46 protein-coding genes and 1 tRNA gene are annotated in these 56726 nt (G+C 65.9%); 23 read left to right on the top strand and 24 right to left on the bottom strand.

Annotation, left to right across the window (positions count from 1 at the left end):
- Positions 1–77 precede the first annotated feature (77 nt).
- Positions 78–161: transfer RNA gene (locus tag Q0O97_RS09000), tRNA-Leu, on the top strand.
- Between the two features lie 76 nt (positions 162–237).
- On the top strand, positions 238–996 hold the full coding sequence (locus Q0O97_RS08995) for an NAD kinase (protein WP_366125250.1): 759 nt from the start codon (positions 238–240) through the stop codon (positions 994–996).
- Here Q0O97_RS08995 and Q0O97_RS08990 read toward each other — a convergent pair.
- Positions 993–1592 carry a hypothetical protein gene (locus tag Q0O97_RS08990; RefSeq protein WP_294927648.1) on the bottom strand — a complete coding sequence of 200 codons (600 nt, stop codon included), beginning with the start codon at positions 1590–1592 and terminating at the stop codon, positions 993–995. The two genes, Q0O97_RS08995 and Q0O97_RS08990, sit on opposite strands and share 4 nt — an antisense overlap.
- Positions 1593–1856: 264 nt before the next feature.
- On the opposite strand from Q0O97_RS08990, the gene Q0O97_RS08985 reads away from it, so the two are divergent.
- Complete coding sequence (locus Q0O97_RS08985; RefSeq protein WP_294927646.1) at positions 1857–3452, top strand: peptide chain release factor 3; 1596 nt, start codon at positions 1857–1859, stop codon at positions 3450–3452.
- Between the two features lie 7 nt (positions 3453–3459).
- Here Q0O97_RS08985 and Q0O97_RS08980 read toward each other — a convergent pair whose 3' ends face one another.
- Positions 3460–4326 carry an arginase family protein gene (locus tag Q0O97_RS08980; protein WP_294927643.1) on the bottom strand — a complete coding sequence of 289 codons (867 nt, stop codon included), beginning with the start codon at positions 4324–4326 and terminating at the stop codon, positions 3460–3462.
- A 117-nt stretch (positions 4327–4443) separates the two neighbouring features.
- Positions 4444–4866, bottom strand: a complete 423-nt coding sequence (locus Q0O97_RS08975) for an OsmC family protein (protein WP_294927640.1) — start codon at positions 4864–4866, stop codon at positions 4444–4446.
- 95 nt (positions 4867–4961) lie between these two features.
- Here Q0O97_RS08975 and Q0O97_RS08970 point away from each other — a divergent pair, with 95 nt between their 5' ends.
- Positions 4962–5852, top strand: coding sequence for a DMT family transporter (locus Q0O97_RS08970; protein ID WP_294927637.1), 891 nt, complete (start codon positions 4962–4964; stop codon positions 5850–5852).
- Positions 5853–5854: 2 nt separating this feature from the next.
- Here the strand turns inward: Q0O97_RS08970 and Q0O97_RS08965 are convergent, their stop codons facing one another.
- Positions 5855–7054, bottom strand: coding sequence for a deoxyguanosinetriphosphate triphosphohydrolase (locus tag Q0O97_RS08965; protein ID WP_294927634.1), 1200 nt, complete (start codon positions 7052–7054; stop codon positions 5855–5857).
- Between the two features lie 68 nt (positions 7055–7122).
- On the opposite strand from Q0O97_RS08965, the gene Q0O97_RS08960 reads away from it, so the two are divergent.
- Genes Q0O97_RS08960 through xth form a run of 3 tightly spaced genes read left to right on the top strand, consistent with a single transcriptional unit; the run spans position 7123 to position 9574 of the window.
- The gene (locus tag Q0O97_RS08960; protein WP_294927631.1) at positions 7123–7458 is read left to right on the top strand and encodes an iron-sulfur cluster assembly accessory protein; all 336 of its coding nucleotides are present in this window, start codon (positions 7123–7125) and stop codon (positions 7456–7458) included.
- Between the two features lie 12 nt (positions 7459–7470).
- On the top strand, positions 7471–8739 hold the full coding sequence (locus Q0O97_RS08955; protein ID WP_294927629.1) for a hemolysin family protein: 1269 nt from the start codon (positions 7471–7473) through the stop codon (positions 8737–8739).
- A gap of 49 nt (positions 8740–8788) precedes the next feature.
- A complete protein-coding gene (gene xth, locus Q0O97_RS08950; protein WP_294927626.1) occupies positions 8789–9574 on the top strand; it encodes an exodeoxyribonuclease III in 786 nt (261 codons plus the stop codon).
- A 21-nt stretch (positions 9575–9595) separates the two neighbouring features.
- Here the strand turns inward: xth and Q0O97_RS08945 are convergent, their stop codons facing one another.
- From Q0O97_RS08945 to Q0O97_RS08935, 3 genes are read right to left on the bottom strand one after another with little or no spacing between them, the layout of a single operon-like run.
- A complete protein-coding gene (locus tag Q0O97_RS08945) occupies positions 9596–9934 on the bottom strand; it encodes a hypothetical protein (RefSeq protein WP_294927623.1) in 339 nt (112 codons plus the stop codon).
- Positions 9934–10065 carry a hypothetical protein gene (locus tag Q0O97_RS08940; RefSeq protein WP_294927620.1) on the bottom strand — a complete coding sequence of 44 codons (132 nt, stop codon included), beginning with the start codon at positions 10063–10065 and terminating at the stop codon, positions 9934–9936. Before Q0O97_RS08940 ends, Q0O97_RS08945 begins: the two co-directional genes overlap by 1 nt.
- A 1-nt stretch (position 10066) precedes the next feature.
- Entirely contained in the window at positions 10067–11803 is a 1737-nt protein-coding gene (locus Q0O97_RS08935) for an extracellular solute-binding protein (RefSeq protein ID WP_294927671.1), read from the bottom strand.
- A 374-nt stretch (positions 11804–12177) separates the two neighbouring features.
- Between Q0O97_RS08935 and Q0O97_RS08930 the strand changes: the two genes are divergently transcribed.
- On the top strand, positions 12178–12960 hold the full coding sequence (locus Q0O97_RS08930; RefSeq protein ID WP_294927617.1) for a 3-hydroxybutyrate dehydrogenase: 783 nt from the start codon (positions 12178–12180) through the stop codon (positions 12958–12960).
- A 114-nt stretch (positions 12961–13074) separates the two neighbouring features.
- On the opposite strand, the gene thyX is transcribed toward Q0O97_RS08930, so the two are convergent.
- Positions 13075–13986, bottom strand: a complete 912-nt coding sequence (gene thyX, locus Q0O97_RS08925) for an FAD-dependent thymidylate synthase (protein WP_294927614.1) — start codon at positions 13984–13986, stop codon at positions 13075–13077.
- A gap of 119 nt (positions 13987–14105) precedes the next feature.
- Here thyX and Q0O97_RS08920 point away from each other — a divergent pair, with 119 nt between their 5' ends.
- The gene (locus Q0O97_RS08920; protein WP_294927612.1) at positions 14106–14534 is read left to right on the top strand and encodes a VOC family protein; all 429 of its coding nucleotides are present in this window, start codon (positions 14106–14108) and stop codon (positions 14532–14534) included.
- A 12-nt stretch (positions 14535–14546) separates the two neighbouring features.
- On the opposite strand, the gene Q0O97_RS08915 is transcribed toward Q0O97_RS08920, so the two are convergent.
- Complete coding sequence (locus Q0O97_RS08915) at positions 14547–15053, bottom strand: MarR family transcriptional regulator (protein WP_294927607.1); 507 nt, start codon at positions 15051–15053, stop codon at positions 14547–14549.
- An 88-nt stretch (positions 15054–15141) separates the two neighbouring features.
- On the bottom strand, positions 15142–15426 hold the full coding sequence (locus tag Q0O97_RS08910) for a succinate dehydrogenase assembly factor 2 (RefSeq protein WP_294927604.1): 285 nt from the start codon (positions 15424–15426) through the stop codon (positions 15142–15144).
- A 69-nt stretch (positions 15427–15495) separates the two neighbouring features.
- On the opposite strand from Q0O97_RS08910, the gene Q0O97_RS08905 reads away from it, so the two are divergent.
- The gene (locus Q0O97_RS08905; protein WP_294927601.1) at positions 15496–16698 is read left to right on the top strand and encodes a pyridoxal phosphate-dependent aminotransferase; all 1203 of its coding nucleotides are present in this window, start codon (positions 15496–15498) and stop codon (positions 16696–16698) included.
- Here the strand turns inward: Q0O97_RS08905 and Q0O97_RS08900 are convergent.
- The 4 genes from Q0O97_RS08900 to Q0O97_RS08885 are packed head-to-tail and all read right to left on the bottom strand — an operon-like array spanning position 16695 to position 21033.
- Positions 16695–17867, bottom strand: a complete 1173-nt coding sequence (locus Q0O97_RS08900) for a membrane dipeptidase (protein ID WP_294927598.1) — start codon at positions 17865–17867, stop codon at positions 16695–16697. The genes Q0O97_RS08905 and Q0O97_RS08900 overlap by 4 nt on opposite strands.
- Positions 17868–17925: 58 nt before the next feature.
- The gene (locus tag Q0O97_RS08895) at positions 17926–19755 is read right to left on the bottom strand and encodes a M3 family oligoendopeptidase (protein ID WP_294927595.1); all 1830 of its coding nucleotides are present in this window, start codon (positions 19753–19755) and stop codon (positions 17926–17928) included.
- Between the two features lie 47 nt (positions 19756–19802).
- Positions 19803–20741, bottom strand: coding sequence for an alpha/beta hydrolase (locus tag Q0O97_RS08890; protein ID WP_294927592.1), 939 nt, complete (start codon positions 20739–20741; stop codon positions 19803–19805).
- Between the two features lie 7 nt (positions 20742–20748).
- The gene (locus Q0O97_RS08885; RefSeq protein WP_294927589.1) at positions 20749–21033 is read right to left on the bottom strand and encodes an SCP2 sterol-binding domain-containing protein; all 285 of its coding nucleotides are present in this window, start codon (positions 21031–21033) and stop codon (positions 20749–20751) included.
- A 60-nt stretch (positions 21034–21093) separates the two neighbouring features.
- Between Q0O97_RS08885 and Q0O97_RS17470 the strand changes: the two genes are divergently transcribed.
- The 5 genes from Q0O97_RS17470 to Q0O97_RS08860 all read left to right on the top strand — a co-directional run bounded on the left by Q0O97_RS17470 (position 21094) and on the right by Q0O97_RS08860 (position 26466).
- Entirely contained in the window at positions 21094–21843 is a 750-nt protein-coding gene (locus Q0O97_RS17470) for a tetratricopeptide repeat protein (RefSeq protein ID WP_366125249.1), read from the top strand.
- Positions 21844–21846: 3 nt separating this feature from the next.
- A complete protein-coding gene (locus Q0O97_RS08875) occupies positions 21847–24828 on the top strand; it encodes a helicase-related protein (RefSeq protein ID WP_294927586.1) in 2982 nt (993 codons plus the stop codon).
- Positions 24829–24838: 10 nt separating this feature from the next.
- Positions 24839–25117: an RNA-binding S4 domain-containing protein gene (locus Q0O97_RS08870; protein WP_294927583.1), complete on the top strand. Its 279-nt coding sequence runs from the start codon at positions 24839–24841 to the stop codon at positions 25115–25117.
- 173 nt (positions 25118–25290) lie between these two features.
- Positions 25291–25629: a ferredoxin FdxA gene (fdxA, locus tag Q0O97_RS08865; protein ID WP_294927579.1), complete on the top strand. Its 339-nt coding sequence runs from the start codon at positions 25291–25293 to the stop codon at positions 25627–25629.
- A gap of 327 nt (positions 25630–25956) precedes the next feature.
- A complete protein-coding gene (locus Q0O97_RS08860) occupies positions 25957–26466 on the top strand; it encodes a CarD family transcriptional regulator (protein WP_294927576.1) in 510 nt (169 codons plus the stop codon).
- A gap of 63 nt (positions 26467–26529) precedes the next feature.
- Here the strand turns inward: Q0O97_RS08860 and Q0O97_RS08855 are convergent, their stop codons facing one another.
- The gene (locus tag Q0O97_RS08855; RefSeq protein ID WP_294927573.1) at positions 26530–27921 is read right to left on the bottom strand and encodes a dipeptidase; all 1392 of its coding nucleotides are present in this window, start codon (positions 27919–27921) and stop codon (positions 26530–26532) included.
- A 169-nt stretch (positions 27922–28090) separates the two neighbouring features.
- On the opposite strand from Q0O97_RS08855, the gene hemA reads away from it, so the two are divergent.
- The 3 genes from hemA (at position 28091) to ispG (ending at position 31891) form a co-directional block, all read left to right on the top strand.
- Positions 28091–29320, top strand: coding sequence for a 5-aminolevulinate synthase (hemA, locus tag Q0O97_RS08850; protein WP_294927570.1), 1230 nt, complete (start codon positions 28091–28093; stop codon positions 29318–29320).
- 162 nt (positions 29321–29482) lie between these two features.
- Positions 29483–30691: a helix-turn-helix domain-containing protein gene (locus tag Q0O97_RS08845; protein WP_294927567.1), complete on the top strand. Its 1209-nt coding sequence runs from the start codon at positions 29483–29485 to the stop codon at positions 30689–30691.
- A 90-nt stretch (positions 30692–30781) separates the two neighbouring features.
- Positions 30782–31891, top strand: a complete 1110-nt coding sequence (ispG, locus tag Q0O97_RS08840) for a flavodoxin-dependent (E)-4-hydroxy-3-methylbut-2-enyl-diphosphate synthase (RefSeq protein ID WP_294927564.1) — start codon at positions 30782–30784, stop codon at positions 31889–31891.
- 20 nt (positions 31892–31911) lie between these two features.
- Here the strand turns inward: ispG and Q0O97_RS08835 are convergent, their stop codons facing one another.
- From Q0O97_RS08835 to Q0O97_RS08825, 3 genes are all read right to left on the bottom strand, one after another.
- On the bottom strand, positions 31912–32664 hold the full coding sequence (locus Q0O97_RS08835; RefSeq protein ID WP_294927561.1) for a DsbA family protein: 753 nt from the start codon (positions 32662–32664) through the stop codon (positions 31912–31914).
- Between the two features lie 154 nt (positions 32665–32818).
- Positions 32819–36379, bottom strand: a complete 3561-nt coding sequence (locus Q0O97_RS08830) for a hypothetical protein (protein WP_294927558.1) — start codon at positions 36377–36379, stop codon at positions 32819–32821.
- Between the two features lie 20 nt (positions 36380–36399).
- Positions 36400–44820, bottom strand: coding sequence for an SdrD B-like domain-containing protein (locus Q0O97_RS08825; RefSeq protein ID WP_294927555.1), 8421 nt, complete (start codon positions 44818–44820; stop codon positions 36400–36402).
- A 380-nt stretch (positions 44821–45200) separates the two neighbouring features.
- Here Q0O97_RS08825 and Q0O97_RS08820 point away from each other — a divergent pair, with 380 nt between their 5' ends.
- Positions 45201–45992 (top strand): aspartate dehydrogenase domain-containing protein, encoded by a 792-nt coding sequence (locus Q0O97_RS08820; protein ID WP_294927552.1) that lies wholly within the window; start codon positions 45201–45203, stop codon positions 45990–45992.
- Between the two features lie 245 nt (positions 45993–46237).
- On the opposite strand, the gene Q0O97_RS08815 is transcribed toward Q0O97_RS08820, so the two are convergent.
- From Q0O97_RS08815 to Q0O97_RS08790, 6 genes are read right to left on the bottom strand one after another with little or no spacing between them, the layout of a single operon-like run.
- Positions 46238–46987, bottom strand: a complete 750-nt coding sequence (locus Q0O97_RS08815) for a FadR/GntR family transcriptional regulator (protein ID WP_294927550.1) — start codon at positions 46985–46987, stop codon at positions 46238–46240.
- Complete coding sequence (locus Q0O97_RS08810) at positions 46987–48003, bottom strand: four-carbon acid sugar kinase family protein (protein ID WP_294927546.1); 1017 nt, start codon at positions 48001–48003, stop codon at positions 46987–46989. Before Q0O97_RS08810 ends, Q0O97_RS08815 begins: the two co-directional genes overlap by 1 nt.
- A 13-nt stretch (positions 48004–48016) precedes the next feature.
- The gene (locus Q0O97_RS08805) at positions 48017–49132 is read right to left on the bottom strand and encodes an iron-containing alcohol dehydrogenase (RefSeq protein WP_294927543.1); all 1116 of its coding nucleotides are present in this window, start codon (positions 49130–49132) and stop codon (positions 48017–48019) included.
- Positions 49129–50040 (bottom strand): dihydrodipicolinate synthase family protein, encoded by a 912-nt coding sequence (locus Q0O97_RS08800; protein WP_294927540.1) that lies wholly within the window; start codon positions 50038–50040, stop codon positions 49129–49131. The genes Q0O97_RS08805 and Q0O97_RS08800 overlap by 4 nt, the downstream gene beginning before the upstream one ends.
- The gene (gene pdxA, locus Q0O97_RS08795; protein WP_294927537.1) at positions 50037–50987 is read right to left on the bottom strand and encodes a 4-hydroxythreonine-4-phosphate dehydrogenase PdxA; all 951 of its coding nucleotides are present in this window, start codon (positions 50985–50987) and stop codon (positions 50037–50039) included. The genes Q0O97_RS08800 and pdxA overlap by 4 nt, the downstream gene beginning before the upstream one ends.
- Complete coding sequence (locus Q0O97_RS08790; protein ID WP_294927534.1) at positions 50984–52171, bottom strand: exo-alpha-sialidase; 1188 nt, start codon at positions 52169–52171, stop codon at positions 50984–50986. The genes pdxA and Q0O97_RS08790 overlap by 4 nt, the downstream gene beginning before the upstream one ends.
- Before the next feature lie 244 nt (positions 52172–52415).
- Here Q0O97_RS08790 and Q0O97_RS08785 point away from each other — a divergent pair, with 244 nt between their 5' ends.
- The 4 genes from Q0O97_RS08785 to Q0O97_RS08770 are packed head-to-tail and all read left to right on the top strand — an operon-like array spanning position 52416 to position 56726.
- Positions 52416–53297: a DMT family transporter gene (locus Q0O97_RS08785; protein ID WP_294927531.1), complete on the top strand. Its 882-nt coding sequence runs from the start codon at positions 52416–52418 to the stop codon at positions 53295–53297.
- 39 nt (positions 53298–53336) lie between these two features.
- Positions 53337–54839, top strand: coding sequence for an ABC transporter substrate-binding protein (locus tag Q0O97_RS08780; RefSeq protein ID WP_294927529.1), 1503 nt, complete (start codon positions 53337–53339; stop codon positions 54837–54839).
- Positions 54840–54893: 54 nt separating this feature from the next.
- Positions 54894–55808: an ABC transporter permease gene (locus tag Q0O97_RS08775; RefSeq protein WP_294927527.1), complete on the top strand. Its 915-nt coding sequence runs from the start codon at positions 54894–54896 to the stop codon at positions 55806–55808.
- A 3-nt stretch (positions 55809–55811) separates the two neighbouring features.
- Positions 55812–56726: an ABC transporter permease gene (locus Q0O97_RS08770; protein ID WP_294927524.1), complete on the top strand. Its 915-nt coding sequence runs from the start codon at positions 55812–55814 to the stop codon at positions 56724–56726.

Raw genomic sequence — 56726 nt, 5'->3', positions numbered from 1 at the left:
TCTTGGCTTGCGCTGGCCGTTTCGGATAGTATATCTGCCACGCAGGGTCCGAAACCGGGCCGGAAAATGGTGCCCCTGGGGCCATGGTGGAATGGTAGACACGGCAGATTCAAAATCTGCTTCCTAACGGAGTATCGGTTCAAGTCCGATTGGCCCTACCAGCGCCGTTTTCAGACCAGTGCCGGAAATCAGGCCAGTGCCAGAAAGCGGCTTGCGCTGCGGCGCGGGCGGGGCATGATGGCGCGCATGAAAATGCATTTCATCTCAAGCGGGACCGAGACTTCGGACGCCGCGCTGCGCGTGCTGCAAGGCCGCTATGGCCAGAGCGGGCTGGACCAGGCCCAGGTGATCGTCGCGCTTGGTGGCGACGGGCTGATGCTGAACGTCATGCACCGCGGCCACGATCTGCCGGTCTATGGCATGAATCGCGGCACCATCGGCTTTCTGATGAACGAATATGACGTCACCGGCCTGCCCGAACGCATCGCCGCCGCCGAGGAAACCGTCATCAACCCGCTGGCCATGACCGCCGAGGCCGCGACCGGCGAGATCTATCGCGGCCTTGCCATCAACGAGGTCTCGATGCTGCGCGCGGGTTCCCAGGCGGCGCGGCTGAAGATCAGCATCGACGGGCGCGTGCGCCTTGAGGAACTGGTCTGCGACGGGCTGATCCTGTCCACGCCCGCCGGTTCGACCGCCTACAACTATTCCGCCAACGGGCCGATCCTGCCCATCGGTTCGGACGTGCTGGCGCTGACGCCGATCGCGGCCTTTCGCCCACGCCGCTGGCGTGGCGCGATCCTGCCCAAGGGCGCGGTGGTGCGCTTCGACGTGCTGCAACCCGACAAGCGCCCGGTGATGGCCGATGCCGATTCGCGCGGCGTCAGTTCGGTCCGCTGGGTCGAGGTGCGCTCGGACGAGGCCACCCGCCACCGCCTGCTGTTCGACCCCGGACATGGGCTTGAGGAACGGCTGACGCGCGAGCAGTTCGTCTAGGTGCCGGGCAGGCAGTCGAAATTGATCCCGACCAGATTGCCATCGGGGCCAAGTCCGAAGCCGGTGACGGTGGCGACGGCGGTGCGCCGGGGCGTGGCCATCGTGATCGAATCGCCGATTTCGGCCCGGCTTTCGCTGGTGGATTCACCGTGGCGGCTGAGAACCAGATGAGCGGCAGCCGACCGGCTCGTGGGACGGACGGCCAGCAGGAACTCGCCGCAGATGGTTGCCGAACCGCCATAGGCCAGTTGCAGCGCCGAAGCGGTGGTCACGCCCGATTGCGCCAGTGTCTGCTGCCGCAGAAGGGCAAGCTGGGCCGAGCTTTCCGACGACGCCTGTTCCAGCAGCGGCGAAAGCTGTTCGATCTGTTCGACCAGACGCTGCGCCTCTTGCCCGAAGGCCTGGAAATCGGCCTCGCTTTGTGCCGATTGCAGCGCGGCCAGCGTCGCGTGAAGGGTCGTGACTCCTTCGTCTATCCGCCCGGTGCGCTCTTCAATGATGATCTGGCGGGCCTCGGCCTCTTCGCGCGCCGGACCCGACCATGCCTCGTCGATGCCAAGGCTGACGACGCTGCTGATTGCTGCGGTGAAGATCATGGCGAGGCCCGTCCATATTGCCGCACCGACCGGATTTTCACGAAATTGCCTGCCGAGCTTTCCCAACGACCCGCCGATGGGTTTCAGCCACGCCGCAACGGCCCTGTTCCGGGGCTTCGATTCCTTGCCCGCATCCTGTTCGGCCATGACCCATTCTCCGCGACTCGTTACCCTGAAACGCTACAAGCCTTTCTTTTGCCGTCAAAGTTCTTTCTGGCCCATATCGCGATTGAGTCGCCCCCCGGCAGGCTGTAAACGCCTGCCATGAGCAACCGTCCCGAACTCCCGCCCGAAATCGCCCGCCGCCGGACCTTCGCGATCATCGCGCACCCGGATGCCGGCAAGACCACCCTGACCGAGAAGTTCCTGCTTTTCGGCGGTGCGATCCAGATGGCCGGACAGGTCCGCGCCAAGGGCGAGGCGCGGCGGACGCGCTCGGACTTCATGAAGATGGAGCAGGACCGGGGGATCTCGGTCAGCGCCTCGGCCATGTCCTTCGAATACGAGGGATTCCGTTTCAATCTGGTCGATACGCCGGGCCACAGCGACTTTTCCGAGGACACCTATCGCACCCTGACCGCCGTGGACGCGGCGATCATGGTCATCGACGGGGCCAAGGGCGTCGAATCACAGACCCGCAAGCTGTTCGAGGTCTGCCGCCTGCGCGACCTGCCGATCCTGACCTTTTGCAACAAGATGGACCGCGAGGCGCGCGACACCTTCGAGATCATCGACGAGATCCAGGAGAACCTGGCCATCGACGTGGCGCCCGCAAGCTGGCCCATCGGCTCGGGCCGCGATTTCCTTGGGGCTTATGATCTGCTGAACGACCGGCTGGAACTGATGGACCGCGCCGACCGCAACAAGGTCGCGCAAACGGTGCAGATCAGCGGGCTGGACGACCCGAAACTGGCCGACCATATCCCCGCCGACATGCTGATGCGGCTGCGCGAGGAAATCGAGATGGCGCGCGAGCTTCTGCCCGCTTTCGACATCAGGGCCTTCCGCGAGGGGCATATGACCCCGATCTGGTTCGGCAGCGCGATCAACAGCTTCGGCGTGCGCGAATTGATGAACGGCATCGGGGCGTTTGGGCCGCAGCCGCAGCCGCAGAATACCGCGACCCGCCAGATCGCGCCCGAAGAAGGCAAGGTCGCGGGCTTCGTCTTCAAGGTGCAGGCCAATATGGACCCCAAGCACCGCGACCGGGTGGCTTTCGTGCGCATGGCCTCGGGGCACTTCCAGCGCGGGATGAAGCTGACCCATGTGCGCACGAAGAAGCCGATGGCAGTGTCGAACCCGGTGCTGTTCCTGGCCGCCGACCGCGAACTGGCCGACGAGGCATGGGCGGGCGACATCATCGGCATCCCGAACCACGGCCAGCTTCGCATCGGCGACGCGCTGACCGAGGGCGAGGCGCTGCGCTTCACCGGCATCCCCAGCTTCGCGCCCGAACTGCTGCAAACCGTGCGCGCGGGCGATCCGATGAAGGCCAAGCATCTGGAAAAGGCCCTGATGCAATTCGCCGAGGAAGGCGCGGCCAAGGTCTTCAAGCCGATGATCGGCTCGGGCTTCATCGTCGGCGTGGTGGGCGCGCTGCAATTCGACGTCCTCGCCAGCCGGATCGAGATCGAATATGGCCTGCCCGTGCGGCTGGAGTCCTCGCAATTCACCAGCGCGCGCTGGCTTGCGGGGCCGAAGGACAAGATCGAAAGTTTCGCCAATGCCAACAAGCAGCACATGGCAACCGACCACGACGGCGATCTGGTCTATCTGACGCGCCTGCAATGGGACATCGACCGGGTGGAACGCGACCATCCCGAGTTGCGGCTGACGGCGACGAAAGAGATGATGGTTTAAGCAGGCTTCATGCCTTCATGATCGGCAGTTCGGCGAGGCTGTTCTTCAGGCGCAGCATGTCCCAAGGCAGATGCTCGGCAATGGCGAGGCCGACCATATCCGCCGCCGCGCCCGTATCCTTCAGCAGCCGCACCACCTGTTCCAGCCGCATGCGGCCCTGCTCGATCCCCGCAAAGGCATCCGTCGCGGCATCCGGCCGGTTGAACAGCAGCGGCGAGAAATGCGCCGGGTCCAGCACGTCCAGGTCGAAACGCACCGCCAGATGCGTGATCCCTTCGCGCGCGATCCAGTCAAGGACCGGCTGGCTGGTCTCGGCCAGATCGGCGGCGGGAATGTGGCGCAGGCCCAGTTCCTTCAGGATCGGGCCTTCGGTCTGGTTCCAGCCCTGCATGCCGGCGATCATCACGCGCGGGGCGGCCAGTTTCACCGGCACCTCGGCGGTGAAATCCGCGTCGCCCCGGCCAAGCAGCATGGCCAGCACATGGGCGTGGGCATGGGGAAATTCGACCGCACTCATCACGTCGGGATGGGCGTCGATCCAGAGGACACCCAGCCCGTCGCCGTATTTGCGGCCAAGGTAGGCGATGGGGGCCAGATCGACCAGACAATCCCCGCCAAGGGTAACGATGCGGTCGGGATCATGGCGCTCGATGGCGGCGCGGGCCGCACGCGCCTGCGCCAGCAGCGCATCGCGCCATTTGATGCCCTGATCAAGCCGCGGCGCGCTGCCATCCGGCTCGGGAACCGCCACCGTTTCCTCGGGGCCGTCATGGTGTGGCGCCAGCCAGCGCAGCAATTCGGCGCCGAAGCGATAGGCGGGTTCATCGCCGCCCTGCCATTGCGGCATGTTCAGTCTGAGTGTGGTCGATGGCATCCGTAACAACTCATTTGCGACAGGAAAGGGTAACGACAACCCCAGCCGCTCCAGCGGGCAAAGGCCAATCCCCCGGCCTCGCCCTCTGCGCGGCCCCCAAGCCGCCCCGCGCCCCCTTCACCCCACCGTCACGTCCATCGTGATCTCGGCGTTCAGCAGTTTGCTGACGGGGCAGCCCTTTTCGGCTTGTCTCGCGCAATCCTCGATCACGGCGGGGTCGCCGTTGCCGGAAACGCGAGTGACCAGATGGGCGGTCTTGATGGCGAAGCCGTCGCCGTCCTTCTCGAGGCCGATCTTCGAGGTGGTCTCGATCTTCACGTCATCCACGCCCGCCTGGCCCAGCATCATCGACAGCGCCATGCTGAAACAGGCGGCATGAGCGGCGCCGATCAGTTCCTCGGGGTTGGTGCCGGGCTTGTCCTCGAAGCGGGTGGCAAAGCCATAGGGCTGGTCCTTCAGCGCCCCCGACTGGGTCGAGACGGTGCCTTTTCCGTCCTTCAGCCCGCCTTCCCAGCGGGCGCTTCCGGTCTTGTCGATCATCGGTCCGGTCCTTTCGATCTGATGCTTGTCCTTTCCCCGAACGCATGAGACGAACCAAGGTTCAGATCGGTGGCTTCAGGCAGCAGGGAAACGTCATGCCCGTTCACGAACTCGCGGCCCTTGGGGCGGCCTTCTGCTGGGCGGCGACCGGCGTTCTGTCGCGCGATGCGGCGGATACGCTTGGGCCTTTCGGCTTCAGCCGGTTGCGCGAAGGCATGGTCGCCGTGATGCTGGCCGTCATCGTGATCGCGACCGGGCGGCTGCACGGGATACCGGCCCAGCATTTCGCGGCGTTGGCGCTGTCGGGGGTGGTCGGGATCTTCATCGGGGATACGATCCTTTACGTCTCGCTGACACGGATGGGGCCGCGCCGCAACGGGGCGCTGTTTTCGCTGAATGCGCCGATGGCCGCGCTGCTGGGTTGGGCGGTGCTGGACGAGACGCTGTCCTGGCGCGCCATCGCAGGGATCGGGCTGGCGACGGCGGGCGTGGGCATCGCGGTGCTTGGCCGTCCGGGCCGGTCCGGATCGCATCGCTTCGAGACGATCCGCGGCCCCGTCTGGGTCGGGGTCCTGTGCGGGCTGGTCGCGGCGGCCGGGCAGGCGGCGGGGTCGCTGATCGCGCGGCCGGTGATGGCGACGGGGTTCGACCCCTATGTGGCCTCGCTGATCCGGGTGAGCGTGGCGGTGATCTGCCTCAGCGCGGTGATGATGCTGCCGATCGGGCCGTTCCGCCAGCGCGCGCGCCTGACCTGGCGGCTGGCGGGGATCTCGGCGCTGTCGGGGTTCATCGCGATGGTGGTGGGGATGACGTTGCTGATGTTCGCGCTGCAAGGCGGCAAGGTGGGGATCGTCTCGACCCTGTCCTCGCTGTCGCCGGTGCTGCTTTTGCCGATCATGTGGGCGGTGACGGGGGCCAGGCCCTCGGCCACGTCATGGCTGGGGGCGGCGCTGGCGGTGGCGGGGATCGCGCTGATCTTCGCCTGAACTCAGCCCAGCAGCCGCTCGGCCTCGGATATGGCGAAGCGGTCGGTCATGCCGGCGACGTAATCCAGCACCACGCGGGCGCGCCCGGTGTCGTCGGCGGCGGCGTCGGCGACCTCGCGCCAGCTTTCAGGCATCCTGGCGGTGTCGGCCATGAACAGCGGAAACAGCCCGTTCAGCATCTGCGTCACCCGCTTGCGTTCGACCACGACCGAGGGTGCGCGATACATCCGCGTAAACAGGAACCCCTTGATCGCCTTGAGGTTCTGGTAAAGCGGCTTGGAAAAGCGGATGACCGGCCCGTCCATCTCGCGGATTTCCTGGACATGGCTGGGTTGCAGGCTGGTCAGGCGGTTGCGGGCGACGGCGATCACGTCCTCGACCATGACGCCGAAGACGCGGCGCAGCGCCTCGTGCCGCCTGCGCATCGGGTCAAGGCCGGGATGCAGGGCGTCCACCTGCGCGAAGGCCTCGCCCACGACGGGAAGCTGGGCCAGGTCGTCCTCGGTGAACAGCCGCGCGCGCAATCCGTCGTGCAGGTCGTGGTGGTTATAGGCGATGTCGTCGGCCACCGCGGCCACCTGCGCCTCGGCGCTGGCGTTGGTGTGCAGTTCGAGGTCCCAACGGTCGTTTACCTCGGCCAGCGCATAGGGCAGGGGACCACCCGTCGGGCCTGTCCCGACAAGCGGGCCACCCGTCGGGCTTGACCCGACAAGCGGGCCGTTATGCTTGGCGATCCCTTCCAGGCTTTCCCAGGTCAGGTTCAGCCCGTCGAAATCGGCATAATGGCGTTCCAGCCGCGTCACGATCCGCAGCGCCTGCGCGTTGTGGTCGAAACCGCCGTAGGGCGCCATCAACTGGGCCAGCGCGTCCTCGCCCGTATGGCCGAAGGGGGGGTGTCCCAGGTCGTGGGCCAGCGCCACCGTCTCGGCCAGGTCGGGGTTCAGGTCCAGCGCGCCCGCGATGGTGCGGGCGACCTGCGCCACCTCGATCGTATGGGTCAGGCGGGTGCGGTAATAGTCGCCGCGATAGGCCTCGCCGTCCTGCTCGACGAAAACCTGCGTCTTGTGCTTGAGCCTGCGGAACGCGCTGGAGTGGATGATCCGGTCGCGGTCGCGCTGCCAGGGGCTGCGGAAGGTGGACATCCGTTCGGGCCACAGGCGGCCGCGGCTTTCGCTGGTCTGGCAGGCATAGGCGGCGAACATCGTATTCCTTGCGATGGTGACGAAGCGACCCTATATTCAGCGTTCAAAGACGGAAACGGGAACGCCCCATGAACGTGGCACTGAACCTGCCGCCCAAAGTCACAGACCGGGCATTCGCACGGCTGGCGGAAATCAACGAATCCGGCCAGCCGGTGCCGTTGCGCGTCGCGGTGCTTGGCGGCGGCTGCTCGGGCTTTCAATACGAGATCCGGCTGGACGACAAGGCCGAGGACGACCTGGTCATCGAAGGACAGGGCCAGCAGGTCGTCGTCGATCCGGTGTCGCTGCCCTTCCTTGCCGGTGCGGTGATCGACTTCGCCGACGAATTGATCGGCGCGCGCTTCACGATCGAGAATCCCAACGCGACCTCTTCCTGCGGTTGCGGGACGTCCTTCGCAATCTGATCCCGGCACCCGATGATATTCGAAATTCTCGTGATCCTGGTCCTGACCGGCGTCAACGGCGTGCTGGCGATGGCCGAACTGGCGATGGTGTCCTCGCGGCCCATGCGCCTTGCCGCGATGGTGGAAAAGGGCAGCCGCGGCGCGCGCATCGCGCAGCACCTGCGCGAATCGCCCGGCCAGTTCCTGTCTGCGGTGCAGATCGGCATCACGCTGGTCGGCATCCTGAACGGTGCCTTTTCGGGGGCGACGCTTGGCCTGCGCGCCTCGGCAGCGCTGGCCGAGGCGGGCGTGCCGTCCGCCGCCGCCGCGCCGCTTGGCGTGGGCATCGTCGTGGCGCTGATCACCTACCTGTCGCTGGTGGTGGGCGAGTTGGTTCCCAAGCAGATCGCCCTTGCGCGGCCCGAAACCGTCTCGGCCATGCTGGCGCCGATGTTGCAACTGATCGCGCGCATCGCGACGCCGCTGGTCTGGCTGCTGGACAACTCGACCAAGCTGATCCTGCGGCTGATGGGCATCAAGCCGCGCGACGATGGCGACATCACCGATGAAGACGTGCGCATGACCATCGCCGAGGCGACCCGCGCGGGCGTGCTGCTGCCCGACGAGCGTGGCATGATCGCGGGCGTCATGCGCGTGGCCGACCGCAGCGCGCGGGCGATGATGACCCATCGCCGCGACCTGGAAACGGTGGACCTGAACGACCCGCCGCAGGTGGTGATCGAAAAGGCGCGGCGCGCGCGCACCTCGCGCATTCCGGTCAGCGACGGGGCGGGCGACAATATCGTGGGCGTCGTCGCCATCCGCGATCTGGTCGGCAACGAGGACGCGCCCATTTCCGCGCTGCTGCGCGATGCGCCGATGGTGCTGGACAGCGCGCGCGCCATGTCGGTGGTCGAGCTGATCCGCCGCACCCCCGAACGCATGGCACTGGTCTATGACGAATTGGGCCATTTCCAGGGCACGATCAGCACGATGGACCTTCTGGAAGCCATCGCCGGCGATTTCGAGGTCGAGGACGAAGACCCCGACCTGGTCCGCCGCGTCGATGGAAGCTGGCTGGTCGCCGGTTCCGAAAGCGCCGACGAATTCGCGGGTGAAACAGGCTTCGAACTGCCCGAGGGCGATTATTCCACCGTCGCCGGGCTGGTCCTGCACATTATCGGCCAGATTCCCCGCACCGGCGACACCTTCACCCATGACGGCTGGCATTTCGAGATCGCCGACATGGACGCCATGCGCATCGACCGTGTGATCGTGACAGCACCCGCGAAACCCGATTGACCGCCAAGGGTGTTTGCGCACCCCCCGGTTCCGGCATAAGGTCGCTGCCATGAAGATCGTCACATTCAACATCAACGGGATTCGCGCGCGGATCGGGCAACTGACCGGCTGGCTGGAAAGCGCGCAGCCCGACGTCGTCGTCTTGCAGGAAATCAAGACCGTGGACGAAGGCTTTCCGACCGAACACCTGTCGGACCTCGGCTGGAACGTCGAGACGCATGGCCAGAAGGGCTTCAACGGGGTCGCGATCCTGTCGCGCCTGCCGATGGAGGACGTCTCGCGCGGGTTGCCGGGCGACGATGGCGACGAACAGGCCCGCTGGATCGAGGCGACCGTCACCGGCCAGCAATCGGTGCGCATCGCGGGCATGTATCTGCCCAACGGCAACCCGGTCCCCGGCCCCAAGTTCGACTACAAGCTGGCCTGGATGGAGCGTCTGCGCCGCCACGCCGAAACCTTCCTGCTGTCCGAGATGCCCACGGTCATGCTGGGCGATTACAACGTCATTCCACAACCGCGCGACGCGGCATTTCCCGAAAAATGGGTGGATGACGCGCTGTTTCAGCCCGAAAGCCGGGCGGCGCTGCGGCGCATCGAATATCAGGGATGGATGGATGCGATCCGGCTGCGCAACCTGAATGCGCAGCGCGGACCCTTCACCTTCTGGGACTATCAGGGTGGCGCCTGGCAGCGCGACCACGGCATCCGCATCGACCACGTCCTGCTCAGCCCGCAGGCGGCGGATCTCTTGATCGACGCGGGCGTGGACCGCGACCAGCGCGCGATGGAAAAGCCCAGCGACCACGTTCCCGTCTGGGTCGATCTGGCCGCCTGACCCACAGCCGCCTGACCGGGGTCAGTCGCCGTCGTCGGGATATTCGTCGTCGTCGCCAAAGCGGGCGTCGTCGTCATATTCGTCCTCGCCCTCGGGAACGAACTTGGCCGACAGCGCCATCGAGCGGTTGTCGTGGATCGGATCCATTACCACGTCCGAGGGGATTTCCCCCGACAGCCACTTGCGGATTTCGTCGCGCGCCTCGGCGGGGTCCAGCCCCGTCGCCTCGGCGATATAGGCGATGAAGGCGCGCTGGTCGCCGTCGATCTCTTCCAGGCTGTCCTCATCCGTTTCGGGCCACCTTTCGGTGATGACCTCGATAAAGGCCGGCCAATTGTCCTGAACCTGCTGCCATTTCATCAGTAACCTCCGCCGACGCCGTTCTGAACCATGCGCGCGGCGCCGCTGATATCCTCGCCCACGCCCGCAACGGTGTTGCATCCGGCAAGGGCGAAAGTCGCAAGCATGGCCGCTGTGAATACTGCTCTCATTTTATTTTTTCTCCTCATTCCACCAGGTTTCCGGCAGGAATCCCGGCCAGTCGCCATAAAGCGGTATCCTGTCAGGATAGCGCAGGTCCGATTTATGGGCCAAGCGCGAAATCCGGCTGTAGCTGACGGGAATAACGTATCTGCCCGCCGTCAGGATCCGGTCCAGCGCGCGGGTGGCGGCCAGGAAATCCTGCTCATCACCGGCGGACAGCATGTGGCGGATCATCGCCTCGGCCGCCGGGGAATCCATCCCCATCCAGTTGCGCGAGCCGGGCTGGTCCATGCCGTCGGCGCCCCAATAGATCAACTGCTCATTGCCCGGCGACAGCGACAGCCCGCGCTCGAACCAGGTCATGTCGAACTGATAATTGTTCGTCCGCTCGATATATTGCGCGGAATCCAGCAGGGTGACAGTCGGGGTCACGCCGATATTGCGCAGCGACTGGGTGAAGATATCGACGATCTGGCGCGTCTCGGCGGCGGTGCGCATGGCGCTGCCCGACTGGTTCAGCAGGATCTCGAAACGAAAGGGCTGCCCCGAGGCGTCGCGCAGCGTGCCGCTGTCGTCGACCGTCCAGCCCGCGTCCTCCAGCAGGCCGAGCGCGCGGCTGATGCCTGCACGGTCCAGCATCCGCTCGCCTCCTTCGGGCAGGTTGTAGCCCTCGATGGTGCCGGGGGGCAGTTCATCCGCGAAGGGGGCCAGCAGCCCGGCCTCGCGTCCGGTGGCGGGGCCGTGGTCCATCCCCAGGTCCGAGTTCGAGAAATAGCTGGTGATCCGCGCATCCTCGCCCCCGGTCAGCGTCATGTTGACGAAGCGGAAGTTGAAGGCCTCGATCATCGCCTGCCGCACGCGCCAGTCCTGAAACAGCGGATTGCGCATGTTCATCACCAACCCGATGATCCCCGAGGGGCGCCCGTGCGGGATCTCGGACTTGACCACCCGCCCGTCGCGCACGGCGGGAAAGTCGAAGTTCTGTTCCCACCGCTTGGCCACCAACTCGCGCCAGAGGTCGATTTCCCCGGCCTTGAATGCCTCGAACATCGCGTTCGCGTCGCTGAAGTAATCGTAACGGATGGTGTCGAAATTATGCAGGCCGCGATTCACCGGCAGGTCCTTGCCCCAATAATCGGGATTGCGGCGAAAGGTGATGCTGCGGCCCGGATCGACATGGGCCACGACATAGGCGCCGGAACCGATGGGGACCTCAAGCCCCGACTGGCTGAAATCGCGGCCCTCCCACTGGGCCTTTTTCAGGATCGGGCGCATCCCCATCAGCATCGCCAATTCGCGGTCCGGCTCGGTAAAGGTGAAGCGGACCTGGCGGGGGCCGGTCTGCTCCATGCTTGCGACCTTGGCCCATGCGCCGTGATAGCGGGGGTGCCCTTGGGTCGCGAGCGTCTCGTAGGACCACATCACGTCCTCGACCGTGACCGGCGATCCGTCGGAAAAGCGCGCCTCGGGGCGCAGGGTGAACTCGACCCAGGAGCGGTCCGGCGCTGCCTCGACGCTTTCGGCCAGCAGCCCGTAAAGCGTGAAAGGCTCGTCGATCGAGCGGAACATCAGCGTCTCGGGGACGTGGATGCCCACGGCCCAGACGGGGTTCCCGGCCAGAACCCACGGCTTGAGCGAATCGAAGCTGCCCGGCTCGGCCAGGCGAATCGTCCCCCCTTTCGGCGCGTCGGGGCGGGCATAGGGCAGGTGGGAAAACCCCTCGGGCAGCGCGGGTTCGCCATACATTGCAATGCCATGACCCGGCTCGGCAAGGCTTGCCAGCGGCACGGATGCAACAGTCGTAAAAACGGCAAAAAGTAAACGAATCGCGGATTCGTTAAGAAATTTGAAGAATCGCATGCCTGTTCCGTCAGGTTTTCGTGGTTCTGCCCGATTTGGGTTGCAGCGTAACCTGCGGATCGGGGCGTGGCAAACTTACTCCTTGGACTCATCCCCGAAAAAGCATATAGATAAAGCACTGCTCGATAGGTTTCTTGCCTGTATGAAACCTGCCTCATGACTTGACGCCCGCCTCGTGCGGGCGTTTTTTTTTATGCCAGACCGGGACGGTCCGGGCAGGCCGGACCGCAGGCCGGAAACGAACACATATCGGGGGACCCATGTTCGAAAAATTCCTGAAAGGCAAAACCGCCGTCGTCACCGGCTCGAACTCGGGCATCGGCCTGGGGATCGCGCAGGAACTGGCGCGCGTGGGCGCGGATCTGGTGATCAACAGCTTCACCGACAGCCAGGACGACCATGCGCTGGCCAGAAGCCTGGCGGCCGAACATGGGGTCGAGGTGCGCTATATCCAGGCCGACATGTCCAGGCCCGAGGATTGCCGCGCCCTGATCGAAAAGGCCGGGCGCTGCGATATCCTGGTCAACAACGCCGGCATCCAGCACGTCGCCCCGATCCCCGATTTCCCGGCCGGGAAATGGGATGCGATCATCGCGATCAACCTGTCCTCGGCCTTCCACACAAGCGCTGTCGCGCTGCCGATGATGCGAAAGGCGGGATGGGGCCGGGTGATCAACATCGCCTCGGCTCACGGGCTGACTGCCTCGGAATACAAATCCGCCTATGTCGCGGCGAAACACGGCATCGTCGGCCTGACCAAGGTAACGGCGCTGGAAACCGCGCGCGAACCGATCACCTGCAACGCGATCTGTCCCGGCTATGTCCTGACGCCGATTGTGGAAAAGCAGATCCCCGACCAGATGAAGACCCATGACATGAGCCGCGAGGACGTCATCGCCAAGGTCATGCTGGTGCGCCAACCCTCGGGTGAGTTCGCCACGGTCGAGCAGGTCGGCGGCACCGCGGTCTTCCTGTCTTCGCCTGCGGCAGAGCAGATCACGGGCACGACCATTTCCGTGGATGGCGGATGGACCGCGCTGTAATGGGTATTTAAGTGATGAAGAAAGGCGGGGCTGGCCGCATGATCGGCCCCCTCAACCCTTTCTTCATCATCCAAATACCCATGCAGAGGTCGAAGAACGCGGGAAGCGATCCAGTCAGGCCTGGCCCCAGATCGCTTCGAACTCGCGCCATTCGCCTTTGCTCATGCCCGAGTTTTCCATCGTGATGGTCTCGCCTGCAAGGCGGCGCTTCAGGATTTCGGCGCCTTTGGCCGATAGCTGGACCGCGCCGAGGCGATAATCCTCGAAGGCGGCATAGGCGAAGGGGACCCAGTCGCGGGTGATGTCCGCGATCACTTCGGCATAGGCGCGGATTTCGTATTGCGCATGGGGGTCGGCGCGCAGGCGCAGGAAGTGGAACAGGTTGTGCAGGTCCACCTTCCAATACCATTGGGTATAGATATTGGCAGGCAGGTTCATGCGCGCCAGTTCTCGGGCAAGGCCTTGCTGGCCGTCCTGGCTCAGCATCGCCTCGTAATGGTCGTAGCTGCGCATCGCGTCCTCGCGCAGCATGTCCAGGACGCGGGCGGCCTCGGCGCCTTGCAGGGTTTCGCCGCGGCCCTGGTTGTTGACCGTCGATTGCGCCGCCAGTTGTTCGGGGGCCGGGATGTAGAACTCGCGGTCCAGGATCGAGTAGCGGGCCGAATATTCGTTCACGTTCGCTGTGCGGTGGCGGATCCATTGGCGGGCGACGAAGACGGGCAGCTTGACGTGCAGCTTGACCTCGCACATCTCGAAGGGGGTCGAATGCCAGTGGCGCATCAGGTAGCGGATCAGCCCCTCGTCCGAATTGACCGATTTCGTGCCGCGCCCATAGCTGACGCGCGCGGCCTGGGTGATCGCGCTGTCGTTGCCCATGTAGTCGATGACCCGGACGATGCCGTGATCCAGGACCGGGTGGGCCTTGTAGAGCCGTTCCTCCATCCCTTCGGACACGGCGCGCAGGGTCGGGCGCGCGGCCGCGCGGGATTCGTCGATTTCGGCCTGTTGTTCGGGGGTGATGGGCATGGGCGAATCCTTCCTTGCGATAACAGGGTTCTGGCATTGCCGGGACCGTGCGGCAAGTGGCTTGCACCCCATTGCCCGCCATGTCACGCTTTGCGCACCGCTGCATCCAGGAGGGCCGCATGAAAATTCGCTACCTGCACACCATGATCCGGGTTCTGGACCTGGACAGGACCGTCGCGTTCTTCAACCTGCTGGGCCTGACCGAAACCCGCCGGATCGAGAATGAGAAGGGCCGCTTCACGCTGGTCTTCCTGGCCCCGCCCGATCAGCCCGAATGCCCGGTCGAACTGACCTGGAACTGGGACGGGGATGAGGGGCTGCCCTCGGACAGCCGGCATTTCGGTCACCTGGCCTATGAGGTCGAGAATATCTATGAAATCTGCCAGAAGCTTGCCGATGCGGGCGTGACCATCAACCGTCCGCCGCGCGACGGGCACATGGCCTTTGTCCGCAGCCCGGACAATATTTCCATCGAACTGCTCCAGCAGGGCCAGTCCCTGCCCGTGCAAGAGCCTTGGGCCAGCATGGAAAACACCGGGCACTGGTAGGCTGCCGCCCCGCTAATAGATATAGCGGATCTGTTCCGACCAGAAACGTTCGATCCGGCGCCATTGCAGGTTGACCTGCTCGATCGGCGGGTCGTCCAGAACGCCCGACATTTCCAGCCCGCCGGCGTGGCGGGCGAACAGTTCGGCCACCATGTCGCGCACCTCTTGCCCGGTGGCGGTCAGCCGGACCCGGATCGCGCGGCGGTCGGTTTCGCAACGCTCGTGGCTGACATAGCCCATTTTCACCAGCTTCTTCAGGTTGTAGGATACGTTCGAGCCCTGGTAGATCCCGCGGGACCGCAATTCGCCCGCCGTCACCTCGGCCCCGCCCAGGTTATACAGGATCAGCGCCTGCACCGGCGTCAGTTCGTTGCGGCCGGTGCGTTCGAATTCGTCCTTGACCAGATCCAGAAGCAGTTTGTGCAGCCGTTCCAGGATCTGAAGACTTTCCAGATAGGCGCCGGTCCGGTCCCGCATGGGCGGAACCGAGGGGCGCAGGGTAGGGGCGGGACGTGACATCGGCGAATCCGTTCAAGATCAGGTTGCCTGCGACATTGCCGCAACTTTCCCAATCTTCGGTTAATGCGATGCGCATTTGCCTAAAAAGCTATGTATTTTCCCCGGAAAGCCGGTTCGCGGCAAAGCGCGCCACCCGCTCCAGCATCGCGGCCAGCGGGGCGGGGCCGGTCTCGATGCCTTTCATCCGCGCGGTGATCCAGGGATAAAGGTCCTGGTCGTTTTCGGACAGCAGGGTTTCGTAAAGGTCCAGTTCATCCCCGCTCATCCCCGCGATCTGGCTGTCGGCGAAGGGACCCAGGATCAGGTCCATCTCTTTCGTGCCGCGCCGCCAACTGCGCATGCGGATACGTTTCAGCCTTGTTTCGTGATCCATGTCCTGCCCCGTTGCCTGAATCCGCGCGCGCGCCTAAGACAGGGGCGCAGCCCAACGCAGGATCCTTTGATGAGCTTTTTGTCCCAGACCCTCGCCCGCGTCAAACCCTCGCCGACCATCGCGATCACGAATCGCGCCCGTGAACTGGCCGCCGAGGGCCGCGACATCATCGGCCTTTCCGCCGGAGAGCCGGATTTCGACACCCCCGAACATATCCGCCAGGCTGCCAAGGACGCAATCGACGCAGGCCATACGCGCTATACGGCGGTGGATGGGATCGTCGCGTTGAAACAGGCGATTTGCGACAAGCTGCGAAAGGACAACGGGCTGGATTACACGCCCGCGCAGGTGACGGTGGGGACGGGCGGCAAGCAGATCCTCTACAATGCGCTGATGGCGACGCTCAATCCCGGCGACGAGGTGCTGATTCCCGCGCCCTATTGGGTCAGCTACCCCGACATGGTCCTGCTGGCGGGCGGCACCCCTGTCGTGATCGAGGCCGGGATCGACAGCGGCTATCGCATCACGCCCCGGCAGCTTGAGGCCGCGATCACCCCGCGGACGAAATGGCTGATCCTGAATTCACCGTCGAACCCCGGCGGGGCGGGCTATTCGGCGGATCACCTGCGGGCGCTGGCCGATGTGCTGCTGCGCCATCCGCATGTCTGGGTGCTGTCGGACGATATCTATGAATACCTGGTCTTTGACGGTTTCCGCTTTGCCACCATCGCAGAGGTCGAACCGGCGCTGAAGGACCGCACGCTGACCATGAACGGCGTCAGCAAGAGCTATGCGATGACCGGCTGGCGCATCGGCTATGGCGCGGGACCCGAGGTGCTGATCAAGGCGATGAGCAAGCTGCAATCGCAATCGACCAGCAACCCCTGCTCGATCAGCCAATATGCCGCGCTGGCCGCGCTGACCGGGCCGCAGGATTATGTCGCGACCAGCCGCGCGGTGTTCCAGCGCCGCCGCGACCTGGTGGTGGCCGGGTTGAAGGAATGTCCCGGCATCACCTGCCCGGTGCCCGAGGGGGCGTTCTACGTCTATCCCTCGATCGCGGGGCTGATCGGCAAGACCTCGGCTGGCGGCATGCGGATCGACACGGATGAGGATTTCGCCACCGCGCTGCTGGATGAAACCGGCGTGGCGGTGGTCTTTGGCGCGGCCTTCGGGCTTAGCCCGCATTTCCGCATCTCTTACGCCAGTTCGGACGAATTGCTGGCCGAAGCGGTGCGCCGCATCCGTGGCTTCTGCGAAGGGCTGACCTAAGGCAGATGCTGCGAAAGATAGCGCATCATGTTGCCACCCATGACCTTTTCGATCTGCGTGGGACCTAGCCCCGCGTCGATCAGCGCCTGCGTCAGCACCGCCAGGTCGGATGCGTCGAAGGGCGCATCCACCGCGCCGTCGTAGTCTGACCCAAGGGCGACGTGATCCTCGCCCACCAGCCGGATCGCGGCCCGGATGGAACCCGCGATATCCGCCGGGCGCGAGCCGCAATTCACATCCGTCCAGTAACCGATCCCGATCAGCCCGCCCTTGCGCGCGATGGCCCGGACCAGATCGTCCGGCAAGTTGCGCGGCGAGGGGCAATTCCCGTGGATGCCGGTATGGGACAGGATCGGCACGACGCCGGGCATTTCCAGCACGTCGCGCACCATCTGCGGCGAGGCATGGGCCAGGTCGACGATCATCCCGCGCTCGGCCATATTGGCGACGACATTGCGGCCGAAAGGCGTCAGCCCCTGACCCCCGCCTTGCCCGTGCAGGCTGCCGCCGACCTCGTTGTCGAAGAAATGGGTCAGCCCGATCAGGCGAAAGCCCGCGTCGTAAAGCCGTGCCAGGTTGGCAAGATCGCCTTCCAGCGGATGCGCGCCCTCGCTGCCCAGGATGGCGCCGACGGTCGTGGCGCCTTCCGCGCGGGCTTGCAGCAGGTCGGCCAGGTCCTGGCGGCTGCGGATGATGCGCAGGTCCTGCGGCGCGCGCTCGGCCATGTCGTGCAGCCGTGCCGACTGGTCCAGCGCGCGCTCCAGCAGGCTGTTCCATGTGCGGATGGGCCGAAGCTGCCCGATCACCAGCCGGGTGATGTTGTCGGGCGCATCCGCGCTGTTTGCGCCGTAATTCTGTCCCTGCGGGCTTTTCGTGACCGTGGTGAAGACCTGCACGGCGACATTGCCCTGCACCAGCCGGGGAATATCGGTATGGCCGCGATCCACCCGCTTCAGCAGGTCGCGGTCCCACAGCAGCGCGTCGGAATGCAGGTCGCCGATGACCAGCCGGTCGTGCAGCGCGCGGGCCTGATCGCTGACGGGCCATGTGCCCGCCGGGGCCGAGACGCTGTTCATCGACCGCTCGACATGGGCGGGACCCCAGAACAGCACGGCGGCGATGATGATGGCGATCAGCGACATGAGGGCGGCGAGGATCTTCTTCAGCATGTTCGGCCTTTCGTCCCCGGCCCCGCACCAAAGGCGGGGCCGGGGCGGTTCGTGGCGCCTATTCCAGCGCCTCCAGTTCGGCGATGAAGCCTTCGATCATCGACAGGCCCTTGTCCCAGAAGGCGGGATCCGAGGCGTCCAGGTCGAAGGGCGCAAGCAGTTCCTTGTGGTGTTTTGAACCACCTGCACGCAAAAGCTCGAAATATTTCGACTGGAAGTCCGGCAGCCCTTCCTCATAGGCCGCATAAAGCGCATTCACCAACCCGTCCCCGAAGGCATAGGCATAGACGTAGAAAGGCGAATGCACGAAATGGGGCACATAGGACCAGAAGGTTTCATAGCCTGGCATGAATTCGAACACGGGGCCAAGCGATTCGGCCTGCACCGACATCCAGATCGCATTGATGTCCTCGGGCGTCAGTTCGCCTTGGGCGCGGGCGGCATGCAGCTTGCATTCGAAATCGTAAAAGGCGATCTGGCGCACGACCGTGTTGATCATGTCCTCGACCTTGCCGGCCAGCAGCGCCTTGCGCTGCGCGGGGTCGGTGGTCCTGGCCAGCAAGGCGCGGAAGGTCAGCATCTCGCCAAAGACGCTGGCGGTTTCCGCCAGCGTCAGCGGCGTCGAGGCCAGCAACTCGCCCTGCGCTGCCGCCAGCCGCTGGTGGACGCCGTGGCCCAGCTCATGCGCCAGGGTCATCACGTCGCGCGGCTTGCCCAGGTAGTTCAGCAGCACATAGGGGTGGACGGTGGTGACGGTCGGATGGGCGAAGGCGCCCGGTGCCTTGCCCGGCTTCACGCCCGCGTCGATCCAGCCCTTGTCGAAGAAGGGCCGCGCCAGATCGGCCAGTTCAGGCGAGAAACCCGCATAGGCGTCCAGCACGGTCGCCTGCGCCTCGGGCCAGGGGATGGTGCGCGGGGTTTCGGTCGGCAGCGGCGCGTTGCGGTCCCAGACCTGCAATTTGTCCAGCCCCAGCCAGCGCGCCTTGAGCGCATAGTAGCGATGCGACAGGCGGGGATAGGCGGCGACCACGGCGTCGCGCAGCGCCTGCACCACCTCGGGTTCGACATCGTTGGACAGGTGGCGCCCGGTCTGCGGAGTGGGCATCTTGCGCCAGCCGTCTTCGATCGCCTTTTCCTTGGCAAGCGTATTATGAATGCGTGAAAACAGCTTGATATTGCCTTGGAAAACCTTGGCCAGCGCCTTCGCGCCCTGTTCGCGGCGCGTGCGGTCGTGGTCGGTCAGCAGGTTCAGCGTGGCCTCCAGCCCCATTTCCTGACCGCCGACGTCGAAGCTTAGCCCCGCGGTGGTTTCGTCGAAAAGCCGGTTCCACGCCGCAGCACCCACGACCGAATTGTCATGCAGGAATTTTTCCAACTCGTCCGACAATTGGTAGGGGCGCATCGCGCGCATCCGGTCGAACACGGGCTTGTAGCGGGCAGGACCGTCGGGGGCGGTGAACAGATGCTGATAGACCTCGTCCGGGATGCGGTTGAACTCAAGCGAGAAAAAGACAAGATTTGTCGTATAATTCGTTATTTTTTCTTGATAATCTCCCAACATCTTGGCGCGTGCGCCGTCCGTCGTGTTCTGGTAATAGCGCAGCCCGACATAGGACATCAGCCGCCCGGCAAGGGTGTCGATGTCCTGATAGGCCTCGACGCATTCCAGCATCCGGGCGGGGGTCAGATCGGCCAGCCGGGTTTCGTAGATGCGCGCGAAGTCGGCGCAGGCGATTTCCAGCGCGGCCAGGTCCTCGGCCAGCTTCGGGTCCTGGGGGCTGGCGTAGAGGTCCGTCAGGTCCCATTCGGGCAGGTCGCCAAGCGGGGTCTCGCCCGAGCGGGCGGCGTCGTGATCGCGCGTCAGGGGAAGGGGGGCGGGAAGCGTCATTCATGCACCTTTCGTTTGTGCGAACTTGGCCCCTTTCCCCGTCGGCTTCAACCCGTTGACAGGTAATGTTCGATGGCGGCGTCCAGGAAACGGCGGCGCAGGGGCGGCCTTTCCATCATCGGCTCGTGCAGGGCCTCGGGCAGTTCCAGCAGCCGCGCCTGCGGCCAGCGTTCCAGCCGCGCGTGGATCGCCTGGGGCGAGACGATGCGCTCCTTTCCGCCAAGCCCGATCAGCGTCGGGACGGGGGGCGAGGGCAGCGCGGCCAGCCGGCGGCATTCCTGCAAGGCGCTGAACAGCCAATCGTGCGAGACCCCGCCAAGCACCATTTCGGGCCAGGCGACGGCCTCTTCGATCAGCCGGCCCCATTGGCGCGGATCGCCGGTCAGCAGGTTTTCCGCGTAAGAGGTGGTCAGGACGAAGGACGCCTCGCCGCCCGAGGTGGGGACGTAGCGCCGGCCCCGCCCCAACCTGCGCGCGACGCGGGACATGGTCAGCGCGATGCGTTCAAGCTGCGGGCCAAGGCGGATGCCCCACATCGGCGCGGAAAAGACGGCGCTGCGCACCGGCAGGCCGGTCGTCAGCGCGGCCAGCCCGATCGCGCCGCCCATCGAATGGGCCAGCAGGTGCCACGGCCGGGGCAGGTCCAGGTCCTGCGCGGCGACGATCATTTCCACCACGTCCTGCTGGTAATCAGCGAAATCGGGGACATGGCTGGCGCGGCTGTCGGGGTCCAGACGGTCCGACAGGCCCTGTCCGCGCCATTCGACGGCCAGCACGTCCAGCCCGGCGTGGTTCAGATCGGCCGCGGTGGCGGCATATTTCTCGTGATATTCGGTGCGGCCCTGCATCAGCAGGACCGTCCCGCGCCCCTGGTCCGACGGCCAATGCGCCGCCCGCAGCCTGACCCCGTCCCCGGCCCGCAGCCAGAAGGCGCGGGCGTGGACGGGCGGATCGCCCGGCAGGCTGTGGAAGGGCGCGGGGGTCAAGGGCCGCTCAGGCCAAGAGGGCGGCCAGCTTCAGCGCGACCCCCATCGAGCCGTCCAGTTGCAGCTTGCCTGTCATATAGGCGGCGGTGGCGTTGACCTCGCCGTTCAGCAACCCCTCGAATGTCTCGCGGTCGGCGGTCAGGGTGACTTCGGTTTCCTCATCCCCCTCGCGCACGCCGCTTTCGTCGATGATGATCGAGCCTTCGTCGCGGATCACGAACTTGGCGCTGGAATCGAAACTGGGAACCTTGGCTTTCAGCGCCTCGACGGCTGCGGCGACGACCTTGCTCATTCACATTCTCCCTATCGGCTTTCTCTGGCATAGTGCCATGCAAAGAGTTACATGACGCATATGCGCCAGCCTACCCGCAAATTCCACCATGTCGTGACGGCATCGCTGCTGTCCTTGGCGCTTTTGCCGCCGCTTTTTTCCGGCGACCGGATCACGGCGCGGGCGCAGGACGGTTTTCCGCTGCCCGGCATCGGTCTCGACGAAGGCGTTCCGCCCGATCCCGCGCCCGAGATGGCGCCCGAACCGGGGGACGGGGACGGCCCGCTTCTGGTCGATCCCGACATTCTGGCGGTCGAGGACCCCGCGCCCGATCCCACCGCACCCCTGCCCACGGATGAGGATATGGATGCGCTTTTCGCCGAGCTTGCGCAGCAAGGCGGCGAGGGCTGGCGGCGCGCGGAACTGGACATCCTGCGGATCTGGTCGCGCTCGGGTTCGTTGGCGATGGACCTGCTCTATCGCCGGGGCGAGGCGGCGCTGGACGCGGGCGACCTGACGTCCGCCATCGGGCACCTGACCGCGCTGACCGACCACGCGCCCGATTTCGCCCAAGGCTGGCAGTTGCGGGCGGTGGCCTTCTACCTGGACGGCGAATTCGGTCCCGCCATCGCCGACCTGGCCCGCACGCTGGAACTGGAGCCGCGCCATTTCGGCGCCCTGACCCAGCTTGGCACCATGCTGGAGGAGTTGGGCCACGACCGCCGCGCGCTTGAGGCCTATCGCGAAAGCCTGAAGATCAACCCCCACCAGCAAGAGGCGACGGATGCCGTCCGCCGGCTCGAGCAGAAAACGGCGGGCACGGACGCCTGATCCATGACCAACACCAATGCGCGCGTGACGGCCGTTCTGGGGCCGACCAATACCGGCAAGACGCATTACGCCATCGAGCGGATGCTGGCCCATCGCACCGGCGTCATCGGCCTGCCGCTGCGCCTGCTTGCGCGCGAGGTCTATGACCGCATCGTCGCGCAACGCGGGGCCAATACCGTCGCCCTGATCACCGGAGAGGAACGCATCGTCCCCGACCGCGTGCGCTATTGGGTCGCCACGACCGAGGCGATGCCCGACGTCGCCCCCGATTTCGTCGCCATCGACGAGATCCAGCTTTGCGCCGACCCCGAGCGCGGCCATGTCTTTACCGACCGGCTGCTGAACATGCGCGGTCTGCACGAGACGCTTCTGCTGGGCAGCGACACCATGCGCCCGGCCATCGCCGCGCTGGTGCCCGGCGTGCAATTCGCGCGGCGCGAACGGTTCTCGGCCCTGACATGGGCGGGGTCGAAGAAGCTGTCGCGGATGCCCGCGCGCTCGGCCGTCGTCGGGTTCTCGGTCGATAACGTCTATGCGATGGCCGAGCTGATCCGCCGCCAGAAGGGCGGTGCCGCCGTCGTCATGGGGGCGCTGTCGCCGCGCACCCGCAATGCGCAGGTCGCGATGTATCAGGATGGCGAGGTCGATTTCCTCGTCGCGACCGACGCCATCGGCATGGGGCTGAACCTGGATATCCGCCATGTCGCCTTTTCCTCGACCGAGAAATTCGACGGCCGCCGCACCCGCCCGCTGTTTCCGCACGAAATGGGCCAGATCGCAGGCCGCGCGGGCCGCCATACCGAACCGGGCACCTTCGGCGTGACGGGCGAGGCTCCGCCGCTGGACCCCGGCCTGATCGAGGCGATCGAGAATCACCGCTTCGCCCCGATCCAGCGGCTGATGTGGCGCAACAACGCGCTGGAATTCGGCACGATGGACCGTCTGGTGGAATCGCTGGAAACCTCGCCCGCCTCGGGGTGGCTGTCGCGCGGGCGCGAGGCGGACGATCTGCGCGCGCTGAAATCCATGCGCGAGATGCCGGAAATGCGCGACCGTGTGACGAATGGCCGCGACGTGCGGCTGCTCTGGGACGTGTGCCGGGTGCCGGATTTCCGCGGCATCTCGCCCGCCGAACATGCGGGGCTTTTGCTGCGGATCTACGGCTTCCTGCAGGAAGGCGGCATCCCGCAGGACTGGCTGGCCCGCCAGATCGCGCGCATCGACAAGGTGCAGGGCGACATCGACGCGCTGTCGAAACGTCTGTCCTTCATCCGCACATGGACCTATGTTGCGCAAAGAACCGGCTGGGTCCGGGATGAAAGTCATTGGCGCGCGGAAACTCGCGCTGTAGAAGACCGCTTGTCGGATGCGTTGCACGCAGCCCTGACGCAAAGATTCGTGGACCGGCGCACCTCCGTGCTTCTGCGCCGGCTCAAACAGAAGGAGAGCCTTTTGGCCGAGGTGAATGACAAGGGCGAAGTGACGGTCGAGGGCGAGTTCGCCGGTCGGCTGGAAGGGTTTCGCTTTCACGCTGATCCGTCAGCTTCCGGGGACGAGGCGCGCACGCTGACCCGCGCCGCCTACGAGGCGCTGCGGCCCGAGTTCCATCTGCGCGCGGATCGCTTCTACAACGCGCCCGACACCGAGCTGGACTTCACCGAGCAGGGCGGGCTGATGTGGGGCAGTTCCGCCGTCGGCAAGCTGGTCAAGGGCGCCGAGCCGCTGAAACCCGGCGTCGAGGCTTTCGTCGACGACGAGGCAGGCCCCGAGATCGCCGAGAAGGTCAAGCGCCGCTTGCAGCATTTCATCGACCGCAAGGTGGCGACCGGTTTTGAACCGCTGCTGGCGATGAAGAACGACGAGAGCCTGACCGGCCTTGCGCGCGGCTTCGCCTTCCGCTTGGTCGAGGCGCTTGGCGTCCTGCCACGCGAACAGGTCTCGTCAGAGGTCAAGGAGCTGGACCAGGAAGCGCGCGGCTTCCTGCGCAAGCACGGCGTGCGCTTCGGCCAATACACCATCTTCCAGCCCGCGCTGCTGAAACCCGCGCCGACGCGGCTGCGGCTGGTGCTGTGGGGTCTGGATCAGGGCCTTGCCGAGTTTCCCGAAAGCCCGCCCCCCGGTCTGGTGACCATTCCCAACCTGCCCGACGTGCCGAAGGGCTACTATACGCTTTCGGGCTATCATCCCGCGGGCGAGCGCGCGATTCGCATCGACATGCTGGAACGGCTGGCCGACATGCTGCGCACGCAGGACAGCCGCGGGGGCTTCGAGGCGGTGCCCGACATGCTCTCGATCACCGGCATGACGCTTGAACAATTCGCAGGGCTGATGACCGGCCTTGGCTATCATGCCGAGCCGGGCGAACGACCCAAGCAGCGCGCCGAAGCACCTGTGGCCGAGGCCGCGCCCTCGGTCGATCCCGAGGCGCTGGCGTCGGAAAACCCGCTGACCGAAGAGGAAAGCGTCCTGCAAGCCGAAACCCGCGCCAAGTGGGAAGCCGAACAGGCTGCCCGCAAGGCCGCCGAGGAAGAAGCGGCGGCCCTTGCGGCGGCCGAGGCGGCTGACGGCCAGCCTGCCCCCGAAGCCCCCGCCGGGGACGAGGCCGTCCCCGAAGCGGCGCCCGAGACCGAGACCTTCTATACCTTTACCTGGGCACCGCGTCCGCGCGGGCCTCGCCGTCCGGCGGGCGACGGGCAGGGCCGCCGCCGTCCCGCGCGCCAGGACCAGCAGGCCCAGGGTGGCGAGGACCAGGCCAGGGGCAAGCCGCGCGGCAAGAAGCGCCATCACGGCGAAGACGGGCAAGGCGATCACGGCGGACGCGGCAAGCCGCAGGGCGGGCGTCACCCCAAGGGCGGCGGGGCCAAGGGTGGGGCCAAGGGCGGACAGGGGGCCAAGACCTTCTCGGCCCGTCCGCCGCGCGCCGAAAAGCCCATCGATCCCGACAACCCCTTTGCCGTTCTGGCCGCGCTGAAGAACAAGACATGACCGGGGGCGCATGAATCAGCAGGACGGGGCCGACAGCATCCGGCTTGACCGCTGGCTGCATCATGCCCGTGTCTTTCGCACGAGGACGCTTGCCTCGGACGCGGTGGCAAGGGGTGGGATCCGCGTCAACGGTCAGCCCTGCCGAAAACCCGCCCATGTGGTGCGGCATGGCGATACGCTGACGGTCTCGGCCCACGGTCAGGTGCGGGTGCTGAAGGTGCTGGGTCTTGCCGAACGCCGCGGCCCGGCAACCGAGGCTGCGCTGCTTTACGAGGAAATCGATCCCTGAAGCGGCAGGATCGGTATCGGCGACGGGACAATATCCCTGCAAGATCCGGTTTGCGGAAAACCCGTTCCGCCGTCCCATGCAACAGGCCGATGCCGGTCTTTTCGGCCCCGGCCACCTTGAATGATCGATCCACCGGGCGTAACTAGCCGGGCAGGAAACAGGAATATCGCAACATGACCTATGTCGTCACAGATAACTGCATCATGTGCAAATACACCGATTGCGTCGAGGTGTGCCCCGTGGACTGTTTCTACGAGGGCGAGAACACGCTGGTGATCCACCCCGACGAGTGTATCGACTGCGGCGTATGCGAACCCGAATGTCCTGCCGACGCCATCCGCCCGGACACCGAGCCGGACATGGACAAATGGGTCGAGTTCAACCGCAAGTATTCCGAACAATGGCCCGTCATCACGCGCAAGAAGGACCCGATGCCCAACGCCGCCGAGATGGACGGGATGCCGGGCAAGCTTGAGAAGTATTTCTCGGAAGCGCCGGGCGAGGGGGATTGATCCGCGCAGGGTGATTCGGCCCGCCCCTGAGCCGGGAAAGGTCAGGCCGTTTCGTCCAGATAATTGATTCAAGAAGATAAAATCAGTCGGACCCGGTTTTTTCTGCGCTGCCGCAAGATGCTATGCTTGGGGCGGAAAATGTGATATAAACTTGTCACACAAGGCAGAACACGGACAGGTCCGAACTGGCCGTCCCCCTGCATGTCCAAACGCTTGCTGCCCCGCCACAGCGTTCATTGCGAAGAAATACAACCGCCCGGGGATGGGGCGATCCATCCCTTCAGGGCGATTTGCGCCGCCTGACGGGCGCCACCAAGAGGAAGCCAAATGTCGAAGTCGAAAAAGTCTGAATTCCGCCCCGATGATTTCGTTGTCTACCCGACCCACGGCGTGGGCCGGATCGTTTCGATCGAGGAACAGGAGGTCGCGGGCCTCAGGCTGGAAATGTTCGTCATATCCTTTGAAAAGGACAAGATGACCCTTCGCGTCCCGACCGCGCGCGCCAGCGAGATCGGCATGCGTGGCCTGTCCACCCCGGACCTGGTGGACCGCGCGCTGGAAACGCTGAAGGGCAAGGCCCGCGTCAAGCGCACCATGTGGTCGCGCCGCGCGCAGGAATATGAACAGAAGATCAACTCGGGCGACCTGATGTCGATCGCCGAGGTGGTACGCGACCTGCATCGCAACGATGACCAGCGCGAGCAATCCTATTCCGAGCGCCAGCTTTACGAATCGGCGCTGGACCGCCTGACCCGCGAAGTCGCCGCCGTCATCGGCCTGGACGAGGCCGGCGCCCAGAAGCGCGTCGATGAAGTGCTGCTGACCCGCGCCGCCTGATCCGGCGCGCGGGATGTGCAAAGGGCGCCGTCGCGGCGCCCTTTTTCGTCAGCCCCCTTTTCGTCAGCCCCGGTGCAGCGCCGTCAGGATGCGCGCCCAGCTTCGCGCGCCCTTGGCAAAGCTTGCGACGTCGTATTTCTCGTTCGGTGAATGGATGCGGTCGTCGTCGCGGGCAAAGCCGATCAGCATGGAATCCATGCCCAGGATCTGCTTGAAATCCCCGGCGATGGGGATCGAGCCGCCCGCGCCGATATAGGCGGCCTCGCGCCCCCATTCCTCGCTCAGCGCCTGTTTCGCGGCGGCGAAGGCGGGGTCCGAGATATCCATGCGGCTGGCCGGGCTGCCGCCGTGAGGCGCGAATTCGATCCGGCAATCCTGCGGCACATGCGCGCGCATATAGGCGTGGAAGGCGTCGCGGATCCTGTCGGGGTTCTGGCGCCCCACCAACCGGAAACTGACCTTGGCCGAGGCCGTGGCGGGCAGCACCGTCTTGAAGCCTTCGCCGGTATAGCCGCCCGACATACCGTTGATTTCAAAGGTCGGCTGGCTCCAGACCATTTCCAGCCCGCTGCGGCCCCTTTCGCCGATGGGATGGCGCAGGCCCACGCCTGATAGGAAGCCGCCCGCGTCGAAGCCGAGCGCCTCCCAGTCGCGGCGCAACTCGGGCGAAAGCTCATCCACCCCGTCGTAGAAGCCGGGCAGGGTGATGCGGCCGTTTTCGTCCTTCAGCCCCGCCAGCGCGTTGCACAGGATTTGCAGCGGATTCGCCGCAAGTCCCCCGAAGGACCCCGAATGCAGGTCGCGATCCGCCGCGCGGATGGTGATTTCCTCGCCGTAGAGGCCGCGAAGCTGGGTCGTGATGGCGGGGCGGCCGTCGGCATACATGCCGGTGTCGCAGATCATGGCGATATCGGCGCGCAGCTCGTCGCGGTTTTCGTGCAGGAATGGGCGCAGGCTGGGCGAGCCGGATTCCTCCTCGCCCTCGAACAGCAGGACCAGGTTGGGGGGCAGGGCGCCGGTGACCTCTTTCCAGGCGCGAAAGGCCTCGACGAAGGTCATCAACTGGCCCTTGTCGTCGGATGCGCCGCGCGCGCGGATGACGCTGCCCGCCGGCGTTTCCTCGATCACCGGATCGAAGGGCGGGCGGTCCCACAGGTCCAGCGGATCGACCGGCTGAACGTCGTAATGGCCGTAAAACAACAGCTTCGGCCCTGCGCCTTCGGGGGAATGGGCGACGACCATCGGATGGCCGGGCGTCTCGCGCAGATCGGCCTGAAAGCCCAGTTCCCGCAACTGGCCGCAAAGCCACTCCGCCGCCTGCCGCACCTGCGGCGCATGGGCCGGGTCGGTCGAGATCGAGGGGATGCGCAGGAAGTCCTGCAACCTGCTCAGCGCCTGGGGCAGACCGGCGTCCAGCCGTTCCAGCAGCAGGTCGGTTTCGGGGGCAGAGGTCATTTTCCCAGCCTTTTCTTAGGGTTTGAATCGGGATTGACGGGGCCGATAGCTGAACAATGCGACATTTTATCCCTGTATTTTTCCGGCTTTGATCATTATCAATGCAGCACCCGCAAGATCGATCATGATCTTCCCAGCGTTAAGGTTCAAGCAAGGCAAGGGACAGGTGATGGATTACCTAGCTGCACTCGATCAGGCGATTGGCAAACTTCACGAGGAAGGCCGCTATCGCACCTTCATCGATATCGAGCGCCGCAAGGGTGTCTATCCTCAGGCCGTCTGGACCCGCGCCGACGGGACCGAGGCCGAAATCACCGTCTGGTGCGGAAACGATTATCTGGGCATGGGCCAGCACCCCGCCGTGCTGGAGGCCATGCACGAGGCGCTGGACGCCACCGGCGCAGGCTCGGGCGGGACGCGCAACATCTCGGGGACGACGATCCATCACCGCCGGCTCGAGGCCGAACTGGCCGACCTGCACCGCAAAGACGCTGCCCTGGTCTTTTCCAGCGCCTATACGGCCAATGACGCCACGCTTTCGACGTTGCCCAAGCTGTTTCCCGGCCTGATCATCTATTCCGACGCGCTGAACCACGCCTCGATGATCGAAGGCATCCGGCGCAACGGCGGCGCCAAGCGCATCTTCCGCCACAATGACCTTGCCCACCTGCGCGAATTGCTGGAGGCCGACGATCCCGCCGCGCCCAAGCTGATCGCCTTCGAATCGATCTATTCGATGGATGGCGACTTCGCCCCGATCGAGGCGATCTGCGATCTGGCCGACGAATTCAACGCGCTGACCTATCTGGACGAGGTTCACGCCGTCGGCATGTATGGTCCCCGTGGCGGCGGCGTGGCCGAACGCGACGGGCTGAGCGACCGGATCGACATCATCAACGGGACCCTGGGCAAGGCTTTCGGCGTTTTCGGCGGCTATATCACGGCCAGCGCGAAGATGGTCGATGCGATTCGTTCCTATGCGCCGGGCTTCATCTTCACCACCTCGCTGCCGCCTGCGGTCGCGGCGGGGGCCGCGGCCTCGATCGCCTTCCTCAAGACCGAGGCCGGGCAGGAGTTGCGCGACAAGCAGCAGCTTCATGCGCGCATGCTCAAGATGCGGTTGCGCGCGCTTGGCATGCCGATCACCGATCACGGCAGCCATATCGTGCCGGTCCATGTCGGCCACCCCGTCCATTGCAAGGCGCTGTCGGACATGCTGCTGGCCGATTACGGCATCTATGTGCAGCCGATCAACTTCCCGACCGTGCCGCGCGGGACGGAAAGGCTGCGTTTCACGCCTTCGCCGGTGCATGATCCCAAGCAGATCGACCGGCTGGTGCGGGCGATGGATGCCCTCTGGTCGCAATGCGCACTGAACCGTTCATCCGCCGTCGCCTGACCGTTTCGGGGTGAATATCTCTCGCCTCCGTGATAATCTTCGACTAAGAAAGTCGTGAGATAATGTCGATTCGGGACAGACCAAATCGACAAATAATAGGGCAGGCAAAAGATGATCGGGCTGCTGGGAAAAAACCCCAATCAGCAAGCGGAAGGCGCCGGCATGGCCCCACCGGGCTATGAGGATACGGATGATATCCGCCTTGGCGACCTGATGCGGGGGGAACGGGCGACGCTTGGCAAGTCGCTGCTGGATGTCCAGCGAGAGCTGCGCATCCGCGCCTCTTACGTCGCCGCGATCGAGAATTGCGACCTGACCGCCTTCGACGCGCCCAGTTTCATCCCCGGCTATGTGCGTTCCTATGCGCGCTACCTGGGACTGGACGGCGATTGGGTGTTTCAGCGTTTCTGCCGCGAATCGGGTTTTCAGCCCCTGCACGGCATGACCCCCGCGGCGGCAGGGCCAAAGCCGCAACGCCGCCCCTCGGATCCGGCCGAGGCGCTGGCCAATCCCCATGCGCTGTTCATTCCGCAGCCCAAAAGCTTCTGGTCCACGGTCGAACCGCGCGCCGTCGGCTCGGTCCTGGTCATGGTGGCCCTGGCCTGCGGCCTTGGCTATGGCGGCTGGTCCGTCCTGCAAGAGGTGCAAAAGGTCAACCTGACGCCGGGCGAACAGTCGCCAAGCGTGGTCGCGACCCTCGATCCCGTGCAAGAGGCGGGTGAGCCGGAAAGCTTCGACATCGCCGATCTGAACCTGCCCCAGCCCGAGGCGCTCGACCGCATCTATCGCCCGCAGGTGCTGGAGGTTCCGGTGCTGGTCGCGCGCGACGGGCCGATCTCGGCCATCGATCCGGCGATCACGGCATCGACCAGCGCGATGGCCGTTCTCGATCAGGGTGCGCAGCCGCTGGAGGAAGCCGCCCAACCCGCCGGGCAGGTCGAAACCGCCATGTTCGGCCCGCAACTGCCCGCCGATCAGGCAGCGGTGCGCACCATCGCCCCCGACGCCCCCGAGGTCGAACTGCTGGCCGTGCGTCCCGCCTGGGTCCGCGTGACGTCGGGCGATGGCACGGTGCTGCTGGAAAAGACGATGGATGCGGGCGAACGCTTTGCCCTGCCCAGGCTGGAAGAACCGCCGGTTCTGCGCACCGGCAATTCCGGCGCAGTCTATTTCGGCGTGAATGGCAAGACCTATGGCCCGGTCGCACCCGGTGCGCAGGTCGTCCGCAATGTCGAACTGTCGCCCGCCTCGCTTTCTTCGCGTTTCAGCTTTGCCGATCTCAGCAAGGACCCCGAACTGGCGCAGATGATCGCGGTCGCGTCGGTTTCCTTGCAACCCGACGGGCAGGACGGCGCCACCTTGCAGGAATAGGCGCGGGAACGTGACCTTGCCGCCCTGTGTCCCACCTTGCCCGCGCAGGGTTGCGGGGTTATGTCGGGATGCAAGCGAAAGAGCAGGCAGATGACGCATAATCCGATCCGCCCGTGGCGCAATATCGAAAGGCGCAGGTCCCGCCAGATCATGGTCGGCAGCGTGCCCGTGGGGGGCGATGCGCCGATTTCGGTCCAGACGATGACCAACACCGATTCGTCGGATGTGCGTGCGACGCTGGACCAGATCATCCGGGCGGCGGATGTGGGCGCGGATATCGTCCGGGTCTCGACCCCCGATCAGGCTTCGACGCAGGCGCTGCGCGAGATCTGTCGCGAAAGCCCGGTGCCAATCGTCGCCGACATCCATTTCCACTACAAGCGCGCGATCGAGGCCGCCGAGGCTGGCGCCGCCTGCCTGCGCATCAACCCCGGCAATATCGGCGACGCGGCGCGGGTGCGCGAGGTGGTCAAGGCCGCGCGCGATCATGGTTGCTCGATCCGTATCGGCGTCAATGCCGGCAGCCTGGAGAGGCACCTGCTGGAAAAATATGGCGAGCCGTGCCCCGCCGCGATGGTCGAAAGCGGGCTGGATCATATCAAGTTGTTGCAAGACAACGATTTTCACGAGTTCAAGATCAGCGTGAAGGCGTCGGACGTGTTCCTTGCCGCAGCCGCCTATCAGGAATTGGCCGAGGCGACGGATGCCCCGATCCACCTGGGCATCACCGAGGCGGGCGGCTTTGTCGGCGGCACGGTGAAATCGGCCATCGGCCTTGGCAATCTTCTCTGGATGGGCATCGGCGACACGATCCGCGTCAGCCTGTCCGCCGATCTGGTGGAAGAGGTCAAGGTCGGTTTCGAGATCCTCAAATCCCTTGGCCTGCGCACGCGCGGGGTGCAGATCATTTCCTGCCCAAGTTGCGCACGGCAGGGCTTCGACGTGATCGCCACCGTGGCGGAACTGGAAAAGCGGCTGGAACATATCAAGACCCCGATGAGCCTGTCGATCATCGGCTGTGTCGTCAACGGACCGGGCGAGGCGCTGATGACCGATATCGGCTTTACCGGCGGCGGCGCAGGATCGGGCATGGTCTATCTGGCGGGCAGGCAGGATCACAAGATGACCAATGCCCAGATGATCGACCATATCGTCGAACTGGTCGAGGAACGCGCCGCCCGGATCGAGGCGGCCGAATAGGCCGCCCCTCTTTTTTTCGCCTAGCCTTCCGCCGCTTGCCGCGCCTGTTCGACCGCGGCGGCAAGACCGGCCTGCGGGACGCCGCGCAGCATTTCGGTTCCGATGATGAAGGTCGGGGTGCCCATGATCGCCATGCGCTCGGCCAGTTGGCGGTTCTTGCGGATAACCTCGCTGACCTCTTCGGTGTTCATGCGGTTGATGACCGCCTGCGCATCCAGCCCCAGATCCCCGGCCAATGCCGTCAGGCTTTCGGTCGTGACGGCGCCGCGCATCTCGATCAGGGCGTCGTGGGCGTTCTTATAGGCATCCGCGCCTGCGATCTGCTGGGTGGCGACGGCAAAGCGCGCGGCAAGGTCGCTTTCCTGGCCAAGGATGGGAAATTCCTTGAGGATGAAGCGGATATTTCCGTCCTCTTGCACCAGCTTCTCGACTTCGGGACTGACGCGGCGGCAGTAACCACAGCGATAGTCGACGAATTCGACCAGGGTGATGTCGCCCTCGGGATTGCCGCCGACCCAGCTATGACCGTCCTCGAATATCTCGGCCTGGTTGTTCTGGACCAACAGGCGGTCGTTATGGAACTCCTGCTCGGCGCGGCGGGATTCAAGCGCGTTGATCGCCTCGACCAGAACTTCGGGGTTGGTCATCAGATATTCGCGCACGGCATCGCCGAAGGCTTCCTTCTGCGCGTCGTCCATTGCCGCCGGATCGAAAGCCGCCGCCGGAATGGCGGTTGCGGCACATAGGGCAATGGCGGCGATTACAGCTTTCATGACGGCTCCTCTTTCCTTCGCGCATGAGGATGCCCCTGACGTGACGCGGTTGCAAGGACACCTCTGCGTGAGTTCGCCCGATGCATTCCCCGGGCAGGGCAGAGATTGGCCCGACGCCAAGGCGGGTGCAAAGGCCGGGACGGTTCCGCACGGCCTAGAACTTGCCGATCAGGTTGACGAAGACCCCGCGCTTGGCCGGTTCCACCTTGCGCAGATCGTCCGAAACCCCGCCCCAGGCATAGCCCAGGCCGACCCGTGCGTTCGGCGTAACCTCGCGATAGACCGCCAGCAGCGCGCCATATTCCGTCATCGAGGCGCGGGGTGCGTAAAAGGCGCGGACCTCGCCCATCACATCCCAACGATGCACGATGCGGTAATCCGCGCGCAACACGCTCAGATGGGCGGTCGATTTCGTGAAATCCGAACCCGCCCGGTCCGCTTGCCTGCGCATGCGCAAGCCGTATTTTCCGCCCAGCGTCCAACGCTGGTCCAGGTCGTAGCTGAAGGCGGCGTTCAGGATATGGCTGCGTTGCAGCGGCCCGTCGGCGTCGCCGTCGATATTGACCTGATCGGCGCCCGGCAGATCCTGCAGGTAGGTATAGCTGAGCAGGGCGTTCAGCCGGTCATCCGCGACCGGACGCCAGGCGTAACCCAGCATCGCCTCGATATAACGACCGTCGCGCAGGTCGTTTTCACCCTGTGAGATCACGGCGTCCAGTTCGCTGACGAACCGCCAGTCGTCGCTGGTGCGCCAGGTGAAGTCGCCCGTCACCATCCAGGTCTTGCGCGCGGCCAGCCGCAGCGGATCGTCCGAGCGTTCGCGGCGCCATTCGCCGCGCAGCTTCGCCGCCTGATCCTCGCCATTCGAAAAATGCGTGCCCAGCGAAAGCCCGGTGCGCCGCATGATCGTGCCGTCATGTTCGCGCGTCCGACCGGTGATCACCCCGCCGTCATGCCGCCAGCGTTCATCCGGCGTATAGCTGACGCCGTAGGTCGAGGTCAGCGAGCGTCGGCTGGCGACGCCGCCGCGGATCGTTTCCGTCGTATAGGCCCAGTCGTCGCTGATCCGCCGTTGCGCGCCAAGGCTCAGCCCGCGCCGTTCGCTGCTGGCCAGGCTGTCGATCCGTGTCGGATCCTCGCGCCAGCCCAGCGTATAGGTCGATGCCGCGCTGGCCGTCCATGACAGTTGCGCGCGCCCGGCCACGCCTTGCGTGCCGTCCGAGACCTCGGCCAGCGCGCGCAACCTGTCGGTCACGGCGCCCTCGGCCCCCAGGCCGATACGATTGTCCTTCAGCAGATCGCCCGAACGCGAGAGATTCGCCTGTCCGAAGATCCAGGCCGACAGGTCGTCGCCCCGATGCCATGTCAGCCGGACGGCGGCGTCGGTGCTGTCGCCGTTCTCGCCCTCGGCTTGCGAGGCGGGATTAGCGCGGTCGCGTCGTGCGATCTCGACCTCAAGCTGCCATTGCCGCTGCAGCATGGTGTCGATGCCGATGCGCGCGTGGTCGTCCCGCTTGCCCGCGTCGTCGCGAAACCGCGTCGCACCAAAAGTCAGCGCGGTGGTGGTGTTGACGGCGATACGCCCGTCCAGCCCCGCGCTGCGCTGGCCCACGGTCACGTTCCAGTCGGGCGAGGTAAAGCCCTCGTCGCGCCGGTCCACGAAACCCGAGAGGTAACCCGCACCGCCGATTTCGGCCAGATCCAGCCGGCCCTCGACATGCAGCCCGCGCGCACGCAGACCCTTGACGCCTGCGGTCGGACTGTCCGGGTCCAGGTCCAGGCCCCCGGTCAGCGACAGGGTTCGACCGAAGCCCGGTCCCTCGCTTTCGGCGATCTCGGCAGACAGCCAAGTGTCTGCGTTGCGTTTCCACAGGATATCCGCCCCGCCCAGCCGATTGTCGGCATCCCCCGCACCCTCTTGCGCCAAGGTGGCGCCGAAACGCAGGTGCGGCGTGGCCCAGCTTTCGGCGCGTGCGCCATAGCTGTCGCCGGTCTCCGCGCCATTGGCCGGGACATAATCATATTGCACCACCAGATTGACGGTTCGATCGCCAAGGGCGCTGTCGCGCACCAGCCCCGGCCCGTCGGACGAGGGCGAGAGGGGTGCGTTCAGGATCACCACGCCCTGCACGTAGTCGATGCGGTAATCCCGCCCCTCGACCAGCCGCCGTGATGAGACGATGCCGTTCGAAACCGGGTCGCGCACCTCGACGATCAGCGTCTCGGTTCCCGCTTCGATATCGCGTCGTGACAGAAAATAGGCGCTGCCGCCGGTGCCACGGAACATGTCGCGCTGGCTGAGGCGGTCGGTCGTGGCGGCATAGGCGCCGACCCTGTGGCGCGGACTGCCATCGGCGGCTGTCTCGGGCGACTGCCAGCCTACCGAGGCGCCGTAAAGCGTCCGGTCGCTGCGCACCATCCGGTCCAGGTTGCCCTCGGGGCGGAAATCGCCCCACATCGCATGGCTGCTGTCGTTTTCGATACGGGCGAACAGCCGTCCCGAGGTCGGTGCCAGATTCTCGACCGTGCTGTCGTCTCCGGTCGTCACCCAGGTGTCGCGATCTTCGATCTGGCGCAGCACCTGATCGGGGAAGCGCCGGGTGACATGGCGGAACATGTCGCGCAACTCCCGGTCGCGGGTATCGACCGAGGCGGTGATCCGCGTGCCGTCGGCCAGAACCCCTTGCATGAAGCCCGCGACCCGGCCGTAACGCCAAATCTCATCGGCTACATCGTCGCGGCCCAGTGTGATTTCGGCGATGCCCGTCGCGAAGAATTCGCGCTGCGGAACGGTGACCTGCCGGGTCTGCGACTGGTTGCCCAAGGCGATATGCAGATCGTGTTCGCCGGGCGGCAGGATGCGCTGCAACACGAAATGACGGCGCAGATCGGGCCTCACCTCTTCGCCCAGGACGGTCAGCGTTGCCCCGACCGGCAGATCCTCGCCCGAGATCGTAACCGCCGCGCCGCGCACCGGAATGCCACGCCGCGCGGTGCGATCCTCGCCCTCGCCCGCCGCGATGATGGGGCCGGTCAGATCGGGCGCTTCCAACGCGCCCGAGGTGCGGGTCAGCGGCAGGGCCACGGTTTCATCGTAGCGTCCGTTCCGGTCGTGGACGCGCAACAGATAGTGCAACTCGTCCGGGCCATCGGCGGGAACCGTCCATTCGATCAGCCCGTTCGGGCGCGTGGGCAGCACCGCGACCGGATGGCCGGGACGGTCGGGATCGATCACGATCACCTCGGCCCGCGCGATCCAGCCGGGATAGTTCGAGGACGTGCGGAAACGCACCCTCTCCCCCGCCCGATAGCTGCTGCGCATGTCGGCGGTCGAGATATTCAGGATCGGCCTTGCGCCCAGCCCGTCGACGCTGACCCGCAGACCCAGCCGGTCCAGATCGTGATCCATGTCCCGCAGCCGGTCCAACGCGGGCGGCGTGCCGGCGATCGGCTTGCGCGGCGCGGCGGGTGCCGCGTCGATCGAGATCGAAAAGCCCAAGGATCCAAGATCTTGGGCCGGATCGTGCCACGCATTGGGCGGCGGTTCGCGTGAAATCACCGCCCCCGCATTGTCGTGGGCACAGCCGCCGGGCAGTTCGCCCTGCACCAATGCGCAGCCATGCGCGCCGCTTCGCTCGGCCAGTGCCGGTTGCAGCGGCAGGATCAGGGCAAGGGCGGTGCAGGCCGCCAGTCTGTTCTTGATAATCGCTTTCATGATCGAAAAATCCGCCATCGTTACTGTTCCCCCGCCCGCGCCGGTCGGGTTGCCACGACCGTTTCGATATTCAGGGCAAATCGACCGTTTGCAGGCCACAGGCGGCGCAGGGCAGCCTCGACCCGGTGCAGGCGCGCCTGTGCATTCCGGCGATCCTCGCCTGCCGCAAGCTGATAGCTCAGCCGCACGACCGAGGGCTTCGCTGCGATCCCGGTCACCAGAAGGCGCAGACCGTCATGCAGTTCGGGGCGCAGCTCGTGCCCGTCGAAGGCGCGGGCCGACAGGTCCACGCGCACGACCTGCGAAAGCGTGGCGCCGAAGTTCATCTTCGTCAGCATCCCCGGCGTCAGCCGCACCACCCGCGGGTTTTCGGTCGTGAGACGATAACCCGCAGGCAGCGTGCGTTCGTCCAGCTTCAGCATGAAGTTGGCACCGATGTCGCGCGGCAGCGCGGCACAGGGCAGGCTGAAGCGGCCATGCCGGTCCGTCGTCACCGCCAGGCCGTTCGGTGTGATCAGCCGCACGCCCGGCAGGCCCCTTTCGACACCGCGCGGGGCGGGCAGGGGCGCATCCATGCGAATGCTCTGCCGAGAGGGTTCGCCATTATAATAGCCGTCATGGTTCAGGTCGTCGAATACGCGGCCGATCACCGTCGAGCAGGCGAAGACCGCCTCGGCCTCGACCCGGATCGTCGCCCTGGCCTCGGGTGTCACCGCCTGGCCGGTGGTCGGGCTGAACGCCTGTGCCCGGTTGACATGGGCACCCGGCTGAACCCCGCTGCCGATCAGGACCTCGATCCGCACAGGCAGGGTTTCCCCAGCCGCAAGGTGCAGGCCGCGCCAGATCAGGCGGTTGCCGTGGATCTCGGGCTCCATCGGCGAATCGCCGACCGTCGCGCTGCGCGAGCGATAGGTGAAGCCCGCGGGCAGCGTATCGACCAGGTCGGTCACCGTCGCGATGCCCGATGCGTCGTTGCCGAGTTCCAGCGTATAGCCGACCAGATCCCCGGCCGAGGCCGTGCTGCGATCCGCCGATTTGGCAAGCGTCAGCCCTCCGACCCGCATCATCGGCGAAGCCACCGCATGATCTGACGAAGCCGACACGCCCGCGACCGAATGACCCGTTGCCGTGGCGGACAGGCCCACGCTGCCGTTCTGCGCATCCGCAGCGGTCACCGTATAGCGGTTGCCGGTGCAGAGCAGCCGCGCGGTCGCCCCCACCTCCAGCGGGACCGGCTGACACGAGAATCCGGGCAGGTTCAGGTTGAGGCTGTCGGGGTCGATGGAGACGTTCTCCAGCGCGACATTGCCGGTATTGGTCACGTCGAAGGCGTAGACGATCTGGTCGCCCGCATCGAAGATGCCATTGCCGTTCATATCCGGCGTCTCGAGGATCGAGATCTGCAGCAGGATCTCGGGCCAGCCCAGCCTGACCACGGTCGGGTCGTTGGCCGGATCGCCGTCGGTCGCATCCTCGCCATCCGGGGTTTCCACCGCCCGCGGATCATCCAGCAGATTCCCATCGGGATCGGTGCCCGCATCCGAGATATCGTCGGCCAGCAACGGCGCGCCCCCGTCGCCCGGAATTGGCGTGCCGTCCAAGGTCACGGCCTGTCCCGTCACACGCGCCGAGTTCTGGACATAGCCGCGCCGCATGTCGTCATCGTCCAGCAGATAGGTCGCGGTGAAGGTGGTGCTGTCCGTCTGACCCGGCGCGATCGTCACCGGTCCCCCTGCAACTGTCGCCGTCGGGTCGTCGATCATGTCGATGCGTAGCGCGACATTGCCGGTATTGGTGACGGCAAAGGTAAAGGTCAGGGTATCCCCTGCATCCTCGACGCCGTTGCCGTTGGCATCGTCGAAACCGGCATAGTTCTTGATCAGTTCGATGCCTGCCATCCGGGTCAGCCGCGCCACGGTCGGGTCGTTGCCCGGATCGCTATCAATCATTCCCGCCCCGTCCGGTGTTTCGGTGGTTTCGGGGTTGGCGACTGTCCTGCCTTCGGGGTCGGTTCCGGCATCCGAAATGGCGCTTGCCTGTAGCGGCGCGCCGCCCGGACCTTCGATGATGCTGCCATCGCCACGCACCGCCAGACCGTTCACGGTGGCCGTGTTCTGCACATGGCCGCGATCCAGATCGGCTTGCGTCAGCACATGGCTGGCGGCAAAGCTGCTGGTATCGGTCTCGCCCACGCCGATGGTGACCGGCCCGCCCGCGACGGATGCGGTCGCGTCCTCGATGGTTTCGATGCGCAATGCCACGTTGCCGGTGTTGATCACCGAGAAACCGAAACGGACGGTGTCGCCGGTATCCTGAAGGCCATTGCCGTTGCTGTCCTCGATTTCGATCAGCGACTTGACCAGGCGCACCCCTGCGGAAGGCGTGATGGCAACCACCGTCGCATCGTCGTCCCCGATGGTCGCGCCAGAAATGTCGTTGACTGGCTCGCCCATCCGGGGGGTGCCGATCACCGAGGCGCTGTTTCTGACTTCGCCCGCGTCGATATCGGCCTGCGTCAGCTCGTAGGTTGCCGCAAAGGTGGTCTCGTCGACCGCGCCCGGCACCAGCGTGGCGACGGGGCCGCCGGTCAGGTTCACGCCCTCCAGCGTGTCGACCAGCGTGATATCGTGCAATGTCACGTTGCCCGTGTTGGTGACGGTGAAACGGTAGCCGATTTCATCCCCGACGGCGGCGGGCGACGAAATGCCGCCGGTATCCGCCACCTTCACCAAGGCGATGGAGGGGTTTGCGGTCAGCGCCACCACAGTCGGATCGTCATTGGTGGTATCGGTGCCAGAGGTATCGTCCACCATCCGGCCATCGGCTGCGCGGCCCTGGGCGGTCGCGGTATTCTCGACTTGTCCGGCGTCGATATCGGCCTGCGTCAGTTCATAGACCGCCGTCAGCACTTGCGATTCACCCGGTGCCAATGCGGCCACGGGACTGCCGGGTATCGCGCCCAGCATCGGGTCGGCCACGGCGATATCGGTCAGCGTGACATTGCCGGTGTTGGTCACGGTAAAGGCAAAGGTGATCTCGTCGCCGATGGCCACGGGGACCGAGACGCCGCTGGCATCCGCTGCCTTGACCAGCGCAATCGCGGGTTGCGAGACCAGAGGCGTCAGGGTCGGGTCATCGTTGGTCATATCGGTGCCCGATATGTCCTCGACGATGGTGCCGTCCGGGGCCTCGCCCTGGGTGGTTGCGGTATTCTCGACCTCGCCCCTATCGATGTCGGTCTGCGTCAGTTCGTAGACCGCCGTCAACACCTGCGATTCACCCGGTGCCAGTGCGGCCACGGGACTGCCGGGTATCGCCGCCAGCACCGGGTCGGTCACGGCGATATCGGTCAGCGTGACATTGCCGGTGTTGGTCACGGTAAAGGCATAGGTGATCTCGTCGCCGATGGTCGCGGGGACCGAGACACCGCTGGCATCCGCCGCCTTGAGCAGCGCAATCGCAGGCGCGGTGGTCAGATCCGTGACGGTCGGATTGTCGTTGGTGGTGTCGGTGCCGGAAATATCCGTCACCGTTCCGCCATCCGGGGCCTGACCTTCGGCGGTGGCGGTGTTCTCGATGCCTCCAGCGTCCAGATCGGCTTGCGTCAACTCGTAAACCGCCACCAGCACCTGCGATTCGCCCGGTGCCAGCATGGCCACGGGGCTGCCGGGTATTGCGCCCAGCATCGGATCGGCCACGGCGATATCGGTCAGTGTGACATTGCCGGTATTGGTAACCGTCAGGTTATAGGTAACCCGATCGCCAGCTAATGCCGGCACGGAAATTCCCGAGGTGTCCGCTGTCTTGACCAATGCGATGCCGGGGGTGTCGGTCAGCGCCACGATGGTCGGATCGTCGTTGGCCGCGTCGGTGCCGGAAATATCCGTCACCGTTGTGCCATCCGGGGCCTCGCCCTCGACCGTGGCGGTATTCTCGACATGTCCGGCGTCCAGATCGGCCTGCGTCAACTCGTAGACCGCCGTCAGCACTTGCGATTCACCCGGCGCCAGCATGGCCACGGGACTGCCGGGTATCGCGGCCAGCATCGGGTCGGCCACGGCGATATTGGTCAGCGTGACATTGCCGGTGTTGGTGACCGCCAGGTTATAGGTGATCCGGTCCCCTGCCGCCGGCGGGCTGGAAAGATCCGAAGAATCGGCTGATTTCACCAGCGTGATCGACGGGGTAAAAACCGGCGCGAGCGGGGTCGGAGAGCTGACACCCCACTGGATCGTCGTGCCATCGTTGGACCTGTCGGTCAGGCTTGGGTTGTTCGCCCGGGTCTGGCCGGAGAATTCGCCCGTGCCTTCGACCTGCGCGATATTTTCAAAGTTTCCGCCAGAGGCCTGGGCGGCAGGAAGCGGCCCATCCGTGCGCACGCGGATCTGGAAACCGACCTCGCACCATGCGCCTGCGGCAAGGGTGAAGCCGCTGGCAACCGTATCGTCCGATGCACCGTTGAAGCCGCCATTCGCTCCGCCGCAACTTCCCGAAGGGGCTGAAACGATGGTGTAGCTGCCGGGTGCCAGTGGCTCGGCCGTCGGGTCGGCAAGCGCCGCGAAGCTGCCGAAGAACGGCGCGGCGCCGCTTAGCGGATCGGTGATCCGGATATCCTCCAGCGGTTCAAGCGAAGGGTTCTGCACGATCAGGTTGAAGCCTGTGGTAAAGCTGCCGTCGGCATTGACCACCGGCCCGCCGTCCAGGGATTTCGCGATCCCGATCCGGGCCTGCGGCACCTTTGGAAACAGATAGCCGGTTGCAGGCGTCGCCGCAGGCAGCGCGATATCGTCGATCGTTCCCGTTGTCGGGTTGCCGCCTGCACTGCCCGCCGTGGTGATCCCGTCTTGCAGATCGGTCTCGCTGATCGCGGCGTGGGTAATGCTGTAGGTTCCGGCGGGAATACCCGTGAAATCATAGCTGCCATCGGGCGCGGTCTGGATCGTCCGGGTAACCGGGGTGCCGTCGAAGGCCGTGCCGGACAGCGTCACGTCCAATCCGCCGATCGCCGTATCGCCGCCGTTCATTGCGGCGTTGTTGTCGAAATCGCGAAACACGCGGCCCCCCAGCGAACTGGCGTTGACCGTGACGGTGCCCGAGTTGCTGTTGTTCGTCGTGTTCGCCTCGAAGGACGAGGTGGTGATTTCGGCGGTATTGGTAAAGACCTGCCCGGTGGTTTGGACGGAAACCACCCGCGAGGGCGCCGTGATGCGGATCTCTGCGCCGCTGCTCAGCGTGCCCAGGCTGCAGGTAAAGCCGGTCTCGCCGGGGGTGCCCGTACAGCTTTGGGAACTGGCCGAGCCGCTGAGGACGGTCACGGTCGGCGCACCGCTCAACTCGATCCCGGCGGGAAGGGTGTCGGTGACGGTGACGTCATCGGCCTCGTCCAGGCCAACCTCGCTGATATTGCGCAGGTCGATGATGAAATCGAATGTTTCCCGCAGGTTGACCGTGGTGGGGTTCGATGTCTTCGACGTCACCTCGACATCCGCGCGGGTGCGCAGGGTGGTCGGCTGGGTCGCCACGTTATCGGCAAGGTTCGGTTCAAAACCCTGGCGGGTTTCTTCGGATGCGACCTCGACCCGGTTCACCGGCACGCCTTTTGCCAGCCCCTGGGCCGTGATTTCGATCACCCGGCTGTCACCCACCTCCAGCAAGGGGAAGTTGCAGGCCAACTGCCCGCCCGGCGTCCCCGCCGTGGGCAAGGTGGAGCAGGTGCCGTCGCCGGGCACGGTATGGCTGAGATAGGCGATATGCGCCGCCGGCATCTCGTCGGTCACCACCACGTCCGTGGCGACCGAGGGGCCGGAATTGGTCACCGTGATGCGATAGACCGTATTGTCGCCGACGGGCAGCGGATCGACGCTGTCCGTTTTATTCACCAGCAAGTTCACCTGCGGATCGGCGATATTAGTATTCAGCGAAAAACTGTTGTTGGTCGTGTCGGTTTCCGGCGTCGTGGTCGAGACGGTGACAAGGTTGGTCACCGCCGTGCCCTGCAATCCCAGGTCGGGGCGCATACTGATCGTCACCGTCCGCTGAGCGTTGACGTTGATCGTGCCCAGGTTGCAGGTCACCGTATCGTTGCCGGGTCCGGTGGTCGAGTTCGGCACGGGCGTGACCGAGCAGCTTCCGTTGCTGGGCATGGCCGAGATGAAGGTCATCCCGGCGGGCAGCGTATCGGTGACGGTCACGTTCTGGGCCTGTGACATCCCGTGGTTCAGGTTGCGCGCCGTGATCACATAATCGAAGGGCTGGCCGACGGCGGGCGTCGCGGGGTTGGCGAGCTTGCCGATGGTCACATCCGCCCGCGCGGTGACGTTATAGTTCGCGCTGCCCGAGTTGTTGGAAAGCGCCGGATCGGGCGTGTCCGCCGAGATGGCGGTCGCGGTATTGGTGCGCGCGCCGGCATTGCCGCCGGGCCGGACGATGACGCCGATGCGCGGACAGTCGTTATAGGCGCCCGCCGTGCAGACCGGCAGGCTGTCGATGGTGCAGCTGAGGCGGCGTCCATTCGATCCGCTGGCTGCCGTCGTGCAGGACAGGCCGGACGCGTTGCCCTGCATCGGCGTGAGGCTCACAAAGCCGTTGTTCGATCCCGTGCCGTTGTTGATCAGGCCGGTCAGCTCATCCGTGACGGTGACCGAACTCGCCTCGGACGGGCCGTCGTTGACGATCTCGATAAGGAACGCAAGCTGATCGCCGGACGCGACCGTCGCCGGGTCCGCGGTCTTGATCACTCGCAGGTTGGCGCTGTTGGCCGGCGTCGCGGCGGTGCCGCCCGAGGTGATGGTGTTATTGGCCATGTTCGGCTCATCTGGCAGATCGGGCGAGCCGACCGTCAAGCCGACGGGCATCGGTCCCGGCGCCGTAATATTTATCATCGGCTTCAACACAGGTGTTTCCGCGCCCGGTGCCAGGGGCGCGGCGGCGGTATATTCCCTTTCGCAGATCAGATCGGCAGGCCCCGCCAGGGGCAGGCCGGGCGAACAGGTCCAGCCGTTCAGATCCAGCGCCGTCACCGTCATTCCTGCGGGCAGGGGGCTGGTCATGCGGAAGGTGCCGACAAAGGGCGCATTGCCGACATTGCTGCCGCTGAGCCCGAACTCGTAGCTCTGACCCACGACGTAAAGTCTGGGCCAGGGGCCGGCTATCGGGTTCGCGCGCAGATCGACCTGGGGCGCCTGGATGGTCACGCCGCCGTCGCTGGCGGTGTTGTTCGCGGGATTGGGGTCGTCCGGCGCGGTTGCGGCAATTTGCGCGGTGTTGCTGACGCTGCCTGCCGCATCCGCCCGTGCGACGATGGTGATCGGGCCAAGCGGCACATTCGCCCCCGCCCCGCTGCCCGAGGGTCGCGTCGCCGTCACCGTCTGCCCCGCCGTGCCCACGATCCAGCCCGGCGCGTCGGTCGAAACGATGCTGTAATTCGCCGGAAGCGTATCGGTGACGGTGATGCCCTGCGGGCTGTCGCCGGAATAGCGCGGCGTCAGCGTGAAGGTGACCTGATCGCCGACCAGGATGGTGCCGCCGGGCGCACGCGACTTGGCGATGGCCAGGTCGCTGCCCGCCTCGACCTGGGTGTTTCGCGAGACGCCGTTGTTGTCCGGGATCGGGTCCGCAGGGGTGCCGCCGCCGATGCTGGCTGCCGGGGTGATGGTCGAACCCGAGGCCGCCACGATCTGCGCCTGGAATTCGCGCGTCACCGTCGCGCCGACCGCGACCGGCCCGGCGATGGTGCAGCGATAGGCGCCGCCCGCCAGCGTGCAGCCCGCCGGGGCGGTGATGCCCGCAAGGCCCGAGGGGACGGGAAAGTCCAGCACCAGGTTTCTGGCTGGATCGGGACCGTTGTTCGTCGCGGCAAGGCCGTAGGTGACGGTCTGCCCCGACATGGCGCTGTCCGGCCCGCTGAGCGTGAGCGAGATGTCGGCGCCAGCCGTGATGCTGGTGTTCTCGGTAACCGAGTTGTTGCCGGGCTGGCTGTCGGAAACCCCGCCCGCGCTGGTCGGAACCGAGGCGGTGAAGCCGATCGTCCCCTGCGCCGCGGTCCGCACATGGGCGGTCAGGGCCACGCTGGCGCCGGATTCCAGCGCGGGCACCGGGCAGGTTATCGTCGCCGGTCCCGTTGCGGGCAGCGGCGCGCAGCCCGAAACGGCGCCGCTGGTCGTTTCCAGCACCGTTCCCGCCGGGATGGCCAGATCAAGCATCGTTGCGGGCGCGGGGTTGTAGCCGTCATTCGTGACGGTGATCCGGTAATCGACCAGCCCCCCGGCAGGCGTCGGGTCCGAATCGGTGTCGCTGACGTTGAGGACCCAATCTACCGCCTGCGCCGCCGCGGTCTGGGGCGCCGCCGCCCATATGAACAGCCCAAGCAGAAGCAAGGTGACGTGGCGGGCAAGGAACTGCAAGGGTTTCCGGCTGTTCCGGCGGGCAAAGGCTTTGGGCATCGACAACTCACCATGACATTCCGCCGCCCGTCAGAATCGCAGGCAGCAGGGCCGTTATGTGTGCCAATTGTCTAATAAACCGTTAACCCGGACGATTTTTCCTGCGCCGGGCAAATCAAGCCCCCGGATATCGCAGGCGATGCCTTGCCCCCGGCAGCCAGGTCCGCGACAATACCCATCCCGACAACGAAAAGGCGCCGTCTATGGCTGCGCCGTGATCGAGAGGCACGTGGCATATGTTCAACGAGGACAAGGCGCATATGAAACGGGTCCGACTGATCGGTTGCCCGCGCGCGCCCCGAAAACCTGCGGGAAACCGAATGCCACCGGCGCAAGGCGGGCAGACTTCAGGCCAGCGTAAACCTTTGCAGGATCGAACCATGAGCATACCATCCATCGGATTGATCGGCTTCGGCGCGATCTCGCGCGCGCTGCACAAGGATATGGCCGCGCGGGGACGGGCGGTGCGCTGGACGGTGCTGATGCGCCCGGATTCGACGACCGGACTGCCGCCTGACGTGACGCGGGTGACGGATGTCCAGGCCCTGATCGCCGCGCGGCCCGCCGCGGTCGTCGAGGCCGCCGGGGCCGAGGCCGCGCGCCGCCACCTGCCCGAACTGCTGGCCGCGGGGCTGGCGGTCATTCCCGCCTCGGTCGGTGCGCTGGCGGATTGCGGTTTTCATGACGAGATGCGCGCGCTGGCTGCGCGGACGGGCGGGCGGATCGTGCTGCAAGGCGGTGCGCTTGGCGGGCTGGATTACCTGGCCGCCGTCGCGCCCCTGCCGGATGCGCGGGCGCGCTATACCTCGCGCAAGCCCGTCGCTGCATGGGCGGCGGAACTGGCCGCGCTTGGCGTCGATCCGGGCGCGCTGACGGGTCCGCATGTGCTGTTTCGGGGCAGCGCCGCCGATGCCGCCCGGCTTTATCCGCGCAACCTGAACGCGGGCCTGACGCTGGCGCTGGCGCTTGGTCCCGACCGGGTGTCGGTGCGCGTGCTGGCCGATCCCGCCGCTACCGGCAACACGCATGAGATCGAGGTGACGAGCGCGGCGGGCACCGCCGAATTCCGTTTCGTCAATACGCCCGCCCCGGAAAATCCCAAGACCTCGCTGCTGACCGCGCTTGGCGTGGCGGCGGCGCTGGAGCCGCTTCTGGATCGCCCCCGGACCTGAAAGGCCACGCCCGCCTGCATAACGCCGCCGCCGAGGCCTGCATCCACGACGGCCTGCCGCGGGCCGGGACTTGGCGGGCATGGCCGGTTCTGGTCCCGCGGTTACCGCCCTTGGCCTGATCGGCACGCGGCTTGGTCCTTGCTACGGGCTTTTCCGGCCCGCGGCCGCGCATCGCCTGCCGGTGATGGGGGCAGGGGGCGCATATGCCTGCGAGGCGCCGGGCTTTCAGGCGGCGGGCCGGCGGATCAGGATTGTTCGTGCAAGGCCAGCGAGGGGCCCCCCGAGGCAGGGACCGGCTTGCGGCGCGTGAACAGCCGGTCGCGTGAATGTTCCAGGTGTTCGCGCATCAGGGTCCGGGCGCGGGGGGCGTCGCCGGTGCGGATGGCGTCGAAGATCGCCGCATGCTCGTCGAAGACCCGCGCCAGTCCGCTGGCCTCGCGCTTGACCGAGGCGCCGTGGAAGCGCATCCCGACGGCGATATGGTCCTTCAGCGCCTCCATCGCGATCGAGAAATAGGTGTTTTCCGATGCGATCGCGATGGCCAGGTGGAACTGGAAATCGGCGTCCTCGCGGTGGCTCTGGCGGTTGGTGGCGTCGCGCATCAGGTCCAGCGCGGCGGCGATCCGTTCCAGCGCAGCATCGTCGCGCCGCTCGGCGGCGCAGGCGGCGGCGGCGGGTTCCAGCGTCAGGCGGAATTCGTAGCAGCTGAGCAGGTCCGAGACGTTTTCCAGAGGCCCGAAACCCAGCGGCTGCTTCAGCCCGATGGTGCGCACGAAACTGCCCGCGCCCTGGCGCGAATAGATCAGCCCGCGCTCGCGCAGTTTTTTCAGCGCATCGCGGACGACGGGGCGCGAGACCTCGAACTCGGCGGCCAGGTCATGTTCGGTCGGCAGCCTTTCGTCGGGGCGGTAAGAGCCCGACTTGATCGCCCGCTCCATCCGCTCGAACACGATCTCGGCAAGGGATTTCCGCGCCCGCTTTTCCGGTTCCGCCATCAGTTCCGCCCCTGAAACATCTCCAGCAAGGTGACGAGGGTGCCGGCCGTCCCGAAGCCCCCCGATTTGGCGATGATGCTGATTTCGCCCATATGCGCCACAGGTAACCCAGGCAGGCATTCGCCCGCAAGCCGCAGAGAGGCGATGCCCATATGCGCCAGCACCGCCTCGGCGGTGGCGCCGCCCGACAGGAGCAGCGCCTGCCTGCCGGCGGTCAGGCGGGGGTGGATGCTGCGGGCCAGGGCATCAGTCACCTGCGCACCGGTCCGCGTGGCCTGTCCCGGCACGACTTGTATCAGCAGATGCGGCGGCGTGGCGTCCGGCACCGCCTCGCCTAGGGGGGCGGGCAGGACCGTGGCCAGACCCGAGGCCTGCACCCGCCGGGCCTGTTCCACCGTGATCGGATCGCGAGAGCCGACGACCAGCAGGCTGCGCGCGGCGCGCGGCGCGACCGGGGTGGCGGTGGGTTGTCCGGTCATGCGGATCGCCAGCGCCTCGGCCAGGCCGCGCGCGCCGACCAGCAGGTCGCCCGGTTCCGCCATGTCCAGCGCGGCGGCCATCTCGGCGGGGCTGGTCACGTCGGGGATGATGGCGCGGCCTGCCAGCGGCCCGAGGGCTTCGGCGACGGGGATGGGCCGGGCGATGCCGTGGCCCCGGACATGGCCGTCCTGCGTGATCCGCCCGAATTCGGGAATGGCGGGTGCGACCAGCATCCGCGCCGGGTCCAGCATTCCGATTTCGGCGGCGACATGCCCTTTCAGCCGCGAGTCGATCTTCTTCAGGACCGGCACGCCTGCGGGCAGCGCCGCCACGACCTGCGCCATCGCCTTGCGCGCCGCGTCCTCAGTGCCGTCGCGCGAGCGGGTGCTGACCGCCATCACCTGCGCGCCGCTTGCCGCGATTGCCGCGACCGCCTCGGGCGACAGCGCGACCTGAACCGCCAGCTCGCGCCCGGCAAAAGGCGCGGCGCTGTCCAGCGCGCCGGTCAGGTCGTCGGCGATGATGCACAGCTTCATCGGCCCGCGCCCCTCAGAAAGCGGCGCGATAGATGGCCAGAACCTCGTCGGGCGTCATGTCGCGGGGGTTGTTGTCCATCAGGCGGCGGATGGCATGGGCGTCGGTGGCGAAGCGGGGCAGCTGGTCCTCTGTCGCGCCATGCGCGGACAGCCGCATCTCGACCCCCAGATCCGCGCAGAAGCCATGGGCGCGGGCCAGCAGGTCCCCTTCGCCAAGGCCCAGGGCCGCCACGATCTCGGCGGTCTTGGCCTGCGCCACGGGTTCGTTGAAGGCCAGCACATGCGGGAAGATGATCGCATTGGCCAGCCCGTGCGGCAGGTGCAGCAGTGTGCCAAGCGGATAGGACAGCGCATGCCCCGCCGCCGTATTGACCGGGCCAAGGCAGACGCCGCCATAGAACGAGGCCAGCATCATCCCCTCGCGCGCCTCGGTGTCGGAACCGTCGCGGACGGCGCGGGCAAGGTAGCGGCCCACGAGGTCGATCCCCATGCGGGCGAAGCCGTCGATCACCGGATGGGCGTTGCGGTTGGTGAAGGCCTCGACGCAATGCGCCATCGCGTCGATCCCGGTCGCCGCCGTCACCGCAGGGGGAACCGAGAAGGTCAGTTCCGGGTCCAGCACCGCCAGGTCGGCGATCAGATGCGGGCTTTCCACCGCGATCTTGTTGCCCTTGCCGGGATCGGTGATCAGCGCGCGGATGCCCGCCTCGGACCCGGTGCCCGCCGTGGTCGCGACCTGCACGAGGCGCGAGCGGCGCCCCGCCACCCGGTTCGGTCCCGCGACGTCCTCCAGCGACTGCCCGCCGTCCCACATCGCCGCGACCAGCTTGGCCACGTCCATGACCGAGCCGCCGCCAAGCCCGATCACCAGGTGGGGCCGGGCCTGCTGCGCCGCCTGCATGGCCGCGTCGAAGGTCGCGATATCAGGCTCGCCCGGAATGGCGTCGAAGACCGAGACCTTGCCCCCCAGCCCCAGCCTGTCCGCGAAGCCGGCGGTATGCGGGCTGGCGACGATCAGGACATTGCGGGCATCCTGCGCCCATGCGCCCACGCGGGTCGAGGCGCCCGGCCCGATTTCCAGCCGTTTGGGCTGATGCAGGGTGATGATGCGGCTCATGCTCATGCTCATGCCGTGCCCTCCAGTTCGTCCATGACCGCCCAGACCTTCGCGGCCTCGTCCTCGGACAGGGGCGAGAAGGGCGGATGCACGTTCATCCAGCCCTTGTCGCCGCGGCGCCTGGCCAGCATGGACTTGACGGTGGGAAGCTGGGTGTAGCTGTTGGTCAGGTTGCGCCACGCGACGATCACGTCCTGCGCGGCCTTCACCTCGGCGGCCTTCGCCGGGTCGTTCCAATGGTCATAGACCACCCGCAATTCCCGCGCGACGAGGTTGGAACTGGCGGTGATGCAGCCCGCGCCGCCGCCTTGCAGGACCGGCAGCAACAGCGGATCGGCCCCGGCCAGCACGGCGAAGCCGGGGAAGCGGGCGGAAATCGCGTGCATGTTCTCGATCTTGCCGTCGCTGTCCTTGATGCCGACCACGGTGCCGGGGAAGGCCTGAACCAGCATCGCGATCAATTCATGGCTGATCGGCACGCCGGTCAGCATCGGGATGTGATAGAGGATCACCTTCAGCCGGTCGTCCGCGACCTTCTCGATGATCGAGGCGAAGAAGCGGAACAGGCTCTCGTCGCTGAAGGCGGTGTAGTAGAAGGGCGGCAGCAGCACCACGCCCTTGACGCCTGCCTGCACCGCGTGGCGGGTCAGTTCGACCGCATCCGTTACCGCGCAGGACGAGGTGCCGGGCAGCAGCTGGTCGGGCCGGGTGCCGCCCGAAATCGCGGCTTCCAGCAGGTCCATGCGCTCGCGCACGGAAAAGCTGTTCGCCTCGCCGGTCGAGCCCAGCATGGCGATGCCGTGGCAGCCTTCCTCGATCAGCGCCTTGGCATGGGCGCCGAACAGGGGCAGGTCGGGGGCGCCGTCGGCTTTCAGGGGTGTGGCCGCGGCGCAATAGACGCCCTCGATGGCGAAGCTCATTTTTTCCCTCCCGAAACCAGTTTGCGCGCATAGGCGATGGCGGAATTCATGTTGCCGTGATCGGCGATGCCCTTGCCCGCGATATCAAACGCCGTGCCGTGATCGACCGAGGTGCGGTCGATGGGCAGTTCGACCGAGACGTTCACCGCCGTGTCGAAAGCCACCAGCTTGATCGGGATATGGCCCTGGTCGTGATATTGCGCGACCACCAAGTCGAAGGCGCCGGAATGGGCGCGATGGAACACCGTATCTGCCGAAATCGGGCCGCTTGCGTCGATCCCCTCGGCGCGCGCAGTGGCGACGGCGGGGGCGATCTGGTCGTCGTCCTCGGTCCCGAAAAGGCCGTTCTCGCCGCAATGGGGGTTGATGCCCGCCACCGCGATGCGCGGCACAGCGATGCCGATGCGCTTCAGATGGGCGTCGCCCGCGCGGATCGTGGCCAGCACCCGCTCGGTCGTGGCGCGGGCGATGGCCTCCTTCAGCGAAACATGGGTCGAGACGTGGATGACCTTCAGCCGATCCGAGGCCAGCAGCATATAGGCGGCCTTCGCCCCCGTCAGGCTGCGCAGCATGCCGGTATGGCCGTCATAGTGGTGGCCCGCGGCGTTCAGCGCCTCCTTGTTGATGGGCGCGGTGACGATGCAGCCGATCCGGCCCGCCTGCGCGTCCCGGACGGCGCGCTGGATGAAGCGGAAGGCCGCGTCGCCCGCGACCGGGGACAGTTGCCCCCAGGGCAGGGGGGCGCCTTCATAGTCGATATTCACCACCCGGTCGGCCAGGTCCAGGTCGATGCCCACGGCTGCCTTCGCGGCCTCAAGCGTGGCGAGGTTGCCATAGATCAGCGTCCGCGCCCGGTCCTCGGGCGGCATGTCTGCCAGCGCCTTGACGCTGATCTCGGGGCCGACGCCGGCGGGGTCGCCCATTGTGATGCCGATGATGTCGCTCATGCCAGAGCCTCCGAAAGGCGGCTTTCCCAGCCGGGTTGCAATTGCAGGTATTTGATGGCGCGGCGGTGGTAGGTATAGGCCAGATGCAGGGTGCCGTCCGGGCCTTCCAGCAGCCAGGGATAGGACATTTCCTTGTTGCGCCCGTCCGTCGAATCGTTCGAGGTGCAGGTGCCGGGGCCATCCTCGACCAGCAGGCGGCGCGGGAAGGTCAGCCCGCCGTCGTCGGATACGCAGACCGTCACCGGCGCGCGCGGCACGCCCCAGATGGGCGCGCAGCCGCCCGTGGGATCGGCGTCGGGGCGGTCGTCCTCCTCGCCCAGCTCGTCGTAAAGCGAGGCGCGGCGGTCGGGCGACATCGCCGCGTTAACCGGGTTGCAGATCATCGCGATCCGCCCGTCGCGCAGGGTGACGGCGCTGATCGAGGAATTGTTGTTCGGCACATCCGTCGCCACCGGCGCGGCCCAGCTTCTCCCGCCATCCGCGCTGTCCGAGCGATGGACGAAATCGGACTGGCGGCGGCGATAGAAGGCGGCCATGCGCCCCTCGCCCAGATCGACCGGGCTCATATGGACCGAGCCGATCGAGTCGGGCACGTCCTCCAGCCGCCAGCTTTGCCCGCCATCCATCGAGACGCCGACCGCGGCGGTATCGTGGCTGCCGTTCCATTTCTGGCCGGGCCGCTGAACGCAGCGGAAGATCGGCAGCAGCCAGGCGCCGTCCTTGCGCACTTGGACGGGCGCGCGCACGAAACAGCCGCGCGGCAGGTCGAGGAAGCGGCCTTCTTCCGCCGTGATCGTCGCCCCGTCGCGGTGCAGCGCCGCCATGCGGATGCGGCACTGGTCCTGGTTGCCCGAGGGTTGCGAGGTGTGGAACAGCCACAGCCCGCCGTCGGGCGCGGCGAAGATCACCGGGTTCTGTTCCGAATGATCGGGATCGTGGCTGAGCGTCTGCGCCGGCCCCCAGGCATCCGCCCCCGGCAGCAGGACCGAGGCATGGATCGCGATGTCCGACTTGCCCTCGAGCGTGCCGCCGAACCAGGCGCAGATCAGCGCGCCGTCATCTGCCAGCGACAGGAAGGCAGCGTGATTCTGCACCTTGGGCGAGGGCAGGAATGCCTGTCGCATCCCCTCTGCCCCGGTGGTCAGGCGCCCGTCCATGCGCTGCGCGATATCCTCTGGTCCCATCTGATCCTCCGGCGTTGAATTGAGGGGAAGACAGCGCATAACCTGTCAAGTTGTCAAGTTGAAAGATAAGACAGAAGGGGAAGTTAAATAATATTAATAAAATAAACAAAATAAAATCAATATATTAAAATGAACACCCGGAAAACATCTTTCGTGACTTCGTTTTTTATTGACAAACTTGTGGGCCTGTTCGATGGTTCGCCAACCGCGTCGGAGCAGTCCGGGCGCAGGTTTCGGAGGGGGCATGCTACGGGTGATTGCGCGGGATGATGCGGCGATGCTGGCGGTGGGGCTGGCGGCGATGGGTGCCGCGCTGTCTGCCGTCGATGCTGCCATCGTGCGGCAGTTGGACGGTGGCCTTCACCCGATGATGATCGCCTTCACCCGCGCCCTGTTCGGCGCGCTGGCCGTCCTGCCGATGGTGGTGATGCGGCCCTCGGTGCTGAAATCGGTCTATCCGCTGCGCCAGCACATGGCCCGCGCCGCGCTGAAGCTGGTGACGCTGGTCGCCTTCTTTGCCGCCTTCGCGCGCGGACCGCTGACGGATGTGACCGCCATTGCCTTCACCTCGCCGATCTTCGTGGTGATCGGGGCTTCGGTGATGCTGGGCGAAAGGCTGGGCGGGATGAAGATCCTGGCCGTCGCCATCGGCTTTTGCGGGGCGTTCTTCGTGGCCGGGCCGACGGGTGCCGGGCTGACGCTGGCGATGGGCTTTGCGCTGGTGGGCGCAGTGTTGCAGGCGGTGATCCAGTTGATGCTGAAAAGCATGTCCTCGGGCGACCGGACGGCGACGCTGGTGATCTGGAACCTGCTGCTGACGGTGCCGCTGGCCTTCGTGCTGGCGCTGCCCTTCCTGACCATGCCGACGGCAGGGCAGATGGGCCTGCTGGCGCTGCAAGGCGTGCTGGGGGCGGGCTGCATGGCGCTGATGACCCATGCCTTCAGCCTGGCCGATGCCTCTATCGTCGCGCCGGTCGATTTCCTGCGGCTGCCGCTGGTCGCGGTGCTGGGCTATGTGCTGTTCGGCGAATTGGCGAAGCCCTCGGTCTGGATCGGCGGCGTGCTGATCTGCCTTGCGGCCCTGATCGCGTCCCGCGCCTCGCGCCGCGCAAGGCCCGCCGAATGACATCAGAATGAAACGATCCGATATCCAAGGGAGGAACGAATGATCGCAAGATCCTTGATCTGGGGGACGCTTGCCACGGCCGTGGCGCTAAGCCCCGCATTCGCGCAGGACAGCACCGTCCGCATCGTGCTGAACGAGGAGGTGGACCTGCTGGAACCCTGCATGTCCACGCGCTCGAATATCGGGCGAGTGACGCTTCAGAACATCAACGAGACGCTGGCCTTCCTGGACCTGCGCGAGGGCGGTGGGTTGCAGCCGAAGCTGGCCGAAAGCTGGGAACAGCTTGAGGACGGTTCCTGGCGCTTCCATCTGCGGCAGGGCGTGACCTTTTCCGACGGGACGGGTTTCGACGCGCGCGACGTGAAGCATTCCTTCGACCGGGCGATGGACCCCTCGATCACCTGTGAGGTGCCGCGCTATTTCGGCGGCATGACGATTCAGGCCGAGGTGGTGGACGACCACACCATCGACTTCAAGGCCGATCCCGAACAGCCGATCCTGCCCTTGCTGCTGACGCTGATTTCCATCGTGCCCGAGGAAACCCCGGTCGAATTCGTGCGCGAGCCCATCGGCACCGGCCCCTATACCCTGACCGAATGGACGCCCGGCCAGCGCATCGTGCTGAGCCAGCGCGACGATTACTGGGGCGAGGCGCCCGCGGTGACCGGGGCGACCTATCTGTTCCGGGCCGACCCTGCGGTGCGCGCGGCGATGGTGGCGACGGGCGAGGCCGATATCTCGCCCTCGATCGCGGCGCTGGACGCGACCAATCCGGCGACGGACTTTTCCTATCTGGACAGCGAGACGGTCTATGGCCGGCTTGATCACTCGGTCGCGCCCTTCGACGACCTGCGCGTGCGCAAGGCGATGAACCTGGCCATCGACCGCGAAGCCTTCATCGGCACGCTGCTGCCCGAGGGCGCGCTGCTGGCCAGCGCCGTCTATCCGCCGCCCACGCTTGGCTGGAACGAAGGCGTCGAGGTCTGGCCCTACGACCCCGAGGAGGCCGCGCGCCTGCTGGAGGAAGCCAAGGCCGACGGCGTCGCCACCGATACGCCGATCACGCTGATAGGGCGCACCGCGAACTTCCCCAACAACGTGGAAATCCTGGAGGCGGTCCAGCAGATGCTGCAAGAGGCGGGCTTCACCGTCGAGCTGCAATTCTACGAAGTGGCCGAGTTCGAGGAGCTTTATTCCAAGCCATACCCCGAGGGGCGCGGCCCGATGGTGGTCGTCGCCATGCATGACAATTCGCGCGGCGATCCGTCGTTTTCGATGTATTTCAAATATGCATCGGATGGCCGCCAGTCCGGCATGGACGATCCCAAGGTGGATGACCTGATCAACCGCGCGCAGGCCGCGACGGGCGACGAACGCGAGGCGCTTTGGAAGGAACTCCACGCCTATCTGCACGACGAGGTGGTGGCCGACCTGCTGCTGTTCCACATGGTCGGCTTCAGCCGCGTGAACGAGCGGCTGGACTGGAAGCCGACGATGGCGACCAACTCGCAGCTTCCGCTGGCGGATATCGCCTTCAAGTGACCTGACAGCCGGGCGGGGGCCATCCCCCGCCCATAGCGACCGGAGCCAGGGGCCATGACGAATTTCATACGCAAACGCGCCTTCGCCAGCCTGATCTCGCTGATCCTGCTGGTCGTCGCCGTTTTCTTCCTGTCGCGGCTGACGGGCGATCCGGCGGCGCTTTACCTGCCCTCGGAAGCCTCCGAGGAGATGCGCCATCAGTTTCGTGAAATCCACGGGCTGAACGATCCGCTGCCGGTGCAGTTCGGCCGCTATGTCTGGGATCTGCTGCATCTGGACTTCGGGGATTCCGTGCGCCGCGCCCGTCCCGCATTCGAGGTCGTCCGCGAAGCCTTTCTGTGGACGCTGCAACTGGCGGTCATCACCATGGTGCTGGTGACGGGGGCGGCCATCCTTGTCGGCTCGCTGGCGGCGTTCCGGGTGGGCGGGTTCTTCGACCGCATCGCCTCGCTGACCTCGCTGATCGGGGCTTCGGCGCCGGATTTCTGGGTGGCCATCGTCGCCATCGTGGTCTTTTCCGTGGGGCTGGGCTGGTTGCCGACTTCGGGGACGGGCAGCCTCTGGCACTGGATCCTGCCCATCGGCGTGCTGTTCATCCGCCCCTTCGGGTTGATCGTGCAGGTGGTGCGCGGCTCGATGATCAACGCGCTGTCCTCGGCCTATGTCAAGACCGCGCGGGCCAAGGGCGTCAAGACGCGGCCCATCATCTTCGTCCATGCGCTGCGCAACGCCATGCTGCCGGTCATCACCGTGATCGGCGACCAGGCGGCGGCGCTGCTGAACGGCGCGGTGGTGATCGAGACGATCTTCGGCTTTCCCGGCGTCGGCAAGCTGATGATCGATTCCATCCTGCAACGCGATTTCAACGTCGTCCTGGCGGCGATCATGGTCACCGCCATCGCCATCTTCATCATGAACCTGCTGATCGACCTGGCCTATTCGCTGCTCGATCCGCGCATCAGGCATTAGGCCATGTCCAGCATCGACATCATTCCCGACGAACCGAAGCCGCTGACCCGCTTTGCCCGCATGCTGTGGGCCGACAAGTTCGCGCTGGCGGCGGTGCTGTTCCTGACGCTGGTGCTGGTCCTTGCGCTGATCGGCCCGACATGGCTGGGCGAGGTGGCGCAAAAGCAGAACCTGCGCGGGCGCAACGCGCCGCCCTTCGAGTGGGAACGCGGCTGGCTGTGGATCCTGGGCGCGGACGCGCTTGGCCGCCCGCTGCTGGCGCGGATCATCGTGGCCACCCAGAACACGATGATGGTGGCCGCGGGGGCGGTGTTCTTCTCGGCGCTGATCGGGACGGTGCTGGGGCTGGTCGCGGGCTATGCCGGGCCGCGCACGGGGCAGGTGATCATGCGGCTGGCCGATGTGATCATGTCCTTCCCCTCGCTGCTGCTGGCGGTGGTGGTGCTGTATATCCTGGGGCCGTCGATCCTGAACCTGGTGATCGTGCTGGCGATCACCCGCATCCCGGTCTATCTGCGCACCACCCGCGCCGAGGTGCTGGAGGTGCGCGAGCGTATGTTCGTGCAGGCCGCCAAGGTGATGGGCGCTTCGTCCCGGCGGATCGTCTTCCGCCATATCCTGCCGGTGGTGCTGCCGACGCTGATGACCATCGCCACGCTGGATTTCGCCTTCGTGATGTTGGCCGAAAGCTCGCTGTCCTTCCTGGGCATCGGCATCCAGCCGCCGGAAATCACCTGGGGGCTGATGATCAGCCAAGGGCGGCAATATCTGACGACGGCGTGGTGGCTGTCCTTCTGGCCGGGCCTTGCGATCATCCTGACCACGCTGTCGCTGAACCTGCTGTCGGGCTGGATGCGCATCGCGCTGGACCCGACCCAACGCTGGCGGCTTGAAATGAGGGGGCGCAGGAATGGCTGA

This window comes from uncultured Paracoccus sp., assembly GCF_945915435.1.
Taxonomy (GTDB): Bacteria; Pseudomonadota; Alphaproteobacteria; order Rhodobacterales; family Rhodobacteraceae; genus Paracoccus.
This window is presented reverse-complemented; position numbering and strand designations above follow the sequence as displayed.

Excerpts from the sequence above, each read along its gene's own strand:
- Q0O97_RS08995 (WP_366125250.1), top strand. The coding sequence starts at position 238 with ATGGCGCGCATGAAAATGCATTTCATCTCAAGCGGGACCGAGACTTCG.
- Q0O97_RS08990 (WP_294927648.1), bottom strand. The coding sequence starts at position 1,592 with ATGATCTTCACCGCAGCAATCAGCAGCGTCGTCAGCCTTGGCATCGAC.
- Q0O97_RS08985 (WP_294927646.1), top strand. The coding sequence starts at position 1,857 with ATGAGCAACCGTCCCGAACTCCCGCCCGAAATCGCCCGCCGCCGGACC.
- Q0O97_RS08980 (WP_294927643.1), bottom strand. The coding sequence starts at position 4,326 with ATGCCATCGACCACACTCAGACTGAACATGCCGCAATGGCAGGGCGGC.
- Q0O97_RS08975 (WP_294927640.1), bottom strand. The coding sequence starts at position 4,866 with ATGATCGACAAGACCGGAAGCGCCCGCTGGGAAGGCGGGCTGAAGGAC.
- Q0O97_RS08970 (WP_294927637.1), top strand. The coding sequence starts at position 4,962 with ATGCCCGTTCACGAACTCGCGGCCCTTGGGGCGGCCTTCTGCTGGGCG.
- Q0O97_RS08965 (WP_294927634.1), bottom strand. The coding sequence starts at position 7,054 with ATGTTCGCCGCCTATGCCTGCCAGACCAGCGAAAGCCGCGGCCGCCTG.
- Q0O97_RS08960 (WP_294927631.1), top strand. The coding sequence starts at position 7,123 with ATGAACGTGGCACTGAACCTGCCGCCCAAAGTCACAGACCGGGCATTC.
- Q0O97_RS08955 (WP_294927629.1), top strand. The coding sequence starts at position 7,471 with ATGATATTCGAAATTCTCGTGATCCTGGTCCTGACCGGCGTCAACGGC.
- xth (WP_294927626.1), top strand. The coding sequence starts at position 8,789 with ATGAAGATCGTCACATTCAACATCAACGGGATTCGCGCGCGGATCGGG.
- Q0O97_RS08945 (WP_294927623.1), bottom strand. The coding sequence starts at position 9,934 with ATGAAATGGCAGCAGGTTCAGGACAATTGGCCGGCCTTTATCGAGGTC.
- Q0O97_RS08940 (WP_294927620.1), bottom strand. The coding sequence starts at position 10,065 with ATGAGAGCAGTATTCACAGCGGCCATGCTTGCGACTTTCGCCCTTGCC.
- Q0O97_RS08935 (WP_294927671.1), bottom strand. The coding sequence starts at position 11,803 with ATGTATGGCGAACCCGCGCTGCCCGAGGGGTTTTCCCACCTGCCCTAT.
- Q0O97_RS08930 (WP_294927617.1), top strand. The coding sequence starts at position 12,178 with ATGTTCGAAAAATTCCTGAAAGGCAAAACCGCCGTCGTCACCGGCTCG.
- thyX (WP_294927614.1), bottom strand. The coding sequence starts at position 13,986 with ATGCCCATCACCCCCGAACAACAGGCCGAAATCGACGAATCCCGCGCG.
- Q0O97_RS08920 (WP_294927612.1), top strand. The coding sequence starts at position 14,106 with ATGAAAATTCGCTACCTGCACACCATGATCCGGGTTCTGGACCTGGAC.
- Q0O97_RS08915 (WP_294927607.1), bottom strand. The coding sequence starts at position 15,053 with ATGTCACGTCCCGCCCCTACCCTGCGCCCCTCGGTTCCGCCCATGCGG.
- Q0O97_RS08910 (WP_294927604.1), bottom strand. The coding sequence starts at position 15,426 with ATGGATCACGAAACAAGGCTGAAACGTATCCGCATGCGCAGTTGGCGG.
- Q0O97_RS08905 (WP_294927601.1), top strand. The coding sequence starts at position 15,496 with ATGAGCTTTTTGTCCCAGACCCTCGCCCGCGTCAAACCCTCGCCGACC.
- Q0O97_RS08900 (WP_294927598.1), bottom strand. The coding sequence starts at position 17,867 with ATGCTGAAGAAGATCCTCGCCGCCCTCATGTCGCTGATCGCCATCATC.
- Q0O97_RS08895 (WP_294927595.1), bottom strand. The coding sequence starts at position 19,755 with ATGACGCTTCCCGCCCCCCTTCCCCTGACGCGCGATCACGACGCCGCC.
- Q0O97_RS08885 (WP_294927589.1), bottom strand. The coding sequence starts at position 21,033 with ATGAGCAAGGTCGTCGCCGCAGCCGTCGAGGCGCTGAAAGCCAAGGTT.
- Q0O97_RS17470 (WP_366125249.1), top strand. The coding sequence starts at position 21,094 with ATGCGCCAGCCTACCCGCAAATTCCACCATGTCGTGACGGCATCGCTG.
- Q0O97_RS08875 (WP_294927586.1), top strand. The coding sequence starts at position 21,847 with ATGACCAACACCAATGCGCGCGTGACGGCCGTTCTGGGGCCGACCAAT.
- Q0O97_RS08870 (WP_294927583.1), top strand. The coding sequence starts at position 24,839 with ATGAATCAGCAGGACGGGGCCGACAGCATCCGGCTTGACCGCTGGCTG.
- fdxA (WP_294927579.1), top strand. The coding sequence starts at position 25,291 with ATGACCTATGTCGTCACAGATAACTGCATCATGTGCAAATACACCGAT.
- Q0O97_RS08860 (WP_294927576.1), top strand. The coding sequence starts at position 25,957 with ATGTCGAAGTCGAAAAAGTCTGAATTCCGCCCCGATGATTTCGTTGTC.
- Q0O97_RS08855 (WP_294927573.1), bottom strand. The coding sequence starts at position 27,921 with ATGACCTCTGCCCCCGAAACCGACCTGCTGCTGGAACGGCTGGACGCC.
- hemA (WP_294927570.1), top strand. The coding sequence starts at position 28,091 with ATGGATTACCTAGCTGCACTCGATCAGGCGATTGGCAAACTTCACGAG.
- Q0O97_RS08845 (WP_294927567.1), top strand. The coding sequence starts at position 29,483 with ATGGCCCCACCGGGCTATGAGGATACGGATGATATCCGCCTTGGCGAC.
- ispG (WP_294927564.1), top strand. The coding sequence starts at position 30,782 with ATGACGCATAATCCGATCCGCCCGTGGCGCAATATCGAAAGGCGCAGG.
- Q0O97_RS08835 (WP_294927561.1), bottom strand. The coding sequence starts at position 32,664 with ATGAAAGCTGTAATCGCCGCCATTGCCCTATGTGCCGCAACCGCCATT.
- Q0O97_RS08830 (WP_294927558.1), bottom strand. The coding sequence starts at position 36,379 with ATGAAAGCGATTATCAAGAACAGACTGGCGGCCTGCACCGCCCTTGCC.
- Q0O97_RS08825 (WP_294927555.1), bottom strand. The coding sequence starts at position 44,820 with ATGCCCAAAGCCTTTGCCCGCCGGAACAGCCGGAAACCCTTGCAGTTC.
- Q0O97_RS08820 (WP_294927552.1), top strand. The coding sequence starts at position 45,201 with ATGAGCATACCATCCATCGGATTGATCGGCTTCGGCGCGATCTCGCGC.
- Q0O97_RS08815 (WP_294927550.1), bottom strand. The coding sequence starts at position 46,987 with ATGGCGGAACCGGAAAAGCGGGCGCGGAAATCCCTTGCCGAGATCGTG.
- Q0O97_RS08810 (WP_294927546.1), bottom strand. The coding sequence starts at position 48,003 with ATGAAGCTGTGCATCATCGCCGACGACCTGACCGGCGCGCTGGACAGC.
- Q0O97_RS08805 (WP_294927543.1), bottom strand. The coding sequence starts at position 49,132 with ATGAGCATGAGCATGAGCCGCATCATCACCCTGCATCAGCCCAAACGG.
- Q0O97_RS08800 (WP_294927540.1), bottom strand. The coding sequence starts at position 50,040 with ATGAGCTTCGCCATCGAGGGCGTCTATTGCGCCGCGGCCACACCCCTG.
- pdxA (WP_294927537.1), bottom strand. The coding sequence starts at position 50,987 with ATGAGCGACATCATCGGCATCACAATGGGCGACCCCGCCGGCGTCGGC.
- Q0O97_RS08790 (WP_294927534.1), bottom strand. The coding sequence starts at position 52,171 with ATGGGACCAGAGGATATCGCGCAGCGCATGGACGGGCGCCTGACCACC.
- Q0O97_RS08785 (WP_294927531.1), top strand. The coding sequence starts at position 52,416 with ATGCTACGGGTGATTGCGCGGGATGATGCGGCGATGCTGGCGGTGGGG.
- Q0O97_RS08780 (WP_294927529.1), top strand. The coding sequence starts at position 53,337 with ATGATCGCAAGATCCTTGATCTGGGGGACGCTTGCCACGGCCGTGGCG.
- Q0O97_RS08775 (WP_294927527.1), top strand. The coding sequence starts at position 54,894 with ATGACGAATTTCATACGCAAACGCGCCTTCGCCAGCCTGATCTCGCTG.
- Q0O97_RS08770 (WP_294927524.1), top strand. The coding sequence starts at position 55,812 with ATGTCCAGCATCGACATCATTCCCGACGAACCGAAGCCGCTGACCCGC.